The sequence below is a fragment of the Pradoshia sp. TA40_28 genome (genome assembly GCF_059694525.1).
The window spans coordinates 230,686-288,356 of the sequence record NZ_JCATZO010000002.1 but is presented as its reverse complement, the minus strand read 5'-3'; the positions used below and the strand labels follow the sequence as shown (position 1 = coordinate 288,356).

50 protein-coding genes (1 of these 50 running past the window's edge) are annotated in these 57,671 nt (G+C 39.6%); 49 read left to right on the top strand and 1 reads right to left on the bottom strand.

Features of this window, described 5'->3' with window-relative positions:
• The 12 genes from nusA to AC58NB_RS03355 all read left to right on the top strand — a co-directional run.
• Positions 1-94, top strand: partial view of a transcription termination factor NusA gene (gene nusA, locus AC58NB_RS03410; protein ID WP_497425416.1) — the 3' portion only. It extends 1,043 nt beyond the left edge of the window; the window shows 94 of its 1,137 coding nt (coding positions 1,044-1,137); the start codon falls outside the window, past its left edge; its stop codon occupies positions 92-94.
• A complete protein-coding gene (gene rnpM, locus AC58NB_RS03405) occupies positions 78-401 on the top strand; it encodes an RNase P modulator RnpM (protein WP_497425415.1) in 324 nt (107 codons plus the stop codon). The genes nusA and rnpM overlap by 17 nt, the downstream gene beginning before the upstream one ends.
• Positions 398-700: a YlxQ family RNA-binding protein gene (locus AC58NB_RS03400; protein ID WP_497425414.1), complete on the top strand. Its 303-nt coding sequence runs from the start codon at positions 398-400 to the stop codon at positions 698-700. The genes rnpM and AC58NB_RS03400 overlap by 4 nt, the downstream gene beginning before the upstream one ends.
• A gap of 19 nt (positions 701-719) precedes the next feature.
• On the top strand, positions 720-3,020 hold the full coding sequence (infB, locus tag AC58NB_RS03395; RefSeq protein ID WP_497425413.1) for a translation initiation factor IF-2: 2,301 nt from the start codon (positions 720-722) through the stop codon (positions 3,018-3,020).
• The gene (locus tag AC58NB_RS03390) at positions 3,017-3,295 is read left to right on the top strand and encodes a DUF503 domain-containing protein (protein WP_497425412.1); all 279 of its coding nucleotides are present in this window, start codon (positions 3,017-3,019) and stop codon (positions 3,293-3,295) included. The genes infB and AC58NB_RS03390 overlap by 4 nt, the downstream gene beginning before the upstream one ends.
• A 15-nt stretch (positions 3,296-3,310) precedes the next feature.
• Complete coding sequence (rbfA, locus tag AC58NB_RS03385; protein ID WP_497425411.1) at positions 3,311-3,673, top strand: 30S ribosome-binding factor RbfA; 363 nt, start codon at positions 3,311-3,313, stop codon at positions 3,671-3,673.
• 69 nt (positions 3,674-3,742) lie between these two features.
• Positions 3,743-4,669 (top strand): tRNA pseudouridine(55) synthase TruB, encoded by a 927-nt coding sequence (truB, locus tag AC58NB_RS03380; protein ID WP_497425410.1) that lies wholly within the window; start codon positions 3,743-3,745, stop codon positions 4,667-4,669.
• A gap of 39 nt (positions 4,670-4,708) precedes the next feature.
• Positions 4,709-5,647, top strand: a complete 939-nt coding sequence (ribF, locus tag AC58NB_RS03375; protein WP_497425409.1) for a bifunctional riboflavin kinase/FAD synthetase — start codon at positions 4,709-4,711, stop codon at positions 5,645-5,647.
• A gap of 133 nt (positions 5,648-5,780) precedes the next feature.
• A complete protein-coding gene (gene rpsO / locus AC58NB_RS03370; RefSeq protein WP_497425408.1) occupies positions 5,781-6,050 on the top strand; it encodes a 30S ribosomal protein S15 in 270 nt (89 codons plus the stop codon).
• 205 nt (positions 6,051-6,255) lie between these two features.
• Positions 6,256-8,370 carry a polyribonucleotide nucleotidyltransferase gene (gene pnp, locus AC58NB_RS03365; RefSeq protein WP_497425407.1) on the top strand — a complete coding sequence of 705 codons (2,115 nt, stop codon included), beginning with the start codon at positions 6,256-6,258 and terminating at the stop codon, positions 8,368-8,370.
• Between the two features lie 123 nt (positions 8,371-8,493).
• Complete coding sequence (locus AC58NB_RS03360; RefSeq protein ID WP_497425406.1) at positions 8,494-9,453, top strand: polysaccharide deacetylase family protein; 960 nt, start codon at positions 8,494-8,496, stop codon at positions 9,451-9,453.
• Between the two features lie 105 nt (positions 9,454-9,558).
• Positions 9,559-10,788, top strand: coding sequence for a M16 family metallopeptidase (locus tag AC58NB_RS03355; protein ID WP_497425405.1), 1,230 nt, complete (start codon positions 9,559-9,561; stop codon positions 10,786-10,788).
• A 423-nt stretch (positions 10,789-11,211) separates the two neighbouring features.
• Here AC58NB_RS03355 and AC58NB_RS03350 read toward each other — a convergent pair whose 3' ends face one another.
• Positions 11,212-12,093, bottom strand: a complete 882-nt coding sequence (locus AC58NB_RS03350; RefSeq protein ID WP_497425404.1) for a LysR family transcriptional regulator — start codon at positions 12,091-12,093, stop codon at positions 11,212-11,214.
• A gap of 178 nt (positions 12,094-12,271) precedes the next feature.
• Between AC58NB_RS03350 and AC58NB_RS03345 the strand changes: the two genes are divergently transcribed.
• From AC58NB_RS03345 to AC58NB_RS03165, 37 genes are all read left to right on the top strand, one after another.
• Positions 12,272-14,341 (top strand): (Fe-S)-binding protein, encoded by a 2,070-nt coding sequence (locus AC58NB_RS03345; RefSeq protein ID WP_497425403.1) that lies wholly within the window; start codon positions 12,272-12,274, stop codon positions 14,339-14,341.
• 26 nt (positions 14,342-14,367) lie between these two features.
• Positions 14,368-16,101: a thiamine pyrophosphate-requiring protein gene (locus AC58NB_RS03340; protein WP_497425402.1), complete on the top strand. Its 1,734-nt coding sequence runs from the start codon at positions 14,368-14,370 to the stop codon at positions 16,099-16,101.
• Positions 16,102-16,179: 78 nt separating this feature from the next.
• Positions 16,180-17,169 (top strand): Bug family tripartite tricarboxylate transporter substrate binding protein, encoded by a 990-nt coding sequence (locus AC58NB_RS03335; protein WP_497425401.1) that lies wholly within the window; start codon positions 16,180-16,182, stop codon positions 17,167-17,169.
• 246 nt (positions 17,170-17,415) lie between these two features.
• Positions 17,416-18,426 carry a tripartite tricarboxylate transporter substrate binding protein gene (locus AC58NB_RS03330; protein WP_497425400.1) on the top strand — a complete coding sequence of 337 codons (1,011 nt, stop codon included), beginning with the start codon at positions 17,416-17,418 and terminating at the stop codon, positions 18,424-18,426.
• Between the two features lie 20 nt (positions 18,427-18,446).
• Positions 18,447-19,214, top strand: coding sequence for an SDR family oxidoreductase (locus AC58NB_RS03325; RefSeq protein WP_497425399.1), 768 nt, complete (start codon positions 18,447-18,449; stop codon positions 19,212-19,214).
• A 31-nt stretch (positions 19,215-19,245) separates the two neighbouring features.
• Complete coding sequence (locus tag AC58NB_RS03320; RefSeq protein ID WP_497425398.1) at positions 19,246-20,685, top strand: aldehyde dehydrogenase family protein; 1,440 nt, start codon at positions 19,246-19,248, stop codon at positions 20,683-20,685.
• A gap of 16 nt (positions 20,686-20,701) precedes the next feature.
• A complete protein-coding gene (locus AC58NB_RS03315; RefSeq protein WP_497425397.1) occupies positions 20,702-22,048 on the top strand; it encodes an MFS transporter in 1,347 nt (448 codons plus the stop codon).
• 289 nt (positions 22,049-22,337) lie between these two features.
• A complete protein-coding gene (locus AC58NB_RS03310) occupies positions 22,338-23,744 on the top strand; it encodes an amidase (protein WP_497425396.1) in 1,407 nt (468 codons plus the stop codon).
• Between the two features lie 141 nt (positions 23,745-23,885).
• On the top strand, positions 23,886-24,338 hold the full coding sequence (locus tag AC58NB_RS03305) for a tripartite tricarboxylate transporter TctB family protein (RefSeq protein ID WP_497425395.1): 453 nt from the start codon (positions 23,886-23,888) through the stop codon (positions 24,336-24,338).
• Between the two features lie 15 nt (positions 24,339-24,353).
• A complete protein-coding gene (locus AC58NB_RS03300) occupies positions 24,354-25,859 on the top strand; it encodes a tripartite tricarboxylate transporter permease (RefSeq protein WP_497425394.1) in 1,506 nt (501 codons plus the stop codon).
• 19 nt (positions 25,860-25,878) lie between these two features.
• Positions 25,879-27,336, top strand: coding sequence for an aldehyde dehydrogenase family protein (locus tag AC58NB_RS03295; RefSeq protein ID WP_497425393.1), 1,458 nt, complete (start codon positions 25,879-25,881; stop codon positions 27,334-27,336).
• Between the two features lie 99 nt (positions 27,337-27,435).
• A complete protein-coding gene (locus AC58NB_RS03290) occupies positions 27,436-28,590 on the top strand; it encodes an MFS transporter (protein ID WP_497425392.1) in 1,155 nt (384 codons plus the stop codon).
• Between the two features lie 136 nt (positions 28,591-28,726).
• On the top strand, positions 28,727-29,497 hold the full coding sequence (locus tag AC58NB_RS03285; protein ID WP_497425391.1) for an electron transfer flavoprotein subunit beta/FixA family protein: 771 nt from the start codon (positions 28,727-28,729) through the stop codon (positions 29,495-29,497).
• 60 nt (positions 29,498-29,557) lie between these two features.
• Positions 29,558-30,529 (top strand): electron transfer flavoprotein subunit alpha/FixB family protein, encoded by a 972-nt coding sequence (locus tag AC58NB_RS03280; RefSeq protein WP_497425390.1) that lies wholly within the window; start codon positions 29,558-29,560, stop codon positions 30,527-30,529.
• A gap of 25 nt (positions 30,530-30,554) precedes the next feature.
• A complete protein-coding gene (locus AC58NB_RS03275) occupies positions 30,555-31,748 on the top strand; it encodes a CaiB/BaiF CoA transferase family protein (protein WP_497425389.1) in 1,194 nt (397 codons plus the stop codon).
• 13 nt (positions 31,749-31,761) lie between these two features.
• On the top strand, positions 31,762-32,739 hold the full coding sequence (locus tag AC58NB_RS03270) for a hydroxymethylglutaryl-CoA lyase (RefSeq protein WP_497425388.1): 978 nt from the start codon (positions 31,762-31,764) through the stop codon (positions 32,737-32,739).
• 36 nt (positions 32,740-32,775) lie between these two features.
• The gene (locus tag AC58NB_RS03265) at positions 32,776-33,936 is read left to right on the top strand and encodes an acyl-CoA dehydrogenase family protein (RefSeq protein ID WP_497425387.1); all 1,161 of its coding nucleotides are present in this window, start codon (positions 32,776-32,778) and stop codon (positions 33,934-33,936) included.
• A gap of 27 nt (positions 33,937-33,963) precedes the next feature.
• On the top strand, positions 33,964-34,773 hold the full coding sequence (locus AC58NB_RS03260) for an enoyl-CoA hydratase/isomerase family protein (RefSeq protein ID WP_497425386.1): 810 nt from the start codon (positions 33,964-33,966) through the stop codon (positions 34,771-34,773).
• Positions 34,739-36,205 (top strand): MmgE/PrpD family protein, encoded by a 1,467-nt coding sequence (locus AC58NB_RS03255; protein WP_497425385.1) that lies wholly within the window; start codon positions 34,739-34,741, stop codon positions 36,203-36,205. Before AC58NB_RS03260 ends, AC58NB_RS03255 begins: the two co-directional genes overlap by 35 nt.
• Positions 36,206-36,238: 33 nt before the next feature.
• Positions 36,239-37,072, top strand: coding sequence for a fumarylacetoacetate hydrolase family protein (locus tag AC58NB_RS03250; RefSeq protein WP_497425384.1), 834 nt, complete (start codon positions 36,239-36,241; stop codon positions 37,070-37,072).
• A gap of 30 nt (positions 37,073-37,102) precedes the next feature.
• Positions 37,103-38,236 carry a cupin domain-containing protein gene (locus tag AC58NB_RS03245; RefSeq protein WP_497425383.1) on the top strand — a complete coding sequence of 378 codons (1,134 nt, stop codon included), beginning with the start codon at positions 37,103-37,105 and terminating at the stop codon, positions 38,234-38,236.
• Positions 38,237-38,279: 43 nt separating this feature from the next.
• A complete protein-coding gene (locus tag AC58NB_RS03240; protein WP_497425382.1) occupies positions 38,280-39,470 on the top strand; it encodes an FAD-dependent monooxygenase in 1,191 nt (396 codons plus the stop codon).
• Between the two features lie 129 nt (positions 39,471-39,599).
• Complete coding sequence (locus AC58NB_RS03235; protein ID WP_497425381.1) at positions 39,600-40,817, top strand: CaiB/BaiF CoA transferase family protein; 1,218 nt, start codon at positions 39,600-39,602, stop codon at positions 40,815-40,817.
• 13 nt (positions 40,818-40,830) lie between these two features.
• Entirely contained in the window at positions 40,831-41,772 is a 942-nt protein-coding gene (locus AC58NB_RS03230) for a hydroxymethylglutaryl-CoA lyase (protein WP_497425380.1), read from the top strand.
• Positions 41,773-41,795: 23 nt separating this feature from the next.
• On the top strand, positions 41,796-44,441 hold the full coding sequence (acnA, locus tag AC58NB_RS03225; RefSeq protein WP_497425379.1) for an aconitate hydratase AcnA: 2,646 nt from the start codon (positions 41,796-41,798) through the stop codon (positions 44,439-44,441).
• A 298-nt stretch (positions 44,442-44,739) separates the two neighbouring features.
• Complete coding sequence (locus AC58NB_RS03220) at positions 44,740-44,997, top strand: YlmC/YmxH family sporulation protein (RefSeq protein WP_497425378.1); 258 nt, start codon at positions 44,740-44,742, stop codon at positions 44,995-44,997.
• Positions 44,998-45,114: 117 nt separating this feature from the next.
• Complete coding sequence (gene dpaA, locus AC58NB_RS03215; protein ID WP_497425377.1) at positions 45,115-46,011, top strand: dipicolinic acid synthetase subunit A; 897 nt, start codon at positions 45,115-45,117, stop codon at positions 46,009-46,011.
• 2 nt (positions 46,012-46,013) lie between these two features.
• Entirely contained in the window at positions 46,014-46,607 is a 594-nt protein-coding gene (gene dpaB / locus AC58NB_RS03210) for a dipicolinate synthase subunit B (protein ID WP_497425376.1), read from the top strand.
• A 183-nt stretch (positions 46,608-46,790) separates the two neighbouring features.
• Complete coding sequence (asd, locus tag AC58NB_RS03205) at positions 46,791-47,834, top strand: aspartate-semialdehyde dehydrogenase (RefSeq protein WP_497425375.1); 1,044 nt, start codon at positions 46,791-46,793, stop codon at positions 47,832-47,834.
• Between the two features lie 73 nt (positions 47,835-47,907).
• Positions 47,908-49,161 carry an aspartate kinase gene (dapG, locus tag AC58NB_RS03200; RefSeq protein ID WP_497425374.1) on the top strand — a complete coding sequence of 418 codons (1,254 nt, stop codon included), beginning with the start codon at positions 47,908-47,910 and terminating at the stop codon, positions 49,159-49,161.
• 27 nt (positions 49,162-49,188) lie between these two features.
• Complete coding sequence (dapA, locus tag AC58NB_RS03195; RefSeq protein ID WP_497425373.1) at positions 49,189-50,064, top strand: 4-hydroxy-tetrahydrodipicolinate synthase; 876 nt, start codon at positions 49,189-49,191, stop codon at positions 50,062-50,064.
• A gap of 325 nt (positions 50,065-50,389) precedes the next feature.
• Positions 50,390-52,057, top strand: a complete 1,668-nt coding sequence (locus AC58NB_RS03190) for a ribonuclease J (RefSeq protein ID WP_497425372.1) — start codon at positions 50,390-50,392, stop codon at positions 52,055-52,057.
• 203 nt (positions 52,058-52,260) lie between these two features.
• Complete coding sequence (locus AC58NB_RS03185) at positions 52,261-52,680, top strand: GNAT family N-acetyltransferase (protein WP_497425371.1); 420 nt, start codon at positions 52,261-52,263, stop codon at positions 52,678-52,680.
• On the top strand, positions 52,673-52,837 hold the full coding sequence (locus AC58NB_RS03180) for a hypothetical protein (RefSeq protein WP_497425370.1): 165 nt from the start codon (positions 52,673-52,675) through the stop codon (positions 52,835-52,837). Before AC58NB_RS03185 ends, AC58NB_RS03180 begins: the two co-directional genes overlap by 8 nt.
• 953 nt (positions 52,838-53,790) lie before the next feature.
• Positions 53,791-54,513, top strand: a complete 723-nt coding sequence (locus AC58NB_RS03175; RefSeq protein WP_497425543.1) for a ClpP family protease — start codon at positions 53,791-53,793, stop codon at positions 54,511-54,513.
• Positions 54,513-54,725: a YlzJ-like family protein gene (locus AC58NB_RS03170; protein WP_497425369.1), complete on the top strand. Its 213-nt coding sequence runs from the start codon at positions 54,513-54,515 to the stop codon at positions 54,723-54,725. Before AC58NB_RS03175 ends, AC58NB_RS03170 begins: the two co-directional genes overlap by 1 nt.
• 107 nt (positions 54,726-54,832) lie before the next feature.
• Complete coding sequence (locus tag AC58NB_RS03165) at positions 54,833-57,163, top strand: DNA translocase FtsK (RefSeq protein WP_497425368.1); 2,331 nt, start codon at positions 54,833-54,835, stop codon at positions 57,161-57,163.
• The last annotated feature ends 508 nt before the right edge of the window (positions 57,164-57,671 follow it).

Here is a 57,671-nt window from a genome sequence, read left to right as displayed (position 1 = left end):
TTATCCTGTTAATCGCTTAGCTGATAACGAAGATGAAGAAGAACTCGAGTTTACAGGTTTTACATTCGGACTCGATGATGAAAGAGAAGAATGATTCCATTGGTGAGGTGATGATGGTGAACAACCGAAAGAAAGTACCGCTGAGAAAATGTATCGGCACCGGTGAAATGAAACCAAAAAAGGAAATGATCCGGATTGTTCGCTCCAAGGAAGGAGAGGTTTCAATAGATCCAACCGGTAAGAAATCAGGCCGGGGAGCCTATTTAAGCCTATCTGAGGAAGCCATTAAAGCTGCCAAAAAGAAGAACAGCCTATCAAATCATCTGGAGGCAGATATTGATTCTTCTATATATGAAGAACTTTTAATGCTGGCTGCTAAGGAGAACAAATCACGACCATGATACAAAAACAATGGATGTCCCTATTGGGACTCGCATATCGAGCGAGAAAAGTTATTTCCGGGGAAGAATTGGTTATAAAAGAAATACGCTCTCGTCGAGCGAAAATAGTTTTATTATCAAAAGACGCTTCTTTAAATACGGAAAAGAAAATCACCGACAAATGTCATTTTTACAAAGTACCGATTATCAGAGTTGAAAACCGTACTATGCTTGGAGAAGCAATAGGCAAGGATTCAAGAGTGGTAGTTGCTGTACAAGATGATGGATTTGCAAAGAAATTAATCTCCTTGCTCGATTAACTAATTCGGGGGTGAAGGAATGGGTAAAGTACGTGTATATGAATATGCGAAGAAGAACAATGTTTCTAGTAAAGTGGTAATTAATAAACTTAAAGATATGGGTATCGAAGTCAATAATCATATGACGGCTCTTGAGGATCAATCAGTAGAGAAATTAGAAAAACTGTTTAATCCAAAATCAGAGAAGGCAGATACGGGGAAAGTCCAAAATACCAACCAAACTAGAACTAGTCAAAATCAGAACCAGAACCAAAACCGAGGAACTATAAACGGGCAACAAAGCAATCAAGCAAATACTAATCAACAAAGAGGCGGCCAGCAAACTTCTAGGCCAGCTCAAAATACTGCAAGACCTAAACCTGGTGTCACTGGAACGAAGGATACGCAGGTCACTAAACAAAATACAAAGAATAAACCAGCATCTAAGGGTAATGAAGGGAAAAAAAGCGTGCAAGATAATCAAAAAAGAGGTAACTTCAAAAATAACCGAAATAAAAAAAATAACCAACGTCATCAAAGTAAATCAACATATCAACCGGTACCAAGAAAAGAAAGAGAATTACCGGAGAAAATTACGTTTACTGAATCTCTGTCAGTACAGGAATTAAGTAAAAAACTTCACCGTGAACCAAGTGAAATCATTAAGAAGTTATTTATGCTTGGAGTCATGGCAACAATTAACCAAGTATTAGAAAAAGATGCAATTGAACTTATTTGTGCTGATTATGGCGTAGAAGTAGAAGAAATTATTAAGATTGATGTGACAGATCTTGAAGCTGTTATCGCTGATGATGAAAATCCAGACGAGAATACAGTGGAAAGACCGGCTGTAGTTACTATTATGGGTCACGTTGACCATGGTAAAACAACTTTGCTGGATGCAATCCGAAATACGAAAGTCACTGAAGGCGAAGCGGGTGGAATCACGCAGCATATCGGTGCTTATCAAGTAGAGGTTGATGGAAAGAAAATCACATTCCTGGATACACCAGGGCATGCTGCTTTCACAACCATGCGTGCACGTGGTGCGCAAGTAACGGATATTACAATTATCGTTGTAGCTGCTGATGATGGTGTAATGCCACAAACAGTTGAAGCGATTAACCATGCTAAAGCAGCAGAAGTACCAATCATTGTTGCAGTTAACAAGATGGACAAAGAAGGAGCTAATCCTGAACGCGTAAAACAGGAATTGGTTGAAAATGGCCTAGTACCTGAAGAGTGGGGCGGGGATACTATCTTTGTACCAATGTCTGCGAAAAAAGGCGAAGGAATCGATACATTGCTTGAAATGATTTTACTTGTAAGTGAAGTAAATGAATATAAAGCAAATCCTGCCCGTAAAGCAATTGGTACTGTTATTGAAGCGGAATTGGATAAAGGACGTGGGTCTGTCGCTACTTTGCTTGTCCAAAACGGAACACTTCGTATAGGGGATCCAATTGTTGTTGGTGACACTTTTGGTAAAGTACGTGCGATGGTAAATGATTTGGGTCGTCGTGTAAAAGAAGCGGGTCCATCCACTCCAATAGAAATTACTGGATTAAACGATGTGCCTCAAGCAGGAGATCGCTTCGTTGTATTTGAAGATGAAAAAACAGCACGTCAGGTTGGGGAAGCTCGTGCTCAAAAACAAATTTTAGCTTCACGTAATGAGAGTTCCCGTGTAACTCTTGAAAACTTGTTTGATCAATTAAAACAAGGGGAAGTAAAAGAAATAAATATCATTGTAAAAGGTGATGTTCAAGGTTCTGTTGAAGCAGTAGCAGCTTCCTTGCAAAAGATTGAGGTTGAAGGCGTAAAAGTTAAAATTATCCATGCAGGAGTAGGTGCGATCACTGAATCTGATATCATTTTAGCTACGGCCTCCAATGCGATTGTCATTGGCTTTAACGTACGTCCGGATGTCAATGCTAAACGTGCTGCTGAAGCAGAAAAAGTAGATGTGCGTCTTCACAGAATTATTTATAAAGCGATTGAAGAAATTGAAGCGGCGATGAAAGGAATGCTTGATCCTGAATACGAAGAAAAAGTAATCGGGCAGGCTGAAGTTCGTCAAACAATTAAAATCTCTAAAATTGGAACAATTGCCGGAAGTTATGTAACAGACGGTAAGATTACACGTAACAGTGGAATCCGTCTGATTCGAGAAGGCATTGTTATTTTTGAAGGTGAACTGGATACACTAAAACGCTTCAAAGATGATGTGAAAGAGGTAGCTCAAGGTTACGAATGTGGAATAACAATCAAAAACTTTAACGATATTAAAGAAGGCGATGTTATCGAAGCATACGTAATGGAGGAAATTAAAAGAGCATGATTGCTTCAGCAGAATGTGAATGTTTAATTCCGAATGCTCAATCCTTAAAGGATAAAAGAGCAGTTCTGCAGCGCATCATGACTCGTTTAAAACAAAAATTTAATGTCTCTGTCGCTGAAGTTGATTATCAGGATAGGTGGCAACATACGGTGATTGCTATTGTGGTTGTCTCCTCTTCCAAAATCGCGGCTGAAAAGGAGCTGCAGAAGGCATTGGCTTTCCTTGATTCCTTTCCTGAAATGGAAAGGAATTCAACCAATCTAGAATGGCTTTAAAAAGAGGTGAGAATCATGAGCATTAGATCTACACGTGTGGGAGAACAAATGAAAAAAGAGCTAAGTGAGATTATTGGCAGAAAAATTAAAGATCCACGCGTAGGATTTGTGACTGTAACAGATGTTGAAGTATCTGGTGACCTGCAGCAGGCAAAAGTCTATATTTCTGTTCTTGGTGATGCTGAGAAAAGAGAGGATACACTAAAAGGCCTTGCTAAAGCAAAAGGATTTATTCGTTCTGAGCTGGGTCAACGTATTCGCCTGAGAAAAACACCAGAAATTATTTTTGAATTTGATGAATCCATTGATTATGGAAATAGAATTGAAAATCTGTTGCATCAAATTCATTCAGAAGATAAAGATAAACAGGAAGAATAGAGGCAAGGATAGACGTAATGTCTATCCCCTTTTTATATTAAAAATACTATGAGAACTTAGGTGATAGGGATGGATCAGTTAAATGGAATCCTGATTCTCAATAAACCGGCAGGATATACGTCGCATGACTGTATTATAAAAGTAAGAAAAATACTGAAAATGAAAAAAGTCGGGCATACCGGAACCTTAGATCCGGATGTGACCGGAGTATTACCTATATGTCTGGGAAAGGCAACCAGAGTTGCAGAGTACATAACGGATGCAGGTAAAGAATACATAGGTGAAGTGACCATCGGCTGGTCAACCACCACGGAAGACTCTTCTGGTGATATAGTCAATCAGAAGAAAATTGATAGACCAATTAAACGAACTGAGATTATCAGTATTTTAAACTCACTCACAGGAACGATTGTTCAGACGCCTCCTATTTACTCGGCAGTCAAAGTAAATGGAAAGAGGTTGTATGAGTATGCGTTAAAGGGGCAGGAAGTAGAGATTCCATCACGTAAAGTAACCATTTATGAAATTGAGCTATTAGACGACAGAGAGATCTTTGAAGGTGATTCCATTACGTTTTCTTTTCGAGTGTCCTGTGGCAAAGGAACGTATATCAGAACCCTTTCTTGTATGATAGGAGATCAATTAGGCTATCCTGCTCATATGTCTAAGCTCATAAGATCGCGATCAGCCGCTTTTACCTTAAAGGATGCTATAACCCTGGAGCAGCTAGCTGAGCATGCGGAGGAGGGTACAGTCAACGAGGTGCTGAAGCCCATTGAAGAGGGTGTTCCCAACCTGCCATCTTTAGAAGTGTCAAGGGAGGCTTCTGAAAAGGTTCAGAACGGTGCCGTTTTATCAGCTGACTATTTATCTGCAGGGAATATAGAAAGCCCGTTTGCCGTATTTAATGATAAGCAAGAGTTAATAGCTATTTATCAACACCATCCTGAGAAAAAAGGATTGTGTAAACCGGTTAAAGTTATTCCAATTATATAGTATGATAATGATGGAGATTGAAATTAGAGGGGAATAAAGATGAAAATAATCAATATTGCACATCCCCATGATTATCATAGGGGAGACTTTCCGCCACTAGCAGCTGCTCTTGGCTATTTTGATGGCGTTCATATCGGCCATCAAAAGGTGATTGAGACAGCTAAAAAAATTGGTGAAGAAAAAGGGTTGGCGTCAGCGGTGATGACATTTGATCCTCATCCATCTGTCATTTTGAATAAACATATTAAGCATGTGAGACTATTAACTCCCTTGCAGGATAAAATCGATTTAATGGAGAATATGGGAGTGGATTATCTTTTTATTGTCCAATTTACTCCGGATTTTTCGCGTCTTTCACCACAACAGTTTGTCGATGATTATTTACTATCACTCAATATTAAACATGTGGTTGCCGGTTTTGATTATTCCTATGGGCAATATGGAAAAGGTACTATGGAAAACCTTCCGCTTCATTCAAGAGGGGAATTTGATGTCACGACGGTATCCAAACAAGATCTTGGAGATGAGAAAATCAGCTCATCCCGAATTCGCGAAGAATTAATTAATGGTCATACCGAAACCATTCATCAATTACTAAGCAGACACTTCTCCGTTAAAGGGTGTATTGTTGATGGAGAAAAACGGGGAAGGCTATTAGGTTTTCCAACGGCTAATATAAAAGTGGACCCGGATTATTATCTGCCAGGCACAGGGGTTTACTGTGTACGTATGAATGTGCGGGATCATTGGTATAAGGGTATATGTAATGTAGGCTATAAACCTACTTTTCATATGGAAAAAGAAGAGATTCCGACTGTAGAAGTGCATTTATTAGATTTTGAGGCTGATATCTATAAAGAGAGAGTCATCGTCGAATGGCATAAGCGTATCCGTAGTGAACAAAAATTCAATTCTGTGGACGACTTGGTTGCTCAGCTGGAAAAAGATAAAAATTTCGCAATAGAATATTTTGGTTAAAACGAAGCACTTGCTTTTTTAACGAGAAAGTAGTATTCTAATACTCGTATGAAAAGAACCTATCCTTGGCTAAGCGCATCACCAACGTTCGCTCAGGATTAGGGGATTTGAAAATTTTAGGAGGTGAATTAGGATGGCATTAACGCAAGAGCGTAAAAATGAGATCATTAATGAGTACAAAACTCATGAGAGCGACACTGGTTCTCCAGAAGTTCAGATCGCTGTCCTTACTGAACAAATCAACACACTTAACGAACACTTACGCACTCACAAAAAAGATCACCACTCACGTCGCGGTCTTTTAAAAATGGTAGGTAGACGTCGTAACTTACTTACTTATTTGCGTAATAAAGACGTTACACGTTATCGCGAACTAATCAACAAGCTTGGTTTACGCCGATAAACTACTCAGAAAAAGCGGGATTTTTCCCGCTTTTTTGTTATACATAGAGGAGATCATAAAAGTTAGAAGGTATTGGCTTTTTAACTCGATAACTATGGAGTATACTAATATTAATTTGATTCTAAATCCAACAGCTCTTGTCTAAAAGATGAGAAATAGGATAAATTTTGTAAGATTATCGTAAGCAGAGAGGAGCAAAGAATAAATGGAGCAAACAAAACGCACATTTTCTTTTGATTGGGCAGGACGTCCATTAACGGTAGAGATCGGCCAATTAGCAAAGCAGGCCAATGGTGCTGCATTGATTCGTTATGGCGATTCAGCCGTTTTAAGTACAGCAGTAGCTTCAAAAGAACCAAAGAATTTAGATTTCTTCCCATTAACAGTTAGTTATGAGGAAAAATTATATGCAGTAGGTAAAATCCCTGGTGGATTTATTAAACGTGAGGGAAGACCAAGTGAGAAGGCAGTTCTGACAAGTCGACTAATCGACCGTCCGATTCGCCCGCTTTTTGCAGATGGATTCCGTAATGATGTACAAGTAGTAAGTATGGTCCTCAGTGTAGACCAAAACTGTCCTACCGAAATGGCAGCTATGTTTGGTTCCTCATTGGCACTTTGTGTTTCTGATATCCCATTTGAAGGACCGATTGCCGGTGTAATTGTTGGGCGAGTTGATGGTAAATTCGTTATTAACCCAACAGTTGAACAACTTGAAAATAGTGATATTCATTTGACGGTTGCCGGAACAATGGATGCTATTAACATGGTTGAAGCAGGAGCGCAGGAAGTTCCTGAAGAAACAATGCTTGAAGCAATTATGTTTGGACATGATGAAATCAAGAAATTGATTGCATTCCAAAATGAAATTGTGGCAGCTGTCGGTAAAGAAAAACGTGAAGTCACTCTATATGAACTAAATGCAGAGTTGATTGAAGAAATTAAAGGTTTGTGTTTAGAAGAATTGAACACGGCTGTGCAAGTACAAGAAAAACATGCTCGTGAAGATGCGATTAAAGTAGTGAAAGATAAAGTTATCGCTGTTTTTGAAGAAAAAGAAGCGGATGAAGAGACACTTAAACAAGTAAGTGAAATATTGAGTAAATTGGTGAAGGATGAGGTTCGCCGTTTAATTACGGAAGAAAAAGTTCGTCCTGATGGAAGAAACCCAGAAGAAATCCGTCCTTTATCCTCTGAAGTAGGCTTATTGCCTCGTACTCATGGTTCCGGATTATTTACACGCGGACAAACTCAGGCTCTTTCCATTGCTACATTGGGTGCCTTAGGAGACGTACAAATTTTGGACGGGCTTGGTCTTGAAGAGTCTAAGCGCTTCATGCACCACTATAATTTCCCGCATTTCAGTGTTGGTGAAACAGGACCAATCAGAGGACCGGGCAGACGTGAAATCGGACACGGAGCACTTGGTGAAAGAGCGCTTGAGCCGGTTATCCCTAATGAAGTTGATTTCCCATATACAATTCGCCTTGTATCTGAAGTACTTGAATCCAATGGATCTACGTCACAGGCAAGTATTTGTGCAAGTACATTAGCATTGATGGATGCCGGAGTTCCAATTAAAGCACCGGTAGCAGGTATTGCAATGGGTCTTATTAAGCAAGGAGAACATTATACGGTTCTTTCAGATATTCAAGGTATGGAAGATCACCTTGGTGATATGGACTTTAAAGTGGCAGGTACAGCAAAAGGTGTAACCGCACTTCAAATGGATATAAAAATTGCAGGCCTGACTCGTGAAATCCTTGAGGAAGCATTAATGCAAGCTCAAAAAGGAAGAAATCATATTCTGAATCATCTAATGAGCACGTTGAATCAGCCTCGTGAAGAACTTTCTCAATATGCGCCTAAGATTTTAACAATGGCTATTAAACCTGATAAAATCAGAGATGTTATTGGGCCAAGTGGAAAACAAATCAATAAAATTATTGAAGAAACCGGCGTAAAAATTGATATCGAGCAAGATGGTACAATCTATATCGCATCCACTGATCAGTCTATGAATGATAAAGCAAAATCCATTATCGAGGATTTAGTACGCGAAGTGGAAGTTGGTCAAATCTACCTTGGTACGGTGAAACGTATTGAGAAATTTGGATGCTTCGTTGAAATCTTTAAAGGAAAAGACGGTCTTGTCCATATTTCTGAATTGGCAGAAGAACGTGTTGGCAAAGTAGAAGATGTCGTGAAGATTGGTGATGAAATTCTTGTTAAGGTTACTGAAATTGACCGACAAGGAAGAGTTAACCTATCACGTAAAGCGGTTATTAAAGAAGAAAAAGAAAAAGCAGAACAAAAATAAGCATGACGAGTCGGCTAGGAGACATTGGTTTCCTAGTCTTTTAACAATGTTCTTTTGTAAATAAATCTCTATAGTTCTAACCTGTCCTATCCCCTCATACATTTTGTGTGAGGAGGAGAAGTGATGGATAAAAAAATGTCGCAATTTCTTGCATTATGTACCATTTGCGTTATATCATGGGTGGTGGTGCAAAGTCCATTTATGAACCAATATGTGAAGAGCATTCCGAATGGTATGGTTGCTTATGTCACGAATACTAACGATGAACTGTACCAACAAATTGAACAGGCCGCTGAAAGATACAACCAAGAGCCTGTGGATGCTGCCATTGACCGGGTCTGGAAGAAAACACCTGGATACAATGGAACGCGGATAGACATAGAGAAATCGTACCAAAAGATGAAACCTAAAGGGAAATTCCAGGAAAATCAACTTGTTTTCAGAGAAATCAGCCCAAAAGTGCATTTGAAAGACTTATCACCATCACCGATCTACCGTGCAAATCCTAATAAACCTGTTGTATCATTTATCATTAATGTTGCTTGGGGCAATGAGTATATTGAAGGAATGCTGGAAACTTTAAAAAAGTATAAAATTAATGCTACATTTGTTTTGGAAGGGCGCTGGGTAAAAAACAACCCTGAACTTGCCAAAAAAATAGCAGCATCCGGACATGAACTAGGAAATCATTCTTACACACATCCGAATATGCAACATTTATCGGCTGCAGCTGCTGAAAAGGAAATTAAAGAAACCAACCGGGTGATTCAAGAAGTGACAGGTCATACGCCAACATTATTTGGACCTCCAAGTGGAAGTTTTAATGATAAGACAGTACAAATTGCATCAGGGCTTGGTATGGAAACCATTCTCTGGACAGTTGATACAGTAGATTGGAAAAAACCAACACCAGAAGCTTTAACAAAGAGGGTCCTTGACCACATACATAAAGGTGCGCTCATTCTTATGCACCCAACAGAATCAACATCTAAATCATTGGATATATTAATTAAGAACATCGAGAAGCAATATAAGATTGTGCCTGTCAATGAGGCATTCAAGGAAGAACGTGTAAGTCCCTAAGACTTTCCTGTCCCTAATGAGACAGGAAAGATTTTACTGCGCAATTAAAATTTATACATATTGGGTATGGTTATTAGAGGGGCATCATGAATAGGAGGAACATTTGTGATTAAAAAATATACATGTCAAAATGGGGTCCGTGTAGTATTAGAAACGATTCCTACTGTTCGTTCAGTTGCAATTGGGGTTTGGATTAAGACAGGTTCACGGAATGAAGATTCTGTAAACAACGGGATTTCTCATTTTCTGGAGCATATGTTTTTTAAAGGAACAACTACTCGATCTGCGAAAGAAATAGCTGAATCATTTGATCGGATAGGCGGACAGGTCAATGCTTTTACTTCAAAAGAATATACGTGTTACTATGCCAAAGTTTTAGATGACCATGCGCCATATGCATTGGATGTTCTTGGTGATATGTTCTTTAATTCCACATTTGCTGAAGAAGAACTAAAAAAAGAAAAAAATGTGGTTTGTGAAGAAATCAAGATGTATGAAGATACACCTGATGATATTGTTCATGATATTTTAAGCCAAGCTGTTTTTGAAAAACATCCACTTGGTTACCCAATCTTAGGCACAGAAAAAATCCTGGATACAATCAACCCGGAAACATTGAAACAGTATGTGTATGATCACTATACTCCAGATAAGGTTGTAATCTCTGTTGCAGGCAATGTTGATGAAAGCTTTATCAAGCAGGTTGAAAAGTTGTTTGGCAGCTATGAAGGTGGTAAAGCGCGTCCTGAACTGGAAATACCGACCTTCCACGCGAATAAAATTGTTAGAAAAAAGGATACTGAACAAGCTCATCTATGTCTTGGTTTTAACGGGTATGATATAGGTAATGAGAACATTTACAGTCTAATAACATTAAATAATGTGTTAGGCGGATCGATGAGCAGCCGTTTATTCCAGAATGTACGTGAAGAAAAGGGACTTGCTTACAGTGTCTATTCCTATCATACATCCTATCAGGATAATGGTTTAGTTGTGATTTATGGCGGAACGGGAGCCAATCAGGTTCAGGAGCTATTTAACACGATTCAGGACACGCTTGCTGAATTGCGCAATGAAGGGATCACCAGCAAAGAACTCGATAATTGCAAAGAGCAATTGAAAGGCAGTCTGATGTTAAGTTTAGAAAGCACCAATAGCCGAATGAGTCGCAATGGGAAAAATGAGCTCTTACTGGGAAGACACCGATCACTTGATGACATAATTGAATTAATCGATGCTGTTTCTGTTAACAGCGTAAATGATTGCATCGGAGATATATTTACAGACTCCTATGCAGCCGCTTTAGTTGGCCCGCAAGATAAGTGGAACTTATAATGATTTAATGATAAAGGAAAAAATATTTTCTGAAAAAGGTACTGAAAATAAGTACCTATGCAGAAAATAAGATAGAAAGAATGAACTGCCCCTCCAATTAGTTAGTAATTGGAGGGGCAGTTTTTCTTTGATGCAAAGTTAGAAAGTGAGAGGAAAATTACCCTAATCCATTAAAGTGATTATAGGGTAATTATACGTATGAGGCTCAAAGACATTGTCCATTTTGGTAAATCTACTTTTAAAAAATCCTATACCTGTTACACCACGACAATTGAATCGATTACTCTAGATGGGGAAAACACTTTCTTCCTCGTTTAGCATTGAATATATAGAGACTAGATTTGTCCATTTATCTAGGGCTGCTTTTGGTTTAGCTCCAATCTTTAAAAATCATACATTCAGAGCGAACTGGACTATTGATTTTTAATCAAAAGTCTCAATAAATCGCTGTGCAACTTTTGAAAGAGGTCGATCACGGGCCCAAAGGAGAGAAATCTTATTTAGTAGTGTACAATCATCAATCTCAATGATATCAATATTATCTAAAGGATAAATGGAAATAGTTGACTTAGGCAGGACTGCTGCTCCTATGCCCGTGGCGACAAAGGAAAATAGAATGGAAGCGTCTGGACATTCGCAAACGATGTTCGTTTTAATACCTTGTTTAACACAGGCGTTATGGAAGGCGCTGTAAGTTCCATAAGGGTTGTCCCTAACTACCATTATTAAGGGGATCTCTTCAAGATCCTTCATGCATATTGAAGTTTGATTTGGGCTCCACCCCCATTTGCTAGGAACAAATAATACGTAGGGATCTACTTGCAAAGTTCTTGATTCATAATCTACATGTAGGTCTAGAGTGGAACGAACAATCGCTAGTTCTACCATTCTCTCTTTTACATACTCTACAACTTGATAGGGATGGCCATCTAAAATGCGAAAAGTAACGAGCGGATATTGATCTAGGAAAGATTGAATTCTATGTGGAAGATATGTAACCGCGCAAGTCTTGGCTGTACCGATTGGAAGACATCCCCGTAGACCCTCACCGGTTTCTTTGACTTCGGTTAAAGTATTATCAATTTGATGTAAAATACTAATTGCTCGCTTGTATAGTAAATAACCGGCCTCTGTTAATTCAACACTTCGACTGTTGCGGATAAATAAATTGGTTCCTAGTTCTTCTTCCATCAACTTTAACTGTTGGCTTAAGGGAGGTTGAGCCATATTTAATTTTTTTGCAGCACGCGTAATTTGACCTTCATTCGATACAGTCACAAAATACCGTAGTTGGCGTATATCCATCCTTAATCACCTATCCATATTTTAATCGTATCGCACATCTATAAAAAAGATATTAGAAATATAGTATAAGGGATGTTAACATAAATGTAAATAATATTCAGAATATTTACAATTAAAAGTGTTTTTGAGTGCAATGGATAAACGGGATCGAAAAGGAGTGAAAATGGAGGGGATTGGGTTGTTAGTGTATTTGAATTTTATAGCCTTTTTAGTTGTCACTTGTTATACCTTATATCTATTTTTTCAAATTGTATATAGTCGATATCAGTTTGTAAAACTTGGCAAGAAACCTGCTTTTGAGCTGAATCTCAAAGCGCGGCTTAATTCTGTGTTGATTAATGGATTTGGACAAAAGAAATTGTTTAAAGATAAAAAAAGTGGTCTGATGCATTTCATTCTATTTTATGGCTTTTTTGTTATCCAAATTGGTCTAATTGAAATTATCATCAAGGGATTTATTAAGGGGTACGAGTTACCCTTAGGTGATGTGCATAAATATTTTAGTCTAATGCAAGAATGGACCACGTTTCTTATGCTGTGTGCAGTATGCTATGCATTTTATCGTCGTTATATCGAAAAATTAAAGCGCTTACAATTGGGGAGGGATAGCAAAGCAGCTATCGTCATTATTGCTTTAATCACGCTAACCTTATCCATCCTGCTAACATTGGGTTTTGAAAGTATTATGCTCGGAAAAGAGCCCAATTTTGTTTATGCACCATTTTCCGGAGCAATTACGGCTGCTTTCTCAGGATTAGGTACAACAACTGCAACTGTAATATTCTATTTGTTTTGGTGGGTGCATCTGCTCACGGTCTTATCCTTCATGGTATTTGTTCCGCAGTCGAAGCAAGCACATGAGTTGTTTGCAATGTTCAATTTGTTTTTTAAGAAAACAGTTCATGTTGGAAAATTAAAAAAGATTGATTTTGAAGACGATGAGGCAGAGGAATTCGGGGTTGGGAAAATTGAGGATTTCACCCAGCAGCAGTTGATTGACCTATATGCATGTGCTGAATGTGGGAGGTGCACTAATATGTGTCCAGCTTCGGGCACAGGAAAAACCTTGTCACCTATGGAAATTATTGTTAAAATGAGAAATCATTTGACGGAAAGGGGAGCCGCCATCACATCCAGAACACCCTGGATGCCAGCATTTGCTTTTAAAGATGCTAAAGCCAACCAATTTGCTATGAAGTCGAATGCATACTCAGAGGTAGCAACTGCAATTGAAACGCCAAATCTTATTGGGGATATCATCACTGAGGAAGAAATATGGGCTTGTACCACATGTCGCAACTGTGAAGATCAATGCCCGGTAATGAATGAACATGTAGATAAGATTATTGATATGCGACGTTTTTTAGTCATGACTGAAGGGAAGATGCCAGCTGAAGCTTCACGATATTTTCAAAATATTGAGAGACAAAACAATCCATGGGGAATTAACCGAAATGACCGTATCAAATGGCGTGAGGGAATGGAGGATGTGATTAAGACTGTTACTGAAACGTCTGAATATGATGTAATTTTCTGGGTAGGTTCTATGGGTTCGTTTGATATGCGGAGCCAAAAGATTTCCCGATCACTTGCGCGTCTTCTGCACAAGGCTGGTGTAAAATTCGCAATTCTTGGTAATGAGGAAGGGAATTCTGGAGACACGGCCAGGCGAATGGGGAATGAGTATTTATTTCAGGAACTATGCACACATAATATTGAGATTTTCGAAAAATATGATGTTAGGAAAATTGTAACGACCGACCCACACGCTTTTAACACCTTTAAAAATGAGTATCCTGAATTCGGTTTAGAAGCAGAAGTTCTTCATCATACACAACTACTGGGTGAGTTGATAAAAGAAGGAAGGTTGAAACCTATCAGGCAAGTCCAAGAGAAAATTGCCTATCATGATTCTTGTTATATAGGACGTTACAACGATATTTATGATTTTCCGAGAGCAATACTTGATGCCATCCCAGGAATAGAAATGCTAGAGCTGGAACGTAACCGAGAGGATGCTCTTTGTTGTGGAGCTGGTGGAGGAAGGATGTGGATGGAGGAGACGGAAGGAACAAGAATGAATATTGTTCGAGCAGAAATGGCACTTCGAACCAACCCTACAGTCATTGGCAGTAATTGTCCTTATTGCTTAACCATGTTCAGCGACAGTACTAAGGCTAAGGAAGTTGAGGCGTCGGTGCAAACTTTGGATATTGCTGAAATCCTTGAAAAATCAATACAATTTTAATAGAAAGATGGAAAGGTGAGGAGTTAATGGGCGATTTATACCAAAGAGAGAACTATACGAGTTCAGATGCACTACTGGAAGCACTTCAGGAAATGGGAGTATCATACTTATTTTGCAATTTAGGTAGCGATCATCCTTCTATTATAGAAGCATTAGCAATAGCAAAAGAAGAACAGAGGGAACTTCCAAAGGCTATTATTTGCCCGCATGAAAGCGTGGCTTTATCAGCAGCCCAAGGATATGCGATGAGTTCTGGACGAGCGCAAGGTGTAATTATACATACGGACGTTGGTACGCAAAATTTAGGTGGTACTGTTCACAATGCTTTTCGGTGTCGTGTCCCAGTGTTCATCTTCGCAGGAGAGACCCCGTTTACCATGGAAGGTGAGCTTTCAGGAAGTCGAAATTCGTTTGTGAATTTTCTGCAAAATGTATATGATCAGCGAGGGATAATTCGGTCTTATGTCAAATGGGAATCTGATATCAGAACAGGAAAAAACATTAAACAGCTGATATATCGAGCGATGCAGATGGCATGTAGCGATCCGGCTGGACCTGTTTATTTGACCGGGGCTAGGGAAGTGCTTGAGGAAAAGGTTAAAAAACTACCTGATTCTTCTTCTCAATGGAAATTAATTGAACCTGCTTCAGTACCCCTTTCCGGGATTCGGGAAATTATTAGTGTTTTAGCAGAATCTAGTAATCCTCTTATTATTACTTCATATCTAGGAAGGAATAAGAAAGCAGTAGCAAAATTAGTGGAATTTTGTGAAGCACTGGCCATACCACTTGTGGAGCAAAATCCGTCCTATATGAATTTTCCGAGAGATCATCATCTGCACCAAGGATACAATCCAAATGTTTTTATTCAGGAAGCTGATGTTATCATTGCCTTGGATACGGATGTTCCTTGGTTATCCACACAAGTTCAACCCAAGGAAGACTGTAAAGTTTATTACCTTGATATAGATCCAATTAAGGAAGAAATACCTCTTTGGCATATACCTGCATTAAAGAATTATCGGGTCGATGTTTATGAATCCCTAAATCAGCTGAATGATTATCTCAAACATGTGAATTTGAAAAAAGAATTAATTCAGGAAAGATTAAACCGTTTAACTGAGCATCATGAGAAGCAACGTAAAGCATGGAAGCAACTGGAATATTATGAAAGCGCAATCATTACACCTGAATGGTTGTTGGCTTGCTTAAGAAATGTAATTGATGAAGACACTATCATTTTGGATGAATCGATTACAAATACGTTGGCAGTAACGAAGCACTTGCCTCGTTCAAAGCCAGGTACCTATTTTGGAAGTGGAGGTACGTCCTTGGGATGGAATGGGGGTGCTGCAATTGGAATGAAACTAGCAGAGCCGACAGAAACTGTAGTGTCCTTATCAGGTGACGGTTCCTATCTTTTCAGTATACCGTCTTCTGTCCATTGGATGTCACGTCGATACCAAGCTCCTTTTTTAACAGTGATTTTTAACAATGAAGGCTGGAATGCAACGAAAATGAATCTATTAAAACGCTATCCAGAAGGCACAGCTAAGCAAACGGATCGATACTGGGTAAATTTTGATCAATCGGCAGATTTGGCGAAAATTGCCGAGGCTTCAGGAGGTAGCTATGCCAGAACAGTGTGGAATCCCCAAGAGCTGCAGGATGTGTTGTGTCAAGCTATCAGTGAAGTGAAAAATGGAAGGTCTGCTGTTGTAGATGTACGCTTGGCTAAAATTTCACATCAAGTAGATTAATTTCAGTATTAGGAGAAGAGAGAACTAAACTTGTTGTTGGTTTTGGATATTCATATTTATTGAGGAGGTCGTTGGTTAATGAAAAAAATGATGGTAGGATTGTTACTTTTACTAATTACTTTAAGTGGTTGCGGCAAGAACTCTTCACTTGCTGGAGATAGCAAGGCCGCACTCGATTATCCCAAAAAAACGATCGAAATCATCGTGCCATTTTCACCTGGTGGTGCAACTGATGTGGGGGCTCGAATATTAGAAAAATATCTGCCAAAGCATATGCCTAATGCTCAATTCGTGGTTGTCAACAAGCCAGGAGGAAGCGGAACCATTGCAATTACAGATTTGTATGCTTCCAAGCCTGATGGATACACTCTTGCATTGTCCACTCACCGTGCAATCGCTGTGGCCCCTCTATATGGAAAAACAAAATATTCGCATGACAGCTTTCAGCCGGTAGCCAAAGTTTTTGGCAACCAGCAAATTATGGTGGTTAAAGGGGATGCCCCTTGGGACAATTTCGAGGATTGGTTAGATTACGTGGAAAAGAACCCAGGGAAATTCTCATATGGAGTAAGCGGAGGAATTGGTTCAGGTGCTCATCTGCCAATGGCAGAACTTGAAATGATGGAAGATCTTGAAGCTAAACCAGTGCCGTTTGAAGGTACACCTCCTGCGATAACTGGAGTGTTAGGAGGACATGTCCAGGGAGCCGTACTACAGCCGAGCGATGTTTTACCTATGATTGAATCTGGAGAATTAAAGGCCATTTTTAATGCAGGGAGTGAACCTGTTCCTTATTTACCAGATATTCCATTATTAAAAGATAAAGGATTTGATATTACGTTTGATTCTAATACTTCTTTAGTAGCACCGAAAGACACACCGAAAGAGATTGTGTCCATGCTTGAGGAAGCAATAGAAAAAACTATGAAGGATCCGGAGGTTATTGAAGCATTCAAGAAAGCTAGCCTTCAGGTTCAATTTCATAATGGTGAATATGTACAAAAAGAACTTAACGATGAGAATGGAAAATCATCAAAAATATTGAAGAAGCTGAACCTGATTAAATAACTTGCACATTGAACAATCAATCGGGCATCAATGTTAAAGCCCAGCATGTCAGCAAAATTATTCATACTATTTATATTAAAGTTATTATTTTTTCTCCTTTTTGCTAGTCATGATATTGACTGTGCCGATATGAGATTTGTCAATAATAAAGCGGTTTAGGTGGTGATGGAAGGTGACTTTTTATACTAGGCACAAGAAATGGATAGTAGAGCTAACTTTCAAAACTTATTTATAAGGGGGATGTGAATGAGAAAATTGTGGTTGGGTTCTTGTATTGCTCTAATACTAATTAGTGTTGGTTGCTCCAATTTGAATTCCAGACAGACATCAAATGATGAATCTGTAAAAGGGGCAGCAAACATCGATTATCCGAAGAAGCCGATTGAGATTCTCGTTCCATATGCAGCGGGCGGTTCGACCGATATTGGTGCAAGGATTATTAGTGAATACTTACCGAAATATTTACCAGAGGCAGAGCTTGTTGTTGTGAACAAGCCCGGTGGGGGAGGAACAATCGGCATTACTGATTTATATAAATCAAATCCGGATGGCCATAAAATAGCGATGACAACGCACCGTGTAGTTACGTTACAACCTCTTTATGGAAAAACTATTTATCAGCATGATAGCTTCCAGCCAATTGCGAATGTTTTTAGTAACCAACAATTAGTAGTTGTAAAAGCGGATGCACCGTGGAAGACATTTGAGGACTGGCTAGATTATGTACAAAGTAATCCGGGTCAATTTACGTATGGGATAAGTGCAGGAATTGGTTCTGGTGCGCACTTACCAATGGCTGATTTAGAAATGAATGCGGACCTTACTATGGAGCCTGTGGCATTCGATGGTACGGCTCCGGCCATTTCAGCATTGCTTGGAGGACATGTTCAAAGCATCGTTGCACAGCCAATTGATGTAAAGGGGTATTTAGAGTCTGGTGAACTTCGAGCGCTTTTCAATATTGGTAGTACTCCTGTGCCGTACTCAGAGGATACGCCAATTTTAAAGGAAAAAGGCTTTGACATTGTGTACGACAGTCATACCATCTTGATTGCACAGAAAGATGTACCAGCTGGAATTATTCGAAAATTACAAAGTGCAGTACAAAAGACGTTAAATGATCCAGATGCTATAGCTCAATTCGAGAAGGTGAATATCCAAGTTAATTATCAATCTGCTGAATTTGTTCAAGAAGAATTAAATAAAGAGAATGAAAGATTGAAAGAGGTTCTTGAAAATATTGGATTAATCAAATAAAAATACTGGAGGGCAACTATATGGATTTTTTTGAAAAAGTAGTTATTATTACGGGTGCGGGTTCAGGTATTGGCAGAGCAGCAGCACGTCAATTTTCTAAGCGTGGAGCAAAAGTGGTTGTAGCTGATATCAATGAACAAGCAGCCCTTGAGACTGCAGAATTGATTCAGGCTAATAACGGGCAAGCTGCTGCCTTCAGATGTAATATTATGAATAAAAATGAAGCAAATGCTATGGTTGATTTTGCTATTAGCACATTTGATGCTGTAGATATTTTGGTTAATAATGCAGGAATTGGCGTGAAGGCAAGAAATTCTGAAGAAACAAGTGAGGAAGAGTTGGATCGTCTGATCGGTGTTAACCTGAAGGGGGTATATTTTGGTTGTCAAGCTGTCATTCCTTATATGAAAAAGAAAGGGACTGGCGTCATTATTAATACGGCTTCAGCCAGCGGCTTGAGACCGCGTTCCGGCAATGCCATGTATTCGGCAACCAAAGGTGCGGTTATTACATTAACCAAAGCCCTAGCGATTGAATTGGCTCCTTTCGGTATTCGGGTAACCGGGGTTAATCCAGTGGCTGTTGAAACGAATGTATTAACCCAATTGATGGGAGAGAAAGGTACAGAATCGCACCGCATCCGTAGTGAGAGAATGATCAATTCAATTCCACTCGGCAAGCTTGCATCACCTGATGATATTGCGAATGCAATGGTCTTTTTAGCCTCCGAAGCAGCATCTATGGTAACCGGTAGCTTCATTGATGTAGACGGAGGAAGAGGTATATAGTTGTCTAATATAGTTATGGAGGTTAACTACAATGAAATTATTAAAATTATATATTAACGGTGAATGGAAAGATTCTGCTTCTGGTGAAATGTTCGAATCGATCAACCCGGAAACGTTGCAAGCTGTAGCTAAAGTACCTCGGGGTAAAAAAGAGGATATTGATATTGCTGTAAGGGCTGCACGGAGTGCTTTTGAATCAGCAGAGTGGAGTGACATGTTACCGGCAAAGCGAGGCCGCATTTTGCTACAACTGGCGCAAATCATCAGAAATAATAAGAATGAACTCGCGGATTTGGAAGTATTGGATACAGGTCGTCCATTAACGATAGCTCAATCTGGTGTAGAGCTTGCTGCCCGGTACTTTGAATATTATGGCGGTGTAGCAGATAAGATACTAGGTGAAACGATACCCGTTCGCCATGATTTTCTGGATTATACGATTCGAGAACCGGTAGGTGTTACGGCTCATATTGTTCCGTGGAATTATCCAACGCAAATGACCGCACGAAGTGTTGCTCCTGCTTTGGCTGCCGGAAATACTGTAATAATTAAGCCAGCAGAAGATACACCGATGACGACATTAAAATTGGCAGAGCTTGCGGAATTGGCAGGTGTACCCAAAGGCGTTTTCAATGTAGTAACAGGCTTTGGATATGAAGCAGGAGCAGCCCTAGCTTCGCATTCGGACATAAATCATATTACATTTACCGGGTCTGTTGAAACCGGTTCTAATGTGATGCGTAGTGCGTCAGATAACATTGTTACATTAACACTAGAACTGGGCGGGAAATCTCCACAAATCATCTTTGCAGATGCCGATTTGGAGGATGCTGCCCGAAATGTTGTGCGCTCCATTACCCGCAATGCCGGTCAAACCTGTGCGGCAGGATCCAGATTGCTAGTTGAAAAGAGTATTCATGAACAATTCGTTCAGCTTGTTAAGTCGTTGATGGATAAATTAACCTATGGAACTTCTTATGATAATCCGGATTTATCCCCGGTTATTTCAGAAAAGCAAATCAATCGAATAGAACATTATATCGATTTGGCGGTACAAGAGGGATCTCATATTGTAAGAGGTGGTAAACGGAAAGAAGAAGGAAAGTTGATTTTTGAACCAACAATAATTGATCATTTGCCGAAGACGAGCCCCTTGTTGGTAGAGGAGATATTTGGTCCGGTACTGGTTGTGCAACCATTTGATAGTTTGGAAGATGCACTCGAGATTGCCAACAATACACCTTATGGATTAGCGGCCTATATCCATACGAAAAACGTCCATAAGGCTCATTGGTTGGCTAGAAAAATACGTGCAGGACAAATCTTTATTAACAGTACCGGAGTACCTGAGGGTGGAGCAGAGCTACCGTTCGGTGGTGTTGGGAAAAGCGGTTATGGAAGGGAAAAGGGAATGGAAGCTTTAAAACACTACACTCAGCTAAAAAATGTGACATTGAAAATTAACTCGTAAACCTAGGAGGAACTTTATGAGGACTGTTGATGTATCGGTAGTTATCAATGAAAGCAAATTTTCCCGTTATCACTACCTATTAGTATTCTGGTGTTCTATACTAGTCTTTTTTGATGGAATAGAGCTGGGACTAATTGGTGCAATTTCGACTTCAGTAATGGAGGAATGGTCTTTAAATTCAGTTCAACTTGGCGCTTTATCAAGTTATACAGCATTTGGGATGATTCTTGGAGGATTACTATTTGGACCTTTAGGAGATCGAGTGAGTCGGAAATATATTATTATAACAAGTACTTTTCTGTACAGCTTTTTTACTCTTATGGGTGCATTCTCTCAAGGGATTATTGATTTTAGTATATATCGTTTTATAGCAGGAATTGGTATGGGAGGAGTTGTTCCGACAACTTTGGGTTTACTATCTGATATTTCTCCACTTAAAAATCGTTCATTCTCACTTACAATTGCCACTGCTTCTATTGGATTGGGATCTATGGTTGCAAGTCTTTTAGCTATTTTCTTGCTTCCTGAATTTGGATGGAGATCGCTGTTTTTTGTAGGTTCTGTACCGATTTTATTATTGCCCTTCCTTATAAAAAAATTGCCAGAATCACCTATTATTCTTTTTAAGAAACAAAAATTTGAAGAATTATCAAATACATTAAACGATATTGAAAATATAAAGACCTATACTGCCGAAGATAAATATTATGTCGAATTGACACCCCAAACTAAGGTTCCTTATACAGCATTATTTCAAAATAAGAGATCATTTGATACACTGCTCATTTGGTTAACATGTATATGTTCTTATATAGTATCGTTTGGCTTAACTGCATGGCTACCAAATTTAATGGTAAGAGCAGGCTATCCATTAACTTCAAGTTTGTTATTTTCAGTTGTACTAGGATTAGGAGCATTGATTGGTAGCTTAACAGGGGGGAAAATAGCGGAAAGAATCGGCTTGAAAAAAGTAGTAGTATTCTCCTTTATACTAGGAGGAATATCCCTATGTTTACTTAGTATAAACGTTAGTAGCACAGTGTTTTTATATTCTATCTTTTTTATTATTGGTTGCGGAACAACAGGATCGACAAATTTACTACTAGCTTTTTGCTCCCAGTTTTATCCGTCAGAAATTCGTTCAACAGGAATAGCATCAGCAAACATAATGGGAAGAGTAGGCTCATTAACTGGCCCGTTCTTTGGGGGAATTATTATATCACTAAATTTTTCTACCTTAACAAGCTTTGCGGCATTTGGAATTGTTGTTTTGATTGCTGCTTTATCACTTTCTGCGGTTAGGGCTCCGAAAGAAAGTTCACAGGTTAATTCTGTTGATACTAGTACAATCAAAACGAATTAAATATCGGAATATTTTGTAAATCGAAACAAGATCAACCTGTTTATAGCTTTTCTTTTTTTAGACTGTCGTATTTTTTAAGTAAGGTTGATGTAATTGATGAAAAAAGTATTGCAAACAAACACTAATCAAAGATGTATCCTACGTATTAAAAAAATTTCATATATGGAGGGGACAAACTTGGAAATGGATTTAAAAACATTCCTAATAGAGGTACTTCAGATTCCTGAAGAAGAATTGTTACTTGGACTTGATCCGGCCTTTATTTTTACCTTAGAGGAGGATGAGTTACTTGAATGATATTTTTTTCAAAAGCATTGATGAAGTTTCGCTCTTGATCAGAAAAGGGGAATTGAGTCCAGTAGAATTAGCAAAACAGACTTTACAAAGAATCAAGAAGATTGATTCAAAGGTTAATGCATTTATTCGAGTACTAGAAGAAGATGCTCTGAAGCAAGCAGTAGTTTTAGAAGATGAATTAAGTAAGAAAGTCTATCGCGGACCGCTGCATGGTATTCCAATTGCTATTAAAGATATCTTTGAGACTAAAGGTCAGGTGACAACAGCAGGATCTAAGTTGTTTGCTGATTGGATTCCTGATAAGGATGCGACTGTCATTCGGAAGCTTAAAGACGCAGGGGCTTTAATTATAGGTAAGACAAATATGCATGAATTTTCGAGTGGTGGAACAAATGAAAATCCTCACTTCGGACCTACAAGAAATCCGTGGGATTTACGTAAAATACCAGGCGGGTCAAGTGGAGGTTCTTCTGCTGCAGTAGCTTCGGGTATGTGTTTTGGTACATTGGGTTCAGATATGGGTGGATCTATCCGTCTTCCAGCGTCGCATTGTGGAATTGTCGGAATCAAACCTACATATGGAAGAGTGAGTCGTTATGGAACCTGGCCTTTTAGTTTCTCGGCCGATCATATTGGAACAATGGCTCGGACCGTTAAAGACGCCGCATTGTTATTGCAAGCAATAGCAGGATATGACATGAATGACCCAACAACATCCAAAATGTCGGTTGATGTTACTCCAGAGATTGTTCCTCAACATCTTCGTGGAGTTGTTGTAGGGGTGTGCAAAGAGTATTTTTTTGAAAACTTACATCCGGAAGTACAACGACATGTAGAACTGGCGATTTTGAGATTGCAAAAAATGGGAGCTGAAATCCGAGAAGTATCAATTCCCTCCATTCGATTGGCACTCCCACATTTTGTTAACATGATTCGAACTGAATGGTATGCCGTTCATAAGCCGATTCTTAAAAAATATGCAGAGGCCTATGGGGAGGATCTGCAAAGTAGGTTTCCAGCGGCACAAAATATTTCTGCACAGCAGTATTGGGATGCACATAGGTTTCGTAAGGAATTTATAAGAGAATTTAAGGAGAAAACGAAATCTATCGATGTTTTAGTTTCTCCTACCATTTCAAATCCGCCTTTTGATATTGGCTCAATGACCATAGAAGAAAAAGAAAAAATCTTTGGTTGGTTTAAAACGCATATTTTTAACTTTACTGGTTTTCCAGCATTGTCAATACCTTGCGGGTTTTATTCTGATGGATTGCCCATAGGTTTACAGGTCATGGGTAAACCATTTATGGAAAAAGCACTGCTTACCATTGCTGCCAGTTATGAGCAGTTTGAACCTTGTTACAAACAATTAAGTTTGAATAAAGCATATATGAATTAATCGTATTGCATGAATTTTAAGTGAATTTGATTTTGACATTGTCTCTAGATCATGAAAGCTAGAGATTGTATCTCCAAGAGTGATTCTACATACTATTTCATTTCAGGCAGTTGAAAATAGATGAAAGGAGATGAATTAAAAATGAATAACATTAAGCCGGGGATTTGGGCAGGGTCAATTATTTTTGCAGTATCTCTATTTATGTTTATAGTGTCATTTCAATATTCGTATCTTAGCGCTATAGGACCAGGACCTGGATTTTTTCCGGTTTGGATAAGTGGAATACTTATCATTTTATCCATTTTGTATATTTATGAATCGATGAAAGGTAAAAATGAAAGCACAGAGGTCTGGCCAACAGGAGGTTCATTCAAGGGAATTTTGTTTATTATGATGAGTCTATTCCTGTTTGTTCTATTGTTCTCGTTATTTGGTTTCATTATTGCAGGGGTATTATTTATGTATCTTCTATTCTATAAAGGATATAAATGGTACATTAACTTATCCATGTCCGTTGGGATAACCTTCTTAATCTATTGGATGTTTAATTATTTATTAGATGTTCATTTACCTGCATATGGGATTCTATTTTAAAGGGGGGAAGGATTAATGGAATCATTATCACTGCTTTTACAAGGGTTTGAAACGGCCTTCACATGGTCGAATCTTCTTTATTGCTTTATTGGTGTAACGCTTGGGATGTTCATAGGTGTACTTCCTGGTCTTGGGCCCGTTTCCGGCACTTCACTTCTTATTCCTCTTACCTTTGGAATGGAGCCGGTATCAGCCATAATTATGCTGTCTGGAATCTTTTACGGGTCGATGTACGGTGGAACCATTACCTCAGTTTTAGTTAACGTGCCGGGAGAGGCTGCATCTGTCATTACGTGTATAGATGGTTATGAGTTAACGAAGCAGGGGCGTGCGGGTGCCGCTCTGGGAGTGGCAGCTATCGGTTCGTTTATTGGTGGTATTGTAGCCGTAACTGCTCTAACTTTTGTGGGACCAATTCTATCAAATTTTGCACTTAAGTTTGGTCCTCCCGAGTTCTTTTCTATCATGTTGCTAGGGGTTTTGTTGATCATCGCATTAATGGGGAAATCATTGGTTAGGGGGTTAATTGCCGCATTTGCTGGATTGTTGTTAGCTATGGTGGGACAAGACATGGTATCAGGGGAATTCCGTTTTACGTTCAACTCCATCGAATTGATGGACGGTATTGATTTTGCAGTAATGGCAATGGGGTTGTTTGGTATTTCTGAAATCTTACTGAATATAGAAAAACCCCGGGAAATCAAAAAGGCAGAAAAAGTCAGAGGTTTTCTTCCAAGACGGAAAGAGTTGGGCCCGACACTAAAGTCCGTTGGAAGGGGGACAGGCATAGGTATGATATTGGGTGTCATCCCTGGAGCAAACTCGATTATTGCCTCGTCATTCTCTTATATACTTGAGAAGAAGTTTGCAAAAGATCCCTCCCGCTTTGGGAAAGGAGCCATTGAGGGAGTTGCTGGTCCTGAAACGGCAAATAATGCGCATAGCGGGGCGGCACTAATTCCTTTATTTACCCTAGGACTTCCCAGTTCACCTACAATGGCGGTGATGTTAGGAGCATTCATCATGCATGGATTAACACCAGGTCCGGCATTATTTAACGAAAACCCAGATTTTATTTGGGGTCTTATTGCAAGTATGTTTATCGGGAATGTTTTGTTGCTGATTATGAACATTCCTTTAGTGAATGTCTGGGCAAAAATTGCTATGATTCCAAACAAATTATTATTTCCAATCATCTTGATGGTTGTTTTGGTTGGAACTTATAGTCTGAATGGAAGTCTATGGGATGTTACGATGATGCTGATCTTTGGAATGATTGGCTATATTCTAAAAAAATTAGATATACCAATGGCTGTCTTAATTGTTACATTCATATTAGGCTCGCAACTGGAGTCCTCCCTATTACAATCTCTTTCAATTTCCGAGGAAGGTTTCCTGATCTTGTTTAAGCGTCCTATATCAGCGACAATAATCAGTATTGCTTTACTTATTTTCGTACTTAGCATATATAGCGGAGTGAAAAATATGCGTGGAAAATTAGCTGATGATGTTGAAGTGTAATAGACGCAACTGATACCAAATGGCAGAAGTGGAGGGATTCCATATGAAGGTGAACTTATTAATAAACAATGAAGAAATTGCGACAGAACATTATTCGGACGCCAAGGATCCGGGCAGACTGAATGAAACCGTTGGGTATATTGCAAAAGGAAATGCTAACCATGTGGATCTTGCTGTCCAAGCTGCACATGGAGCTTTCCTATCTTGGAGGCATGTGCCACTAGAGAAAAGAATTTCTTTGTTGTTGAAATCAGCCAATGAAATTGAAAAGGAAGCCGCCTCTATTGCCTATGTAACAGCTAAGGAAAATGGTATCCTACTTGGCAGAACGATTGATGAAATCAAATTAGGATTAATGGATATAAGAAACTTAGCTGATTTGGCAATCATCGCTTTTGAGCAGCGGGTTATCGAAGATGACAGTGGCTGGGTTCAGGTAGCAAAAAAACCTATGGGGGTTATAGCTTGTATTGTTCCGTGGAACGCTCCCCTTATTTTGACTTTACAAAAAATAGTACCGATTTTAATTGCAGGCAATACGGTTGTCGTAAAACCATCACCAACGGCATCTATGGGTGTAAAATTATTATTGGAAACTATGGCGAGATTTTTTCCACCAGGAGTTATAAATATAGTTCTTGGTGAAGGCGAGGTAGGAAGTGCTTTAACCACACATCCTCTTGTACGCAAAATTTCATTTACGGGTGGAGGTGATACCGCTGTCACGGTAATGAAAGCGGCAGCGGATTCACTTAAAGGTATACATTTTGAATTAGGAGGTAATGATCCTGCCATTGTATTAGATGATGCAAATTTAGAAGAAGTTACCCCAAAAATTGTAGAAGCTGCTTTCAGAAGAACGGGGCAATTTTGTTTTGCAATCAAGCGCGTATATATCCCAAGCCATCTGTATGATGACTTTTACGAACGGGTTTGTAAACTGACTGATTCCTTTCAAATAGGCCATCAATTAAACGAAGAAGCAACCATGGGTCCTGTCAATAACAAACTTCAGCATCGAAGGATAAATGCATTGATTGAACAGCTGGAAAACAGCGGTGCAAATTTTGTCAAGCTGGGCAAGCGGTTGGAATCTGAAAATTGGGATAATGGATATTATATTCAGCCGGTCGTTGTTCGGGATGTTGATCCAAATGCCGATATTGTTGCCTGTGAACAATTTGGTCCTGTACTGCCCATAATACCATATCGTACAGAAGAGGAAGTAATTCGTTATGCCAATGATTCAGAATTTGGATTGGGTTCTTCAATATGGTCATCGGATTTTGAACATGCGTTGCGACTTGCTGATGAGGTTGAAGCAGGGATGACCTTCATTAACGGACACGGACAAACTCCCCTGGGTTCAAAGTATCTCCCATTTGGCGGTATTAAACAAAGCGGAATTGGCAGGGAGAAGTCCATTGAGGTGTTTGATGAATTTATTGAATACCATGGAATCAATTATCATAAGTAAGAAGTGCCAATGACTTCCCGAATTTTGGGGAGTCCTTTTTTATCCTAGAATTCATTTACCTTGGTGGTGAAGAGGTTGAATTTTTACATTATTATTCTTATGAATACGATACTTATCTCCACAATTACTGGGATAAAGCCTGTTGTTTCTTTATATTCCTATTCAATTGGATATTCTCCTCAAGAAATTAGCATGATCATTGCAGCTTCAGCTTTCTTCCCAGCTTTGTTAGCGTTTCGAATGGGGAAAATGATTGATCATTTTGGAACTAGGCCAATGATCATACTCGGTAATGTTATGCTAATTGTTGCTCTATGGTTAAGCATAATGTCTCCTTCTTTAATCATTTTTTTGGTTCAGCAGTCCATGGTCGGTATAGCTTCTACTTGTATAATGCTTTGTCTGCAAAAGCGAGTTGGAGGTATAGGAGGAAAAATCGATCAGATCGTGGCTAACTATAGTCTATCGGGATCGATGGGAGCTATGATTGGACCTGTAGTGAGCTCTTATATTTACGATGTTTATGGGTATCAATCCTGTGTTTGGTTTAATATTTCCATCATTAGTTTCGCTTTGGTCAGCGAGTTAGGGATGAGAAATGCAGATGGTGAGAACCAATCAACATTTAAGGACAACCAAGAGGTTGAATTGGTAAAAAGAGAATCCATCTGGTCGCTCATGCGTAATCGTGATTTGCGAAATGCGATTTTAATCGGAGCATTGCTATTCTCAAGCCGCGATTTATTTAATGTCTACTTTCCTCTTCTTGCCGAGAATATGGGCATTACTCCCACGATAACAGGAATCCTTCTCTCGGTTTGCGGACTGACCATGCTCGTTATTCGTTTTAGTCAAACTATACTCATTCGCTTCTATCGACGGATGACAATCCTTACTTGGTCGATCTATCTGACAGGCTTTATCTATCTTGTAGTCCCGTTTTCCTCTGGGGTGACATTGCTGTTTGTTTTGATTGGTCTATTAGGTGTGGGGCTTGGTCTTGGCCAACCGCTCAGTACGGCTGCAGTGTTAGAAGCAACTTTACCTGAGCGTCGCGGAGAGATATTAGGTGCTCAGATGGCAGTTAATCGCATAACACAATTTGCTATTCCTTTAATTTTTGGTGGAATAGGAGGTCTTGTTGGGGTTTCAACTATCTTCTGGGCAAGTGGATTGGTTCTTCTGATTTTTGGTTATCTTACACGTTCTGCTAGTGAGGAATCAGCAGACAAGTATAGGGGTCGCAACTTTTAAGAATGTTTTTCTTATCCCATATTTAAATCATATCGCAAGGCTATTAGATAGATATTAGTAATATATCTTATATGGTGTTAAATTCTAAATATAACAAATATTTAAAATATTATAATTTTATAACTTGGAGGAGATTATGAAAAGCTTAGTGTTACTAAAGCAAACATTTGACACAGAAGAGAAAATAGCCCTCACTAATGGAAAAGTGAGTGAAAGTAAAGTTACTTTTGTCATTAATCCTTATGATGAATATGCAGTCGAGGAGGCTGTTGCTATTAAGGAGAAACATGGTGGTGAAGTGACAGTTGTCACGATTGGTCCTTCCCGTGTAGAAAATGCTTTGCGCCATGCTTTGGCTATGGGAGCTGATAAGGGAATAATCGTGGAAGATGATGAATCGATTTGTGCTGACGAGTATACCATATCAAAAGTATTGGCTGCTATAGCAAAAAGAGAATCTTATGATCTGATTCTCGGTGGATATATGTCAGTAGATAATGGTGCAGCCCAGATAGGGCCACGCTTGGCAGAAGAAATGGGAATCGCGCAAATTACGACCATAACAAAATTAGTGGTAGAAAACGGAAATGTACTGGTGGAAAAAGACATGGAAGGAGATATCGAGACTATTGAGGTGCAATTACCTGTCCTAGTTACAGCCCAGCAAGGACTTAATGAACCCCGTTATCCATCTCTTCCTGGAATCATGAAGGCGAAGAAAAAAAAGGTGGAAAGAGTATCCTTTGCTGATCTTGGTCTGGATCTCAAAGAAATCGGGGAGAAAACAGAGATATTGGATTATTATCTGCCTCCTCAAAAAACAGCAGGAAAAATATTGGAAGGGGAATTGTCCCAACAGGTCACAGAGCTTGTGGAAGCACTAAGGTTTGAAGAGAAAGTGATTTAACTATGGTGGACGTCACAGCTTATTTTATAAGTAATAAAAAATTGAGGAGTGGACGGCATAGTGAGTAAAAATGTTTTGGTTGTAGCAGAAACAAGGGAAGGTAATTTAAGAAATGTCTCATTTGAAGCACTTGCAGCTGCCAAAAAAGTTGCTGCAGGAGGAAGAGTTACAGCTGTCTTATTTGGCAAAGGAGAAAAGGTATTTGAGGAGCAGTTGGCTCATCATGGAGCGGATCAAATATATCTATTGGCCAATGAGGAATTGAATGTGTACACCACAGATGCTTTCACTCAAGCTTTGACTCAAGTCATTAATTCAGAAAAGCCGGATGCCGTGTTGGTTGGTCATACAGCAATCGGAAGAGATTTTGCGCCGCGGGTCGCTGCTCGACTTGGACTTGGATTAATCTCAGATTGTACGGACATAGAAATCCAAGGGGATGAGATCGTATTTGTTCGTCCGATATACGCAGGAAAAGCGTTTCAAAAGAAAAGAGTAAAAGAAGGAATGATATTTGCTACTATTCGTCCGAATAATATTGAAAAAGACGAACCAGATACAAGCCGTTCGGCAGAAACAATAGATTTTAATATAGCGATTACTAATTTACGTACAATCATTAAAGATGTCGTAAAAAAGACGACAGGAAGCATCGATTTGACCGAGGCAAAAATTATCATCTCGGGAGGTCGGGGAGTCAAAAATTCAGAGGGATTCCAGCCTCTTTATGAATTAGCAAAGGTTTTGGGAGCGGCTGTAGGTGCATCCAGAGCAGCATGTGATGCTGGCTATTGCGATTATTCAATGCAGATTGGTCAGACTGGGAAAGTTGTCACACCTGATTTATACATTGCTTGCGGCATTTCAGGTGCAGTTCAACATTTAGCAGGGATGTCCAATTCCAAAATTATCGTGGCAATTAACAAAGATCCAGAAGCACCAATTTTTAAAGTGGCCGATTATGGCATCGTTGGGGATCTGTTTGAGGTAGTGCCGTTATTAACGGAAGAATTCAGCAAAGTTTCTGTTTGAAACGAAAAAGAAAGGAGGAGCGAAATTGACAAACATATTATCAGGCATTACGGTCATTGATATTACACAAAACGTTGCAGGTCCATTTTGTTCACAAATGTTAGGTGATTTAGGAGCAAAGGTTATTAAAATTGAGCGTCCAACCACGGGAGACGATACTCGCCATTGGCATCCGCCTCTATGGGGAGAGGAATCATCCACTTTTCTGGCTTTAAACCGTAATAAAAAGAGTCTTTGTATTGACCTTAATCATCCAGAGGGGCAGAAAATTGTTCACGAGCTATGCGAGAAAGCAGATATCTTTATCCATAGTTTAAAGCCAGGCAGCGAAGAAACACGTGGACTAGGCTATGAAAAGTTATCTGAGATCAATCCATCGCTCATTTATGCAGCAATCAGTGCTTTTGGGGATAAGGGAAAGATGAAAAACAAACCAGGGTATGACCCGCTCATACAAGCCTACAGCGGGATTATGGGATTGACAGGCAACCCGGGAGATGATCCTGCTCGTGTTGGTGTATCGATTGTTGACATGGCAACTGGCATGTGGTCACTGATTGGAATACTGAGTGCGCTACATCATCGCAACGAAACAGGCAAAGGATGTAAGGTGGCGAACAGTCTTCTCGAAACTGGGGTATCTTGGATTACCTTGCAACTGTCTACCTATATGGCATCAGGGAAACTTCCTAAAAAGATGGGTACAGGCATGGCAACGACAGCACCTTATGAGGCTTTTAAAGCGAAAGGGGATGAATGGGCTATTATAGCGGCAGGTAATGATCGCTTGTTCAAAAATTTGTGTATAGCAATTAAGATTCCAGAGTTGGTTGATGATCCAAGATTCGAAACAAATTCAGCAAGGGTGCAAAATCGTCAAGAGCTTCATAGGATCATAGAAGAAGTTACTTTGGGCTACGAGTTGGAAGATCTTGTACGTCTAATGGAAGATTTCAATGTACCTAGTTCACCAATTAATACATTAGATCGTGTCTTAGAAGACGAACAAGTGAATGCACTAGATTTGATTAAATCAATCGAAGGCTTTAGGGTTCCAGATTTCAGAATTGTCGATCTTCCATTCAGAATCAATGAAGAACGGGGGGATCTGCAGTCGTTACCGCCTTTACTAGGTCAGCATACAGAAGAGATTCTCACAACGCTTAATTATTCGAAGGAAGAAATGGAAGAATTAAAGAGTAAAAGTATCGTAGGTTAAAGGAGCTAAAAGCATGGGATTGCCACAAAGTGTCGCATTATATGAGGTAGGTCCTCGGGAAGGTTTTCAATCGGAAGACAAACAGATTACTACAGAAGATAAGATTAAACTTATTAATGCACTTAATCAGACCGGGCTTACAAGTATTGAGGTTACATCGTTTGTCAGTCCGAAATGGGTACCGCAAATGGCAGATGCCGAATCTTTGCTTGCTAGTATTGAGCGAGTTCAGGGAGTGTCCTATCGTGCCGCTTACTTGAATCTAAAAGGATTGGAAAGAGCGTTGCAAAATAATGTTACCTTGGATGGAAACTTAGTTTTATCAGCAAGTGATACCTTTTCCAAGAGGAATATGAATAAATCAACAAACGAAATGTTGAATGCGCTTACAAATTGGATTGAAGCTTATCAAAAAGCGGAGATACCGGTAAAGCAGATGGGATTTATGGCGTCCTTTGGATGCAACTTTGAAGGATATATCTATTTAGATCATTTGCTCAGTCTTATGGGCAAAGTGATGGCTTTAGCTGAATCACACGGCGAGCGAATTCAGAAGGTGAAGCTAGCGGATACGATGGGTTGGGCTAATCCGGAACAGATCAAGCAAACAATCAGCGCTATTCAAGATAAGTGGCCAGAACTCACTATTCATCTACATTTGCATGATACTCGCGGTCTCGGTCTAGCAAATGTCTATGCAGCACTCCAAGAGGGGGTGTGGGAATTTGATACAGCGATTGCAGGACTCGGAGGATGTCCATTTGCCGCCGTGAAAGGAGCTCCCGGCAATATTTCCACTGAGGATGTCGCGTTTATGTGTGAAGAAATGGGCATCGATACGGGACTGGATTTAGAACTTTTAGTCAAATGCGCAAAAATGAGTGAGCATTTAGTCGGTCGAGAGCTGCCTGGTCATCTCTCAAAAGGTGGGGTGCTCTCAGGTATTAGACCGCATCCATGGAAGCAGGCACAAGGCTTATTGAAGGATTAATAATAAATGAAATATACAATATGGAGGGTTTAAAGTATGGATTTTGAATTTACAGACTTTCAAAATGATATTCGAATGGGTGTAAGGGGAGTTTGTTCTAAGTTTGATTTAGATTACTGGAGGAAATCTCATGAGGAAGGTACATATCCAGTAGAATTTGTAACAGCGATGAGCGAAGCTGGATGGTTAGGGGCACTTATTCCAGAAGAGTATGGGGGCTCAGGTCTTGGTTTTACGGAAGGAGCAATTATATTGGAAGAAATTAATCGTTCCGGAGGCAATGCCAATCAGGTCCATGCTCAAATGTACACGTTGGGGGCGGTTCTTAGACACGGCACGGAGGAACAAAAACGCAAATATTTGCCGCAAATTGCTGAAGGTTCTTTGAGATTGCAGACATTTGCTGTAACGGAACCGGATGCAGGTACGGATACGACGAAAATCAAAACGTCTGCTGTGAAAAAGGGTGACCGCTATATCATTAACGGGCAAAAAATATTTATCTCCCGTTTTAACAATACGGATTTAATGCTACTTCTCGCGCGTACAACACCACTAGAACAAGTGCAAAAGAAAACTCACGGTATTAGCTTGTTCCTGATTGATTTAAGAGAAATCAAGGATGGCCTTGAAGCGACAAAGATTTCGACCATGCTTGGTGGTGATACGAGTCAATTGTTTTTCAACGATCTTGAAGTATCTGAAGATTGTCTTATTGGTGAAGAAGGCAGAGGACTATACTGTGTGATGGACGGTATGGTCGCAGAAAGGATTCTTGTATCAGGCTCTGCGCTGGGAAACGGTAAGTGGTTTATTGATCAAGCGGTCAGATATGCGAAGGAGCGAATTGTATTTAATCGCCCAATTGGTCAAAATCAGGGGATACAATTCCCAATTGCAAAGGCCTATATAGAACTTCAGGCTGCAGAAGCTCTGATGTATAAGGCTTCTACGAAGTTTGACAATAATCAGCCTGCTGGTGCAGAAGCAAACATGGCAAAATATCTTTGCTCTGAAGCTGCTTATGATGCAGCAGAAGCTTGTATGCAAACGCATGGCGGTTATGCAGCAGCCAATGAATACCATATAAATCGCAAGTGGATGCAAGCGAGAATGATGAAAATTGCGCCGATATCTTCCAATTTAATCTTAAGCTATGTTGGCCAACATGTTCTGGAATTGCCAAGATCGTACTAAGCAAGTTTTTCAAAGGAGGAATGTACTATGGAGATGGTAAGACAGTCATCCTACGAAATGCTGAAAGTTGAATTTAAAGGGAGTAACAAGGAAATCATGCTTGTCATCCTCAATCGGCCTGAAGTGATGAATGCAATGAACACAAAGATGCTGGAGGAGCGCCTTACACTGTTCCGTGAACAGGCATACAATGAGGATTTGCGGTGTGTAATCATAACTGGTGCTGGCGATAGAGCTTTCAGCGCTGGGGGAGATTTAAAAGAACGTAACGGAATGAACGATAATACATGGAGGCGTCAGCATCACATCATTGAAGATTTAGTACTGTTGACTCGGGATTTTCCGGTTCCTGTCATTGCTGCAGTCGAAGGTTATGCTCTTGCTGGCGGATGTGAAATGGCATTGTCAGCGGATTTTATTATAGCATCAGAAACAGCCCAATTTGGGTTATCGGAAGCACTTAGGGGAATCTTGCCGGGAGGCGGTGGTTTGCAAAATCTGACACGGGCAATCGGGGTCAGAAGAGCCAAGGAACTAATCTATACAGGGAGAAGAATTGATGCGCAGTTAGCGTATGAATGGGGGATGGTAAACCGAGTAGTTCCAAAAGGAAAGGCGTTGGATACAGCTTTAGAATTAGCAGTAACGATAACCGCTAGTGCACCAATGGCAGTAAGGGCGGCGAAAACTTCGATTAACAGAGGTTCGGAAACTGATTACAATACCGCCTATGCTTTGGATATTGCCACATATAACCAACTGGTATCTTCTGAAGATCGTTTAGAGGGAGTGGCAGCTTTTAATGAAAAGCGTAAACCAGATTGGAAAAATCGATAGCATGTTTATGATAAGGCTCGTGACCTTTATTACTGAAACAAACTATCAGAACCTTCCTCAGGAGGTGGTGTTAACAGCGAAACAAGCAATTCTAGATACGATTGGGGTTGCGTTAGCCGGATGGAATGAACCTGCTGTAGAAATAGCCAAAAAGGTATATGCTTCGCAGGTAAATGAACATGGAGGCGTCTCTTCTCTTTGGGGGGATTCACTAAAGGTAGAATGTGATAAAGCAGCCATTATTAATGGAACAGCTTCGCATGTTTTAGATTATGATGATGCTTCCTCTGGCGTCGTTATCCATCCAAGCGCACCAATCCTTTCAGCAGTAATCCCTTTAGCCGAAAAAATTGGAGCCACAGGTAAAGAGGTCATCACTGCCTATGCTGTTGGAACAGAAGTGATGGTCCGTATTGGTCAGGTAATGGGAATAAGACATTATATTCTTGGTTGGCATGCGACTGATACATTAGGCACCCTAGGGGCATCTGCTGCTTGTTCCTACTTGTTGCATCTTAATGCAGAACAATGTGCGAATGCAATTGCTATCGCAGCATCAATGGCTGGTGGATTGCGGAAAAATTTTGGTTCTATGACCAAACCCCTCCATGTGGGATTATCGGCATCCCATGGCATTCAGGCGGCAGAGCTTGCCAAATGTGATTTTACAGGGAACATCGAAATTTTTGGAGAACATGGCTTTTTCACAGCGTTTAGCGGAGGAGCTGAACAACAAGAGCTCGATTATGCGATAAACGCCATCCGATTTGGCGAACCTTTTGATATCTTAACAGGACTGTCAGTTAAGAAGTTTCCTTGTTGCTTTGGGACACACCGTTTTATCCAAGGAACACTGGATCTTAGAGAGGAGCATCATTTGCATCTTGAAGATATTCAAGAAATTGTGCTACGAGCACAATCGAGAAGCTTCTTACCGCTTGTGCATTCCCGTCCAGTGACAGGGCTACAGGGAAAGTTCAGTGCCGAATATACCGTCCTTGCAGCCATAAACGATGGGGATATCGGGTTGAGTAGCTTTGAAGATGAGAAAGTGCAACGTAGAAAAATTCAGGAGTTACTGCCATCAGTTAAATTATTGGAATTGCAAGAAACAATCCAGGACAAGCAAAGCAACAAGTTATTGCCGATAGAAATCCAAATCAGGACAAAGAGCGGTAAGACATTTGATAAAACAGTCTTACATGCTCCGGGATCTCTAGAGAAACCCCTAAATGAAAAAGAGTATCGCGAAAAGTGGAAAAGTTGCTTAATACATTTTTCTTCTGCGACTTCGAATAATAGCAATATTGAACAAATTGCGGATGTGCTGTATGAGCAAGGATTGCAAATTGACTCGTACACATGCTTTGGTGAATGGATTAATGATATCCGCAAGCAATTTAATAACGATAATCCAAAACAAGTGATTTGATTCATAGCTGAATCAAAAGGAAGGGGGCATCCAATGAAAATTGCCTTATTTAACGATAATCGAATCGGTGTTGTCGAAGGCAAGAATGTGATTGATATTACGGAATTAACTTCTTGGAATAGCGAAGAGCCACAGAATTCCTTAATAAAGTTCATGGCAGGATTTGAAGAGTTGAAGCCTATTATTGAAGCAGGCTGTGGGTCATGTCCTTTATATCAGGTATCTGATGTAGTCCTGCATGCTCCCGTTCCTAATCCAAGCAAGATTGTAGCTGCGCCAATTAATTATATCCTTCATAAAGAAGAGATGAATACAGCTCTCACCGTTGATAGATTAGGCTTTTTCTTGAAAGCGCCATCATCTATTATCGGACCAAATCAAACAGTACAACTGCCATTCAGAGACCGGAGAGTAGATCATGAAGCAGAAATTGCTTTTGTAGTTGGTCGGAAAGCTAAGGATGTTTTGGCGGAGGATGCGCACAAGTACATCTTCGGATATCTCGCATTACTGGATATTACTGTGCGAGGAAAGGAAGATAGGCCATGGAGGAAATCCTTTGACACGTTTACCCCGATAGGTCCTTGGATTGTGACGAGTGATGAAGTGGATAATCCGAATCAATTGCAAATGGACCTGTGGGTCAATGATGAAATCAGACAATCTGCCAACACGCAAGACCTCATTTATGATTGTTATAAATTTTTTGAGGCGGCTTCACGCGTCATGACACTCCTTCCGGGGGACATAGTTACTACCGGTACACCAGAGGGAGTGGCACCGATTAGCAAAGGAGATACCGTTTGCATACAGATTGAACGAATCGGAAAGTTTTCCGTAAAAGTCGATTATAAACCAGGCATTTAATTAAAACTAATTTGAAAGTGGGGAATTAATATGTCAGAACACAAAGCTAAAAAAGAATGGACACCGGAGTTATTGGGTTTCCATCAGGAATTAAAGGATAAGAATATGGGTCCATTATGGGCTTCCGTTTTTAGTTCATCTCAGCCAGAGCCACGAGCGGTTCCGTATTTGTGGAAAAAGAAGGAGATACTGGCCATGCTAGACAAAGCAAAGGAACTGTTGGAGGTAGGAACAGGTTCTATTGACCGTAGGGCTATTTATTTAGTCAATCCCGGTATGAAACATTTAGAGCCGCATGGATGGGGAGGGGCAACGCAAACATTGTATGCTGCTGTTCAAGCCCTTAATCCAGGAGAAGTTGCACCATCTCATCGCCATATGACTTCCGCATTGCGGTTTATCATGGAAGGCCACGGAGCGTCCGGTATCGTAAATGGAACGAAATATTTTTTTGAACCGGGTGACTACGTTATCACACCAGAATGGTGCTGGCACGATCACGTGAATGAAGGGGATGAAACAGTATTGTGGATGGACTGTTTAGATATTCCTTTCACCTCAGCCTTGACTTGTTCATTTTTTGAAATGTATCCCGAGGAGCAACAACCGGTTGAGAATCCCGTCGATTATGGGAACAAGCGTTATGCAGGTGGGATGGTCAGACCAATTTCGGATCGTAAGCCTTCAGCTGCACCGCTTGGACGCTATACATGGGATTTGACGAAAAAAGCGATTGATGGACAGAGTGAGTTAGAAGCCGATCCATTCGATGGCTTCGCTGTGGAATATATTAATCCCTCTACTGGCAAAGATGCAAACGGAAGAATTGGTGCCAGAATGCAGAAGCTGCCAGTTTCATTTAAAGGAAAGGCACATCGCCATGTGCACAGCGCGGTGTATCATGTGCATAAAGGAAAAGGATATACAGTGATGAACGGTGTCCGTTTTGATTGGGAAGCAGGCGACTATTTTGCACTCCCGGCTTGGACATTGCATGAGCACGTGAATACATCAGAGGCAGAAGAAGCATTTTTGTTCTCAACAAATGATTTGCCGATTATGGAAGTATTTGGGTTTGAAAGAGAAGAAGGGTATGAAGAAAATGATGGACATCAAGAAGTTACATCAGTTTTTGAGCCTGAATATGCGGTTACTAGCAAGTAGAATAATAGAATTTAAAAGTAAATAAACGTACGGGGTGATCAAATTGGGGCAAGAACATAAAGAGGTTATCATTGTCGGTGGTGGTATTGGAGGGTTGGCTACTGCTTATGGAATTGCAAAATTAGGGAAGAAGGTTATGGTGATTGAGCAAGCGCCTGAATTTGGTGAGGTTGGTGCCGGTTTACAAGTAGGTCCTAATGGTCTGCGGGCATTAGATTCGTTGGGTGTTCTAGAAGAAGTCTATAAGTTTGCAGTATTTCCTCGCCGTCATGTGTTCATGGATGCCTTGTCCGGCAAGGAGCTTTCGGCCGTTTATTTTGGGGAGTCATTTCGTGAGCGCTATGGGTATCCGTATATTGTTATTCATCGTTCTGATTTGCATGGTGTTTTATTGAGGGCTTGTCAAGCGTTAGGTGATATTACATTCCTAAGCAATCACCGATTGGATTACATTGAGGAATCAGCAGATTATGTAGAATTACATTGTGAAAATGGCGCGGTATTCCAAGCAGAAACCGTTATAGGAGCAGATGGAATACGCTCAAAAGCACGAAACCTGTTAAGCAACGATGATCCTGTCATTTCGCAATATGTGGCTTACCGCTTTACCGTGCCAATGGAGGAAATGAAAATCAATATTGATTGGGATGAGAAATTAACGTGGATTGGTCCTGGCATCCATTTAGTCCAGTATCCAGTTCGCCATAAAAGTGTTATTAATCAAGTCGCAGTATTTAAAAGTTACAACTATACCGAGAATTCTGATGACTGGGGTACAGCTGATGAGCTACATGATATGTTTGGTGAGTGCTGCTCGACCATTAAAGAATCATTGAAATTCGCTGAACGAGGGTTAGTCTCAAAGTTATTTGATATTGAACCGCTTGAAAAATGGTCAACAAATCGTGTTACTCTGCTAGGGGACAGTGCTCATGCAATGCTTCAATATTTAGCGCAAGGGGCTTGCCAGGCTCTCGAGGATGCTGTCTGTTTAACAGACAAAATGCGTGCTAACAGTTCGAATTTTGCTAGAGCATTTGATGAATATCAACAAGAACGTATTCCACGGACCGCTCAGGTACAACGCGGAGCACGCACTTGGGGAGAAATAAAACATACTGGAGATCCAGTTACTCAGCTTTTACGCAATACCATTATGTTGAATCGTGAAGAAAATGATTATCAATATATAGATTGGCTGTACAAGGAAAGAGCAGGAGTCCATGTTAGATAGAAAAGAGAATTTAAATCTCGAAGGCTATAACCAACAGGATGTAGCCTTTGAGTCTGTCCCTTGAATGGGATCATTGAGTACAGAGCTCTTATTAGTCAAAAAATACAATGATTAGAGGCGTGGTTATACATGGGTGTAAAAAAGGATAAGAGGCCCTTAGAAGGGATTCGTATTCTCGATCTATCAACTGTTATAGCTGCTCCATATGGAGCGACCCTTTTGGGTGATTTTGGGGCTGAAGTTATCAAAATTGAAATGCCAGGCAAAGGGGACCCATTGCGGAATTTAGGACCTTATCTTGATGGTGAAGGATTAAGATGGCCTGGTATGTCACGTAATAAAAAATCCCTTACCTTAGATTTACACCAGGAAGAAGGGAAGGAAATTCTGAGAGAGCTAGCCAGGAAATCTGATATCATCATTGAAAACTTTAGGACAGGAACCCTTGAAAGATGGGAGATTGGCTATGAAGATTTGAAAAGGGTTAATCCTAATTTGATCATGATTAGAGTAACTGGATATGGTCAGACAGGTCCTTATGCACATAAAGCTGGCTTCGGGACACCGGCTACAGCCTTTAGTGGGTTTACGTATTTGCACGGATACCCTGATCGTGCTCCAATCAGTCCTTCCTTTTCATTGACTGATTATGTAACTGGAATCTATGTAGCGTTTGCAGCTGTGACCGCCATGTATTACAGGGATTGTCAAGGAGGAGGCTCTGTGTCTGGTCAGTATGTAGATATCAGTTTATATGAATCGATGTTTCGAATGATGGAGTTTTTAGTGACTGAGTATGACCAAACAGGCAGAGTTAAGGAAAGATCTCCTGGATTGAGCGGTCATTCTGCACCAGCCGGGAACTTTCTAACAAAGGATGATCAGTGGATAATTTTAGTGACTAGTTCTGACAAAACTTTTGAGCGTTTAGCTAAAGCTATGAATCGCGAAGATATGCTGACTGATGTACGGTATCATACGAACTCAGTCCGTTTAGCCCGATTTGATGAAGTCAATGGGATTGTTGCTGATTGGGTGGCAACAAAATCTACAGATGAGCTGCAGCATCTGCTAGATGACTGCGGGGTTCCGATGAGTCGAATTTACAGTATCAAGGATATATTCGAAGATCCGCAGTATCAGGCAAGGGAAAATATTGTAGAAGTAAATCACCCTCGACTGGGCAAAGTTAAAATCCCAGGAGTTATTCCCAAGTTCTCAGAAACACCTGGTTCGATTAACCAGATTGCCCCTGACTTAGGTGAACATACCGATGAAATTTTAAAAGATATATTGGAGTTAGACGAAGATAAAATTGCTAGATTAAAAGATAAAAATGTAATCTGAAGGAGGGAACCGATTGGCGACTAAAGCAGAGGTAATAATTACTGAGGTGTGTCCAAGGGACGGGTTTCAAAGCATCAAAGAATGGATTTCCACGGAGAAAAAAGTCGAAATAATTAATCAATTCATAGATTGCGGATTTCCGCAGATTGAGGTCTCGTCTTTTGTTCACCCAAAGGCAATTCCACAATTGAAAGATGCGGATGAGGTTCTAAAGCGAATTAAACGGTCGAAACAGGTTAAACTACGTGCTCTTGTCCCAAATGCACGAGGATTGGAAAGGGCCATTGAAGCAGGAGTGGACAAAGTTAAGCTAATGCTTTCCGCTTCTGATTCCCACAGTATTAGCAATGCTAACTGTAATACGGAAGAAGCTATTCAGAAATTTGAACCGCTCGTCGATCTTGCGGCAAAGAGTAATATGAAATTATCAGGCTCAATCTCAGTTGCCTTTGGATGCCCTTATGAAGGGGAGATCCCGATTGAACGTTTGCTGATGATCTGCGAAAGGTATCGTTCGCTGGGAATTGAAGAGATTTCATTGGCGGATACAACCGGCATGGCAAACCCTGTAAAAGTCAAAAACTATATTCGAAAACTGACGAGGAGATTTCCTGGGTTCACCTTCTCGCTTCACCTTCATAATACACGAGGTATGGCATTTGCCAACGCTGTGGCCGGATGGGAGGAGGGGATTGTTCATTTTGATAGCTCAGCTGGAGGGTTAGGAGGATGCCCGTATGCGCCAGGAGCAAGCGGTAACATCGCTTCAGAGGACTTAATTCATGGCTTTGAAGAAATGGGGATTCGTACCGGAATATCCTTAAACAGCGTGTTAGAGTCAGCAAAGGATTTACAACATATTCTTCCAGGCTATGTAGATAGCTTTCTCCTGAAAGCAGGCAGATGCTCAGATTTATCCTCAAGACCAAAAAGTCAGCAAAAGATTGAAATCTAGTAAGGGGAAAAGGGGTATTAAGGTTGTATAGGCAAATATTAAGTACTAGTTATGGGCAGGTTTGGATCAATAGTCTCCAATCATTGGGACAGAGCGGGCTGGTGAATATTGATAAATTGCCTTATTCGATAAAAATATTACTAGAATCATTGATACGGAATCATAGCCAGTTAGGAATGACAGAAAATGATGTGTTTGGGGTTATTTCGAGAATAGCTGCCAACAAACCCGTTGATATGCCGTTTGTACCTACACGCGTTATTATGCAGGATGCTTCCGGTATCCCAGCATTAATTGACTTTGTATCGCTTCGTCAGCGGTTGGCTGAGGAAGGAATAAAACCGAATAGCATTAATCCCGCTATCCCCGTTGATTTGGTCATTGATCACTCAGTTCAGGTTGATTATTTTGGTTCGGCAACAGCTTTTTCAAACAACCTCCATATGGAATACGAACGTAATAAGGAAAGATATGAATTTTTAAAGTGGGCTCAACAATCAATCACGGGATTACGTGTAATTCCGCCGGGCAATGGCATTATCCATCAAGTCAATTTGGAGTATTTGACTGCAGTCGTCCAACTAATCTCTAATGATCAAGAAAGGATTGCTTATCCCGAAATCTTAATTGGCACAGACTCTCATACGACAATGGTGAATGCATTGGGCGTACTTGGTTGGGGGGTTGGGGGCATAGAAGCAGAAGCAGCCATGTTAGGGATCAACGTGAGTATGCCATTACCAGAAGTAGTGGGGGTTGAAATTAGCGGACAATTAACTGAAGGGGTTACGGCAACGGATGTTGCCTTGACGATGACACAGATTCTCCGAGAACATAATGTAGTAGGAAAAATTGTTGAATTTTTTGGTCCAGGGTTAAAGGCTCTTTCTCTGCCAGATCGGGCGACTATTTCGAATATGGCACCTGAATATGGGGCGACTAGTGGCTTCTTTCCTGTAGATGAGGAGACATTAAAATTTTTGCGTATGACAGGGAAAGGGAATGAGGAACTGGACCTCATAGAGTGCTATTGCAAAGAACAAGGGTTGTTCTATACTCAAGATGACAAAGAGAGAGTTTATCCGGACTTCATAGAATTTGATTTAAGGTCTGTAAAGGTGAGTGTTTCAGGTCCGAAGAATCCAAAAGAACGAAGACAGCTTTGCGAAGTTCGAGAATCATTCCCAAAACCTCTACTTGCAACTGAACGTAATAAAACAAAAAATACAACGCTGAAAGATGGCTCCATCGTGATTGCTGCTATAACAAGCTGTACAAATACATCAAATCCCATAAACATGATAGGTGCCGGGATACTAGCGAAGAAAGCTTTGGAACTTGGTTTAACCATTCCTGAAACAATTCAAACAAGTTTGGCACCTGGGTCAAAGGCTGTTACTGGATATTTGCGTAAAGCAGGGTTGCTTTCTTATTTAGAGAAGCTTGGTTTTTATCAGGTGGGATACGGCTGTGCTGTCTGTGTCGGCAATAGCGGCAAATTGAATTTGGATGTAGAAAAAGCAATTCAAGAACATGATCTAACGGTGGCTGCTGTATTAAGCGGAAATCGTAATTTTGAGGGACGTATTCATTCCTTGGTCAAAGCCAACTATTTAGCTTCGCCTCCGTTAGTTATTGCATATGCCATAGCAGGTACTATGAATATTAATTTGGAGATTGAACCGTTGGGCTGGTCTGCATCAGGAAAAGAAGTATATTTAAAAGATATTTGGCCTAGTGCCGAGGAGATTGCGGCCGTAATAAATTCAAAAATTTCTTCCGATGTGTTTCAAGAAGCATATGAAAATATATTTAAGGGTGACGAGAGATGGAATGAACTAGAGTATGAATATAGCTCCGTTTTTAAATGGAATAAAGAATCTACTTATATAAAAGCATCTCCCTTCTTTGCAGTGGAGAAAAATGATGAACCAACAGCCAATATTCAAAAAGCTAGGGTACTCTTGATGTTAGGTGATTCAATCACAACAGATCATATCTCTCCTGTTGGTCGTATTCAAAAAAATAGTCCGGCTGGAAATTATCTTGTTGAGCAAGGGATAGACCCTGTTGATTTTAATTCTTATGGTTCTCGCAGAGGGAATCATGAAGTTCTTGTTCGAGGTACGTTTGCCCATCCTTGGATTAAGAATAAACTACTCGATAAGGAAGGAGGGTATACAAACCATTTACCGAGTATGGAGTCTTTAGATGTCTATTCTGCAGCAATGAAATATAAGCAAGCAAAAACACCTCTTATTGTCTTAGCTGGTAAAGAATATGGAACAGGAAGTGCGAGAGATTGGGCGGCTAAGGGGACGCAGCTCCTTGGAATCAAGGCAGTTGTCGCAGAGAGCTTTGAAAGAATACATCGCAGTAACTTGGTTATGATGGGTGTTTTGCCCCTTCAATTTATGAATGGAGAAAGTTATGAAACCTTGAACTTGAATGGCTTTGAGACATATTCCTTTATTGGCTTGGACCAACAGCTCTTCCCACGCCAAAATATAAGTGTGAAAGTGGAAAAAAACGATGGTTCTAGTTATATATTTCAAACATTGTTGCGATTGGATACCAGGATGGAGATAGAGATATATTTACGTAAGGGTATTTTTCAAAGCATCCTTAATCAATGGAGAGAAAGAAAATTGTTACAATCAAAACTCTAAAATACAGGGTAAATAAGAATTAAACTTTTTACACAGAGACATAAATTCTTTTAACCACCCTTTTTATACACTATGGACCAAATATTTATATAATTACAACACCTTTTATTCATTTAAAGTCACAACAAAAAATGCTGTATTGTTTTGTGTGATGATCCATTGAGTAAGTTGGCGCTTAATCTATTGGATTATAAGCAGTCTTGTTTTTCTATTAGGTCATTTCTGATCAACTTTCGCTTCTAAAAGGATGCCACCACTTCATATAGTTAGAGTAAGTATATGAAGAGGAGTGGCCGAAATGAAGCTGAGTGAATTAAGCGGAAAAGAGATTGTAGATATTAAAAAAGCAGAGCGATTAGGAGTGTTGGGCCAGACAGACTTGGAGATAGATGAATTAACCGGTCAAATTACCGCACTCTTAATCCCATCGGGAAAATGGTTTGGATTTAGAAAAAATGGAAATGAAGTCCGTGTCCCGTGGAGTCATATACAAAAAATAGGTACGGATATGATTATCATAGATATCCCTAACGAAAATACAATAAATGATTTCTAAAAAAACGCCAAGGGCGTTTTTTTGTTGATTTCGTTTTTATCACGTATGCCATCTTCTGTTCATACTATGAGAGTGGATGAATTGATCTTTAAAAAATAAAGAAGGTGAAAATCTTCCATGCTCACAGGAATGAATATTGCTGTTCTCGGAGGAGATGCCAGGCAGCTTGAAGTGATTCGAAAATTAACCGAGTTGGATGCAAAGGTGTATTTAACAGGGTTTGAACAATTAGCACATGCTTACACAGGAGCAGTTAAGGAAAGTCTGGAAGATTTGCCTGTGAAAGAACTGGATGCCATCATTTTACCTGTTCCAGGGACAAATGTGGAAGGGAAGCTGGATACTATTTTTTCGAACAGGGAGATTGTTCTGACAGAAGCTTTTTTAAAGGAAACCCCGGAACATTGCACAATTTACTCGGGGATAAGCAATGATTATTTAACAAATATAACGAAGCTGGCAAACCGTAAATTGGTCCAACTATTTGAACGGGATGATGTAGCCATTTACAATTCGATTCCCACCGTTGAAGGCACGATTATGATGGCAATTCAGCATACAGATTTTACGATACATGGGTCTAATGTGATTGTCCTTGGATTGGGGAGAGTGGGGATGAGTGTGGCACGTGCTTTTCATGGACTTGGAGCTAAAGTTCATGTGGGTGCCCGTAAATCAGAACATATAGCCAGAATAGCAGAAATGGGGCTGACTCCTTTTCATTTATCTAAATTAGAGTCAGTTGTTGAGAATGTAGATATTTGTATAAATACTGTGCCTCACAAGATTGTTACGGCCGTAATCATCTCAAAAATGCCTACAAGAACATTGATTATCGATTTAGCCTCGAAACCGGGTGGAACTGACTTCAGATATGCAGAAAAACGTGGAATTAAAGCGATATTAGCGCCTGGATTACCTGGGATTGTGGCACCTAAAACAGCTGGCCAAATTATAGCTAATGTCCTGGCTCAATTACTTTTGGATGATCTGGGAAATGGAAAGGAGACATAAGGATGGATGTTAAGGGGTTGAGAATAGGTATTGGATTAACTGGATCACATTGTACGTATGATGAAGTTTATCCTGAAATCGAAAAACTGGTTCACGCAGGAGCAGAAGTTGTTCCAGTTGTCAGTTATACGGTTAAAAATACGGATACGAGATTTGGCAAGGGTGAGGATTGGATAACAAAAATTGAAAAACTGACAAACAGAAAAGTGATTGATACGATTGTCGATGCAGAGCCATTAGGACCAAAATATCCATTGGACTGTATGGTAATCGCCCCCTTGACTGGTGTTTCGATGAGTAAATTTGCAAATGCACAAAATGATTCACCAGTCCTTATGGCAGCTAAAGCAACCATTAGAAATCATCGCCCAGTTGTACTCGGTATTTCAACAAATGATGCGCTTGGTTTAAATGGTGTAAATTTAATGAGACTGCTAAGTACTAAAGATATATTCTTTATTCCATTTGGTCAGGATGACCCCATAAAAAAACCAAATTCCATGGTGGCTAAAATGGAGAGTTTATTAGAGACGGTGGAATATGCTCTTGAAGCAAAACAAATCCAGCCTATTATCATTGAAAGATACAGAGATTAATGTGGATGATTTAAAAAAATGACATCTTGTGATATATTTTAAAGAAGAATATATTCATTGTTCTGAAAAGAATGTTGCTCCTTTTTATAAATATATATAAGAATAATTTTTACAACATTTCTAATTTTTTGTGGCAGTTTACATTAAAATAAATATTGGAATTTATAGGAGGGGGAAACATCCATGAATGAAAAAAAATTGCATGTAGCTGTAGTGGGTGCTACTGGGGCTGTAGGACAGCAAATGATTGAAACACTACAAAAAAGGGAATTCCCTGTAGGGAAAATAAGCCTATTATCCTCTTCTCGTTCTGCTGGTAAACAAGTTGAATTTAACGGTGAGATCGTTACGATACAGGAAGCAAAGCCAGAGAGCTTTGAAGGGGTCGATATCGCTCTGTTCAGTGCTGGCGGCAGTATATCAAAAGCACTAGCACCTGAAGCAGTTAAAAGAGGTGCCATCGTTGTTGATAATACAAGTGCATTTCGTATGGACGAGAATGTACCGCTTGTCGTTCCTGAAGTAAATGAAGAAGATCTTCATAAGCATCAGGGGATCATTGCGAATCCAAACTGTTCGACTATTCAAATGGTTGCAGCACTTGAACCAATTAGAAAAGCCCATGGACTTAAAAAAATTATTGTTTCCACCTATCAGGCTGTATCTGGTGCTGGTGCAGCCGCTGTTGAGGAATTAAATAGGCAAGCAGGCGATATTTTAGCCGGTAAGGCTGTTAATCCATCTATACTACCTGTTAAAGGTGCAGAAAAACATTATCAGATTGCTTTTAATGCCATTCCTCAGATAGATGTCTTTGAAGATAATGGCTATACGTATGAAGAAATGAAAATGATTAATGAAACAAAAAAAATAATGCATATGCCTTCTCTTCAAGTTGCTGCTACATGTGTCCGCCTTCCTATTGCGGTGGGTCATTCTGAATCAGTGTATTTTGAAATTGAAAGCGAAGGCGTCAGTGCTGAACAAGTAAAAGGATTATTAATGGATGCTCCTGGAGTTGTCCTTCAAGATGATCCTGCTAATCAGGTGTATCCAATGCCTGCAGACTGTGTAGGGAAAAATGAAGTTTTTGTAGGAAGAGTAAGGAAGGATTTGGACGAAGATAGCGGCTTCCATATGTGGGTTGTTTCAGATAACCTATTAAAAGGGGCTGCCTGGAATTCTGTCCAGATAGCGGAGAGTCTTGTTCGATTAGGACTTGTATAAGTAAGCACATATAGAGGATATTCCGGCCTTCTTATTTTCTTATAATATGAAGGCCAATTTTGGGGTGTGAAAAGTGAAGATCATCATTCAAAAATTTGGCGGTACATCTGTTAAAGATGCAGAAAGCAGAACGTATGCTTTTCAACATATTAAAAAAGGTTTAGACAAAGGGTTTAAGATAGTAGTAGTGGTATCTGCTATGGGGAGAAAAGGTGATCCCTATGCAACTGATTCATTGCTATCGCTTGTGAATGGAAATGGAATGTACTTGGGAGATCGCGAGCAGGACTTGCTCTTATCTTGCGGTGAGATTATTTCAGCGGTTGTATTTACCAATATGCTCCTGGAAAAGGGAATTAAGGCTACTGCCTTAACTGGAGGACAGGCTGGATTTAGAACGAATAATGATTTTACAAATGCGAAAATAATGGAAATGAAGACTGATAGACTGATTGATGAACTTGAACAATCAGATGTCATCGTTGTCACTGGTTTTCAGGGGGTTGCTGAAAATGGAGATATAACAACGATCGGCCGTGGAGGCAGTGACACATCGGCAGCAGCCCTTGGAGCCGCATTAAAGGCTGAGTATGTTGATATATTCACGGATGTGGAAGGAATTATGACAGCAGACCCCCGCATTGCAGAACAAGCCAGACCACTGTCTGTAGTAACTTACACAGAGGTCTGTAATATGGCTTACCAGGGAGCTAAAGTTATTCATCCTCGAGCAGTCGAAATTGCCATGCAGGCTAAGGTTCCCTTAAGGATCCGTTCAACCTATTCTGAAGGGGAAGGAACGTTAGTGACAGGTCATCCGAAGCACCGACGCGGCAGTGATATCCAGGAACGACTTGTAACAGGTATTGCACATGTAAGCAATATCACTCAGATTAAAGTAAAAGCGAAAGAAGACCAGTATGATTTACAAGCTGAGGTCTTTACAGCAATGGCCAATTCGGGAATAAGTGTGGATTTTATCAATATTTATCCCAATGGTGCCGTATATACTGTCTCCAATCAGGACGCCGATAAGGCGGTTATGCTATTACAAGAATTAGGCTATGAGCCTCGTGTACAAGCAAACTGTGCCAAAGTATCTGTCGTTGGGGCAGGAATCACTGGAGTGCCTGGAGTCACCGCAAAAATTGTCACTCCATTATCCGAACGGGGCATACAGATTCTGCAATCGGCGGATAGCCATACAACTATATGGGTATTAGTTAAAGAACAAGATTTAGTTGAAGCGGTAAATGCTCTACATGAAGCGTTTAATCTCCATTTGCTAGATGAACATCTAATTGAATATAGAGAAATAGCGGAATAATAAAATTTAAGGATTGGAAGTGGTAGAATGGGTCTTTTTGGACGCGTGTCCACCGCAATGGTTACTCCTTTTGATAATAAAGGAAATATTGATTTTGGTAAGACAGCAAAGTTGATAGATTATTTAATTGAAACGGGAACAGATTCCTTGGTGATCTCAGGGACTACCGGTGAATCTCCAACTTTATCAACAGAAGAAAAAGTAGCTTTATTTGAATATGTTGTGAAGACTGTTAATAAACGCATACCAGTTATAGCTGGCACAGGCTCAAATAACACATATGCTTCCATTCATTTAACGAAAAAGGCAGAGGCTGCCGGTGTAGATGCGATCATGCTTGTAGCTCCTTATTATAATAAACCAAATCAGGAAGGGCTGTATCAGCACTTCAAGTCAGTGGCTGAAGCTACTTCACTACCTGTAATGGTCTATAATGTACCAGGCAGGACGGTAACAAATATCCATCCAGAAACAGTTATTCGCCTGGCGGAGGTTCCAAATATCGTCGCAGTCAAAGAGGCAAGCGGTGATTTAAATGCAATGACTAAAATCATTGCCAATACACCTGATGATTTCGAATTATACAGTGGAGATGACGGACTAACACTTCCGGTATTATCTATCGGTGGAGCGGGTGTTGTTTCCGTGGCTTCTCATATCATTGGACGTGACATCCAACAAATGATTGGTTATTTCTTTGAGGGAGAAATAGCTGAAGCAGCCAAAATGCACCAGAAGCTACTTCCTATGATTGAGGGGTTATTTATGGCACCTAGTCCGGCTCCTGTAAAAACAGCCTTGCAAATCAAGGGAATGAGCGTAGGATCTGTTCGATTACCTCTTGTTCCTTTAAATGAAGTTGAACGCAGCACATTGATCAATCTATTAAACATGCATAATTAAGTTTGTCTAATTTCTAAGTCTGGTGGAGAAAAGCCAATCTTATGCGATTGGCTTTTCTATTCTATTGAGCTATATATCATACATATTCAGGTTTATTTTTATTTTGATCGTATACTGGGAGATATAAAGATTTGACTGCTCATGGCAAAATAAAGAACTCTAGGTTGTAAGGGTAATAAAGATGTTTTTATTCAAAATAATGGCCTAAATCAGAATGGATAGATAATTTAAAAATGACTGTGTCAGTGGCATGCCACAGCACTATCGGTTATAATGGATTCAACTGGAAAATGGACGAGTAGTTGATAACAGGAGGAACAATAAATTGGTAAAACAAACTAGACAGAAAATTAAAGTGATAGCATTGGGAGGAGCAGGTGAAATCGGGAAGAATATGTATCTCGTTGAAGTGGACGAAGATATCTTTGTTCTTGATGCCGGTTTAATGTTCCCAGAGACTGAAATGCTTGGTATAGATGTTGTTATTCCGGACATCTCTTATCTTATTGAAAATAAAGAAAGAATACAGGGAATCTTTCTATCACATGGCCATGAGGACCATATTGGCGCATTGCCTTATATTATCGAAGAGCTGGATGCCCCTGTATACGGCACAAGATTAAGCATAGAATTAACGAAATCAAAAATCGCAGAAATAAATGATCAATTAAATGTTGATTTTGAAGTAATTGATTCAAATACTGCACTTCGTTTTTCCTCTGCACGTATTACATTTTTTAAAACAAACCACAGTATTCCTGATTCTGTTGGAATCTGTATTGAAACAAAAGAAGGAGCAATTGTTTACACCGGTGATTTTAAATTTGATCAGGCTGCACAAGGGCTCTATAAAGCCGAAATTGGCAAAATGGCAGCTATCGGTGAATCAGGAGTGCTTTGCCTTTTATCAGACAGTTCCGGAGCAGAACGCATTGGTTTTACGCCTTCAGAATCAACGGTTGCAAGACATATGTCTGATGAATTTTACAGTGCTAAGGGCAGAACAATCGTAGCTTGTTACGCTTCTAATATTAATGGTCTGCAGCAAGTGTTCAATGCTGCCTATGATAATCGTAAGAAAGTGGCAGTAGTCGGTAAATCCATGGAAAAAGTATTAGAGATTGCCCTGGAATTTAACTATTTGGATGTACATGAAGATGTCTTGATCCCAATCACTCAAATAGATGAATATGAGGATAAGGAAATCATCATCCTAGCAACGGGATTGCAGGGGGAACCATTTGAAGCACTTCAAAAAATGGCTAAGCATGGACATAAACAAGTAAATATTAAACAGGGTGATACGGTATTATTAGCAGCTAATCCAGTTCATGGCGGAGAGCTACTTATGTCCCGGACTATTGATTTGCTCTTTAGAGCGGGTGCTAAAGTGGTGGCTGGTAAAAATCAAATCCATGTTTCTGGCCACGGAAGCCAGGAAGAGCTAAAAATGATGTTGAACTTGATGAAGCCTAAGTACTTTATCCCAATTCAGGGCGATTATAAAATGCTTATTGCGCATATGCGCATTGCCAAATCGATTGGATTTGAGCAAAATCGTATCCATATTCCTGAAAATGGTGAAATCATTGAAATTACCAATGATTCAATTGAAAGTGCGGGTAAAGTAATAGCAGGGAATGTATTAATAGACGGAAGCGGTGTAGGTGATGTAGGGAATATTGTCTTGCGTGACCGCCGTTTATTATCACAGGATGGGATCCTTATTGTCGTTGTGACATTGAGCCGTTCAGATAAAAGTATCGTAGCTGGTCCTGAAATCATCTCTCGCGGATTTGTTTATGTCCGTGAATCAGAATCATTAATGGAACAATCGACAAATATAGTACGTGAGATTGTTATTAAGAACACGTCGAAAGATCATTTTGACTGGGCAGGTGTAAAACAGGAGGTCCGTGATAGTTTAAATCGTTATTTATTTGATAAAACAAAACGACGTCCAATGATTTTACCGATTATAATGGAAGTATAAAGCAGAAAAGTGGCTATCCATCGGATAGCCACTTTCTATATTCATCCTTTAAGGATAGGAAGAGTACGAATACTTATACTTTAAAAATGGAACCGATAGTCGGATTTTAGATAATTTGTTCATACGAATAAACTCTGTGAAGTTAGATCCCTATGAGGAATTGTTTTGGTTAACCAAAAATAAAAGTGGAAGAGTGATATAAATTGATTACATTTGAACAAGTAGTGGAAGAGAATCTATATATTGCGAAGGAAATGATTCATTCCAATACCTCAAACCTTGAACGGACAGATGGAAGATCGTCTATAGAAGGATTTGAATTTGAATTTGGATCATCAAACGAGAGTACTTTTTTGATAAAAGTGGAGGATACTTATATTGGGCTAACCCGGTATCAGGAAGAACCAGAGGAGAAGTTCGTGTCGATTAGCCTGTTCATCATTCATGCTGATTATCAAGGATTTGGGTATGGAACAACAGCATACTACGAATTAGAGGAAATATTTAAAAGAAAAGGATTCAAGAAAATTAGTTTGAATGATTGGAACGAAAACGAGAGAGTTAAACAGTTTTGGAAGAGGAATGGATTTTCATCTTTGGAAAAAATGATAAGTAATGGATAAGTTGTGGCTTGCTCCTGGAAAAGGTTTAGAAGAAGTCGAAGGCGGTTTTCAGGAAGTGCCCCATATAAAAGATAGACACCAATCTAACTTTTATATGGGGCACTTTTTATGGCTAAATAAATGCGGCAGCATTGAAGTGGTAAAACATTGTTTTTGAATCTGTAAAAAATTAATGTAAGGGTGCTCGTGTACATTTCTCTGTCAGACTAACCTTAGTTAGTATATCTTTAAGGTCAAAAACTGTATATGAAAAAAATAAAAAAATTAAAATGAAAGCGGTTTATTATCCTGAAAACGGGTATTATAGTAATAAGAAAGGAGGAAACAAAAAAGTTTAACACTTCAGGTGACTCAATCATATAGTGTTCGTTCCGAAATTGGAAAGCTTAAGAAATTCGTAATTGGTTTAAGTATTAAGCATGAACGATGTAAGATTTATTCCTGGAAAGCTATTTCTACAAAGGATTATGGGAATCTTAATCAAATGTGATACTGGGTTATATGCATTAGTTGAATAAAATGATTTTTAACTCAAATGGGGAAGGATTGAAGGACTGATTATACTGAATAGGTAAGGTTTTCAGGATAAAAAGTCTGAATATGCTTAACCAAAATCCTTTCATCGGATCTTTATCAGAAGGGTGGAGTTGATTGTTTGTTCTTGCTAATCATAAACCAAAAAAGGCAAGGTGATGGTCACAATTAGTTAGGAGAAGGAATTAGATAGTTCCCTTCCACATAATCTTGATTTTGAGAAATCGACAGGCAGGTATATGAGTAACCGAAAAACTGAATATAGGCAGTGTGTTTTGTAAGTGAAGTGAAAAGGTGTAAAGAAACCTTTATAAAAACGGAACAAACACACTTCAGCTGATAAAGTAAGGAAACAAGATGTACCGGGCAAGAAATAAAAGTCAGCTGATGCATGGTTGAGTCTCCTAAGGTGTTAAACTAGAATGTTTCTTCTGAAAAGAATCCTCGATAAGAGGATTCTTTTATTTACTTTAATCCTTTTTCCTAACGTCCTCGTTTGAATGGAAATCCGCCCTCTGTACATACTATAAAGAAGAGTTTTAAGAGGGGGATTTCAAATTGGATAAAAAGTTAGAGATACCAAATGATGAAAAGCCTGCTGGTGATAAAGCAGCCGCCGCCAGTGCGCTTGTAGATAAAATTCAATCTTTAGGTCAAACAAATATACCGCAAATGCCCAAGGACTCTACGATCCATTGTTTAACCATTATTGGGCAAATCGAGGGACATGTACAGTTGCCGCCTCAGAATAAGACAACAAAATATGAACATGTTATCCCGCAGCTTGTTGCAATTGAACAAAATCCTGATATAAAAGGTTTGTTGGTTATCTTAAACACGGTTGGTGGTGATGTTGAGGCTGGACTTGCCATGTCTGAGATGATAGCGTCTTTATCAAAACCAACAGTATCCATAGTTTTAGGAGGAGGTCATAGTATCGGTGTACCGATTGCTACCAGCTGTGATTATTCTTTTATAGCGGAAACAGCTACAATGACCATTCATCCCATTCGTTTAACTGGATTGGTCATTGGAGTCCCACAGACATTTGAATACTTGGATAAAATGCAGGATCGAGTTATAAATTTTGTGGTTAAACACTCTGATATTAGTGAAGACACATTTAAGGATTTAATGTTTGCAAGAGGAAATCTCGCAAGGGATATCGGAACAAATGTAGTAGGAGATAATGCAGTTGAAACAGGTTTGATTAATGAGGTCGGTGGAATCGGTGCAGCGATTGCTAAACTAAATGAAATGATTAGAGAATCCGACGACTCAATGAAAGGAAAACAATAATGACGTATTATACGATATTGCCTTTTGAAACCCTTATTAATGATGAATTATATCAAGCAGGCCCTGAAATGTTTAAAAAGGATGGCATCCCGTTTATTGGAGAAAGGTTACCTAATGGGGCTGTTAAGGTTAATCGGATTATCAGCACGGATCCCAATGATTACTTATCTGAAACACTTGCACCCGGTGCTGTAATAATCAACCTTCAATAGCGGTCAGTATCCCATATATATGCTATAATAAGGGGGAACGAGGTAAAGGCAGCCAAGTCGGCTGCTTTCTTTTCGTTTTTAATTCTATATGAAATACGGGTGGTCGAATGAGTAAGAAAAAAAAGAAGTCTCGTTCCAGAAAAGGTAACCAAATAAAATCGACATTAAAATATGAAATATCAGGATTGGCGATATTTGGTTTTTCTGCAATTGCGATGGCAAAGCTTGGTGCTGTGGGCACTTCATTCGTGTTTCTTTCAAGGTTTTTTATGGGTGAATGGTATATTTTACTTTTGTTAGGCTTAATGGCCTTCGGTGTTTTCTTAATGTGGAAAAGAGAAATTCCATTCTTCTTTAGAAGGCAGCTGGTCGGTATATATTTCATTATTTTTGCTATATTACTCTCTTCTCATATTATTTTATTCGAGCATTTATCCTCTCATAACGGATTTGTGCAGCCAAGTGTGATCTTAAATACTTGGGAAATCTTTTGGATGGAATTAGATGGAACAGCCAGTACAACAGACCTTGGTGGCGGGATGATTGGTGCTATTCTATATGCAGTATTCCATTTTTTATTCGCAGATGCTGGCAGTAAATTTGTTTCATTTTTGTTGATCATTGCAGGGTTAATTTTGATAACAGGTAAAGGATTAAATGAATCAATCGGCAAAATAGTGGGTTCGATCGGCAGGTTTATCGCCGGTCAGTGGACAGCATTTATGAAAGATATACGCGAACCTAAGACTGTGAAGAATAAAAATAAAAAACAAAAGGTGAAGAGTGACGGTGAAACTGTACAAACTTCGCCTAAATTAGAGGAGCCTAGTGTAGCTTTTGAAAATGAAGATACACTTGAAGAACGAATTATCTCGAACTTTGCTGATCGCGCTTATTCGGATAAGGAGTCCGATGAAAAGAAAAGTAATGACCAGGTCTTGAAACCGGAGGATACGGAAGTAATCCCTGATCCGGTGCCGCATATGAATTTTACAGAAGTAGAAAATGTGGACTATAAACTGCCTAAAGTCTCCTTGTTGAAGTCACCAAAAAAGACAGATCAAAGTGGAGAATATGAACTAATACATACTAATGCAGAAAAATTAGAGAGTACATTTAAAAGCTTTGGAGTTAAAGCAAGAGTGACTCAGGTACATTTAGGACCTGCTGTTACGAAATATGAGGTTCACCCCGATGTTGGTGTAAAGGTTAGTAAAATTGTATCTTTATCAGATGATTTGGCACTTGCATTAGCTGCGAAGGATATACGGATAGAAGCTCCAATTCCAGGTAAATCAGCAATTGGGATAGAAGTCCCGAATTCAGATGTGGCAGTAGTTTCTTTAAGAGAAGTACTTGAAGTACAGCCATCTGAAAAAAGCGGCTCAAAATTATTAATTGCTTTAGGAAGAGATATATCTGGAGAAGCTGTTTCAGCTGAACTAAACAAAATGCCCCACTTACTAGTAGCAGGAGCTACAGGAAGCGGAAAAAGTGTCTGTATTAACGGGATTATAACAAGTGTACTAATGAGAGCGAAGCCACATGAAGTAAAAATGATGATGATTGATCCAAAAATGGTGGAATTAAATGTTTATAATGGCATCCCCCATTTATTGGCTCCGGTTGTTACAGATCCGAAAAAAGCTGCCCAGGCATTAAAGAAAGTTGTCATGGAAATGGAAAGACGTTATGAGCTGTTCTCTCATTCCGGAACACGGAATATTGAGGGATATAATGACTTAGTGACGAGACAAAATATTGAAGAAGGCGAGAAAAATCCTTTATTGCCGTATATCATCGTCATTGTGGATGAGTTGGCAGACTTAATGATGGTTGCTTCAAGTGAAGTGGAAGACGCCATAACGAGACTTGCACAAATGGCAAGGGCTGCAGGGATCCATTTAATTATTGCCACGCAGCGGCCATCTGTAGACGTTATTACAGGAGTTATAAAAGCCAACATTCCTTCCCGGATTGCTTTTAGTGTTTCCTCCCAAATTGATTCAAGAACTATATTGGATATGGGTGGTGCAGAAAAGCTTCTTGGCCGCGGAGATATGTTATTCCTTCCTGTAGGTGCATCAAAACCAGTGCGGGTACAAGGAGCCTTTTTATCTGATCAGGAAGTTGAAGATGTAGTGAACTTCGTTATTTCTCAACAAAAAGCCCAATACCAAGAGAATATGATACCGGATGAAGTACCGGAAAATGTAAGTGTATCAACAGATGATTTATATGATGATGCGGTCAAGTTGATTGCCGAAATGCAAACAGCTTCTGTTTCAATGCTACAGAGGCGGTTCAGAATTGGGTATACCAGGGCTGCACGTTTAATTGATGAGATGGAAGCACGCGGGGTTGTCGGTCCTTATGAAGGAAGTAAACCAAGAACTGTTTTAGTCCCTAAAGATTATGATCAGGCAAGTAATTCGTAAATAGAGCAGCGTAGGTGTCTCACCCTAAAAGTTAGTTTTGACTCTAACTTTTAGCGGTCATTACCTAAGCTGCTCTATTTTTTAATTTAATTTAGATGTTATGGATATAAAGTTATAAATATCGTATTCGCCATTCATCAATTTTGGCTTGAAATAAATTCAGTTTAATAGCATAGCATAATTTATGGCTAATAAGGAAATAAGATATACTAATATAGTATTATTTGTATGATATAAATGTTCGAAAAATATAAACATTTCTTCCGGTATTAAGCATTATTTAGCGTTAAATGTTGATATAAAGCGGTTTTAATAAATGTTTTTATAAGGGTCAATCTTATCGGAAAAGATATCACAAATAATATATTAGAATATCTATTTATTTTTGCTAAAAACCATGTTAAATTATGAAAAGGTCAGGAATCGTATTTAGAATAGCCTATTGAATAACTTATTGGAAAATCAGTGTATCTTCTCGGAAAAGGTCTGATCATGCAGTTTTAGAATT

Coding starts and splice junctions, on each gene's coding strand:
- rnpM (WP_497425415.1), top strand. CDS start 78: ATGAAAGAGAAGAATGATTCCATTGGTGAGGTGATGATGGTGAACAAC.
- AC58NB_RS03400 (WP_497425414.1), top strand. CDS start 398: ATGATACAAAAACAATGGATGTCCCTATTGGGACTCGCATATCGAGCG.
- infB (WP_497425413.1), top strand. CDS start 720: ATGGGTAAAGTACGTGTATATGAATATGCGAAGAAGAACAATGTTTCT.
- AC58NB_RS03390 (WP_497425412.1), top strand. CDS start 3,017: ATGATTGCTTCAGCAGAATGTGAATGTTTAATTCCGAATGCTCAATCC.
- rbfA (WP_497425411.1), top strand. CDS start 3,311: ATGAGCATTAGATCTACACGTGTGGGAGAACAAATGAAAAAAGAGCTA.
- truB (WP_497425410.1), top strand. CDS start 3,743: ATGGATCAGTTAAATGGAATCCTGATTCTCAATAAACCGGCAGGATAT.
- ribF (WP_497425409.1), top strand. CDS start 4,709: ATGAAAATAATCAATATTGCACATCCCCATGATTATCATAGGGGAGAC.
- rpsO (WP_497425408.1), top strand. CDS start 5,781: ATGGCATTAACGCAAGAGCGTAAAAATGAGATCATTAATGAGTACAAA.
- pnp (WP_497425407.1), top strand. CDS start 6,256: ATGGAGCAAACAAAACGCACATTTTCTTTTGATTGGGCAGGACGTCCA.
- AC58NB_RS03360 (WP_497425406.1), top strand. CDS start 8,494: ATGGATAAAAAAATGTCGCAATTTCTTGCATTATGTACCATTTGCGTT.
- AC58NB_RS03350 (WP_497425404.1), bottom strand. CDS start 12,093: ATGGATATACGCCAACTACGGTATTTTGTGACTGTATCGAATGAAGGT.
- AC58NB_RS03340 (WP_497425402.1), top strand. CDS start 14,368: ATGGGCGATTTATACCAAAGAGAGAACTATACGAGTTCAGATGCACTA.
- AC58NB_RS03335 (WP_497425401.1), top strand. CDS start 16,180: ATGAAAAAAATGATGGTAGGATTGTTACTTTTACTAATTACTTTAAGT.
- AC58NB_RS03330 (WP_497425400.1), top strand. CDS start 17,416: ATGAGAAAATTGTGGTTGGGTTCTTGTATTGCTCTAATACTAATTAGT.
- AC58NB_RS03325 (WP_497425399.1), top strand. CDS start 18,447: ATGGATTTTTTTGAAAAAGTAGTTATTATTACGGGTGCGGGTTCAGGT.
- AC58NB_RS03320 (WP_497425398.1), top strand. CDS start 19,246: ATGAAATTATTAAAATTATATATTAACGGTGAATGGAAAGATTCTGCT.
- AC58NB_RS03315 (WP_497425397.1), top strand. CDS start 20,702: ATGAGGACTGTTGATGTATCGGTAGTTATCAATGAAAGCAAATTTTCC.
- AC58NB_RS03305 (WP_497425395.1), top strand. CDS start 23,886: ATGAATAACATTAAGCCGGGGATTTGGGCAGGGTCAATTATTTTTGCA.
- AC58NB_RS03300 (WP_497425394.1), top strand. CDS start 24,354: ATGGAATCATTATCACTGCTTTTACAAGGGTTTGAAACGGCCTTCACA.
- AC58NB_RS03295 (WP_497425393.1), top strand. CDS start 25,879: ATGGCAGAAGTGGAGGGATTCCATATGAAGGTGAACTTATTAATAAAC.
- AC58NB_RS03290 (WP_497425392.1), top strand. CDS start 27,436: ATGAATACGATACTTATCTCCACAATTACTGGGATAAAGCCTGTTGTT.
- AC58NB_RS03285 (WP_497425391.1), top strand. CDS start 28,727: ATGAAAAGCTTAGTGTTACTAAAGCAAACATTTGACACAGAAGAGAAA.
- AC58NB_RS03270 (WP_497425388.1), top strand. CDS start 31,762: ATGGGATTGCCACAAAGTGTCGCATTATATGAGGTAGGTCCTCGGGAA.
- AC58NB_RS03265 (WP_497425387.1), top strand. CDS start 32,776: ATGGATTTTGAATTTACAGACTTTCAAAATGATATTCGAATGGGTGTA.
- AC58NB_RS03260 (WP_497425386.1), top strand. CDS start 33,964: ATGGAGATGGTAAGACAGTCATCCTACGAAATGCTGAAAGTTGAATTT.
- AC58NB_RS03255 (WP_497425385.1), top strand. CDS start 34,739: ATGAAAAGCGTAAACCAGATTGGAAAAATCGATAGCATGTTTATGATA.
- AC58NB_RS03250 (WP_497425384.1), top strand. CDS start 36,239: ATGAAAATTGCCTTATTTAACGATAATCGAATCGGTGTTGTCGAAGGC.
- AC58NB_RS03245 (WP_497425383.1), top strand. CDS start 37,103: ATGTCAGAACACAAAGCTAAAAAAGAATGGACACCGGAGTTATTGGGT.
- AC58NB_RS03235 (WP_497425381.1), top strand. CDS start 39,600: ATGGGTGTAAAAAAGGATAAGAGGCCCTTAGAAGGGATTCGTATTCTC.
- AC58NB_RS03220 (WP_497425378.1), top strand. CDS start 44,740: ATGAAGCTGAGTGAATTAAGCGGAAAAGAGATTGTAGATATTAAAAAA.
- dpaA (WP_497425377.1), top strand. CDS start 45,115: ATGCTCACAGGAATGAATATTGCTGTTCTCGGAGGAGATGCCAGGCAG.
- dpaB (WP_497425376.1), top strand. CDS start 46,014: ATGGATGTTAAGGGGTTGAGAATAGGTATTGGATTAACTGGATCACAT.
- asd (WP_497425375.1), top strand. CDS start 46,791: ATGAATGAAAAAAAATTGCATGTAGCTGTAGTGGGTGCTACTGGGGCT.
- dapA (WP_497425373.1), top strand. CDS start 49,189: ATGGGTCTTTTTGGACGCGTGTCCACCGCAATGGTTACTCCTTTTGAT.
- AC58NB_RS03180 (WP_497425370.1), top strand. CDS start 52,673: ATGGATAAGTTGTGGCTTGCTCCTGGAAAAGGTTTAGAAGAAGTCGAA.
- AC58NB_RS03170 (WP_497425369.1), top strand. CDS start 54,513: ATGACGTATTATACGATATTGCCTTTTGAAACCCTTATTAATGATGAA.
- AC58NB_RS03165 (WP_497425368.1), top strand. CDS start 54,833: ATGAGTAAGAAAAAAAAGAAGTCTCGTTCCAGAAAAGGTAACCAAATA.